We start from the raw sequence: 57671 nt of genomic DNA on the forward strand, positions 1-57671 counted from the left end.
GGACAGACGAAGGCTGGTTGTATCTGGCCATCGTGCTCGACCTGTTCAACCGTGAAGTGGTCGGCTGGTCACTTAAAGCACGCATGACAGCAGACATCGTAACCGATGCGCTGACCATGGCGTGGTTTCGCAGGAAACCGGCGGCGGGGCTGATCCACCACTCGGATCGGGGCAGTCAGTATGCCAGTCTTGCCTTCCAGGACAAGCTGAGGGAATACGGTATGGTTTGCTCGATGAGCCGCAAGGGGAATTGTTGGGATAACGCCCCGACTGAAAGCTGGTTCAATAGTCTCAAGAACGAGCGCGTGCATGGACTACGCTATAAAACACGAGCGGAGATGACAGCGGCAAGCTTCGAGTACATCGAGGTATTCTACAATCGGAGACGGCGACATTCGACCCTGGGCTACAAGTCACCGATGCAGTTCCTTGATGACTGGCTGGCTGCTCAGCGGAAGAAACAACTGTCAGCGTAAATCACACCTGTTGGAAGACGAAAAACCAAGGGAACCTCATTCGTTGCTAAGAAACACGATCACTGGATCGCCTTCCTTAAGCAAATTATCAGTCTGTTGATATAAGCACTTTAATTTGTCTTTCGCAATAAGATAAGTTTTCTGGGGATCGTCCGCGCCATATCCAATAATTGGCAAAAAAATCAGACAAAATAATAATGCATAGTTAATACGAAACATTTAAATGCCCTTAACAATAAATACATAAACATCAGCTGGTAAACCGATTCTTAAGCTACAGTTCGAGGAATTAATTTTAGCTGAACTTTGCTGAGACACTTGTTTAAGTAATACCGAAACATGATTATGTTTACACTAGAAAAAAAGAGCCTATTTTTACAGCAATCAAATCACAACCCGCTCAACCTCATCAAGCGACACCTGATCATTTCTCCGATCATAGAGTCCAGTCGTGCGCACACTTTCATGAGCTGCCATTTGCTGTGCTATTTCAAGTTTTCCACCATTGCGCAAATATTCTGTAATGCCGGTAGCCCGGAAGGAGTGATTGCCAATCTTGGTAAAAATGGCCGCTTCAGCCGACCGACGGCGAATCATGCGAAGGCGTCAGCTTGGCTCATCGGGCGATCTGAAAGCTGGCCGGAGCGACGTGGCGCAGTACGAAACAGAATGCTCTGGCTTCCGTCAACTTGGCACCGTTGATATAAGCATGCAAGTATTCATCAAGATTATGGTGACAGGGCATTTCATGCCGCTTTTCGCCTTTCTCGTATAACCGTATCCAGGTGCGACGGCCCTGCACATAAACATCTTCCACTTTTATCTGAAGTGCAGCCCCAACTCTTGCAAAAGTGTAGACCATCAAACCAATTAAGGCGCGGTCGCGTAGTCCGACAAGAGTGCTAGTATCAATAGAATCGAGCAGAGCACGTGCTTCGTCTGCGGCTAGAACAGGCGTTTTTCCTTTTCTGACTGAATGCTTGGGACCGCGCACCGAACTCGCTGGATTGGTAGCGAGAACTTGGCCTACCACGAGCCAATCGAACAGCATACGGATTGCGGCCAAGTGTTGTTTAACGGAAGGGGCGGACAATCGCTGCCACAGAATTTCGATATAAGCTGCTACATGCACCGGCTCGATATCGCTGAGTTCAGTTAACCCGTTAGCTTCGCACCAGGTCGCAAATTCTCCTACAGCCCAGGCTTACGCCTTACGCGTGTTGGGATTGCGGATATTGGCAGTAAAGAACTCGACGAAGCGTTTGCTGGCATCTGCAGTCGGCGAGAACAACGCCGGCAACGATACCGAGCTTTGAAGCGAAGAGTTCACGATCTGGGACATTAACGATCCTCCCGGACATGCCAAAGCCGAAGGATATAAATCAGGTTTTCAGTAACTTCATAACGCAGTTCGTAATCACCCACAATGACACGGCGTACACCGCGCGGGGCAAACTCTTCAAGTAACACCCCAAGCTGAGGATAGGTCAAAAGCTGCTCTGCGCCTACCACTAATTGCTTGATCACTTTCGCTGCTGCGGCTCGGTTTACTGTTGCAAGAAAAGCATGAATGCGAACAAGGTCGCGCTCAGCACTAGCTGTCCATTTCAGGGCCACGGATCAGGCCGACTTGTCGAGGCTTGTAGCCCAAGCATCAATTGAAGTGTGATCAACGATGCGACCAGCATCGACATCGGCCAAACCTTCCAATGTGAGCTGATGGCGTTTTGCTTCGAGTGCGACCCATGACGTCAAGGCCTGTTTGACGATCCACCCCTTGGGACGATCCAGACGAACAGCAAGTTGATCGATTTGTTCAGCAAGCTCATTGGGAATGTGAGCAGTGACGACGCGTGTATTCATACTAAACCTCTGTAGTCAACATAAATCATCTTTAATCAATAGTAATCAGAAATACTCGTGTTGTCTAGTCTCTGATTGGGTAAACCTAATTTAGATTCTACTAATTTATTATGAATGATAACGTCCTTTATCATTCCCAAAAGGAAGGCCTGCACGAAATCGCCCAGACTCAGACTGCAGCCGAAGCGATCTTCTCACTGCAAATGGTGCGGCCGCGCGGCGGGATGCAGACGTCCACCATGCGGTCGGGCATTAGCTCCACTCCCCAATCCTCGTTGCACGAGGGGCGTTCCCTTTACCAGCACGCGCGCTGCGGAAGACCGTTTAGGAATTCCCCGGCAGGAATAAGTCCTGATTCCTGGTCACCGGTGCGCCGACACCAGGTACTCAGCCCTGCGTTACTGTATTATTTTCCAGCAATTCCGGATGGGGTTGTATACTTGAAAAAAGTGGCGTGATCGGGGCGGTAATCAGGGCAGGCGATAATGAGGACAGGCGGTCTCGTCATAGTGGACGGATCGTTATCTATGTTGGCTTTCTTCTTCTTATCCCATAGCGCAAGAAGGATTCCGCTCCGCTGATAACAATCAGGAACAATAATGCTGATCGGATTACCAAAAGAAACCAAGGATCATGAAACCCGGGTCGGGATGACCCCCAGTACTGTCAAAACCCTGACCCGGCATGGGCATCAGGTACTCGTACAGAGCGGCGCCGGAGAAGGCAGTTTTTTGGCGGATGCTGAATATCAGTCCGCCGGGGCCACGATCGTACCTCACGCTGAAGATGCCTGGGCGGCGCAAATGGTAGTGAAAGTCAAAGAGCCGACACCCGCTGAATATCATTATCTGCATCAGGACATGATCCTGTTCACTTATCTTCATCTGGCTTCGGACAAGGCGCTTACCCATGCCCTGCTGGAAAGCGGCGCTACAGCCATAGCGTACGAAACAGTCCAGACGGAAGGAGGTAAATTACCGCTTTTGACGCCCATGAGCGAAGTAGCGGGACGCATGGCCGTACTGGTTGGGGCGACCTACCTGCAAAGAACGCATGGCGGCCGTGGAGTCCTGATGGGTGGTGTTCCTGGCGTCGAACCGGCGAACGTCGTAATCCTGGGCGGTGGTATCGTTGGCACGAACGCGGCTCGCATCGCGGTTGGGTTCGGCGCGCAGGTCACTGTTCTCGATGTGAACCATGATCGCCTGAAATATCTGGATGATATTTATCGCGGTCAACTGCAGACGCGCTTCAGTGATGAATATAATATTGAAGAGGCGATTTACCATGCGGACCTGATCATCGGCGCCGTACTCATTCCCGGCGGACGGGCGCCATGGCTGGTTACCTCTGCAATGCTGCCTAATATGCGGAAGGGTTCCGTAATCGTTGATGTGGCGGTTGATCAGGGGGGCTGTATAGAAACAACCCGGCCTACGACCCACAGCAATCCAACCTATGAGGTTGAGGGCGTGGTGCATTATTGTGTCGCGAACATGCCCAGCGCGGTGCCGCGCACGAGCACTTTTGCACTCAACATCCAGACGGCCATATATACGCTGCGCCTGGCCGATGAAGGGCTGGAGGCCATACGAAATAATCCAGCATTACAATATGGGCTAAACATACACAGAGGGGCAGTGACTTACCCGGCTATCGCCAAGGAGTTTGATATGAAATATACTGATCCTTTGCAGGCCCTTAAGCATGTTCAATAAATATTTATACATCCGGAGGCAAGTAAAATGAACTTTAAACATCCTCTAGTTTTCGGTGGGTTGCTTGCCTCATTTCTCACCATCAGTCAGACCGCTTCAGCCAATGTAAACATCGTTTTCGATTATCGGTATGACAGCTCCGGTTTTTTTACCGGCGCGAACAGCTCACGGCAAAATTTGCTGAATGATGCCGCCTCAGTATTTGAAAACCGTTTTCAGGACAACCTGACCGCGATCACTTCCGCCGGATCAAACCACTTTAATGCAAGTTTTTTCGAACCGGATAATGGGAACAACATCACTATTCCCAACTTCAGCGTTGCCGCAGATCAGATCGTTGTTTTTGTTGGAGCACATAATCTCGGCAACACCCTTGCAGAGGGCGGCTCGGGCGGGTTCTCCAGCGGCGGCTCCGGCAGTTTCCTCGACAATGCTGCCAGCAGGGGACAGGCGGGAGCACTGTTGCCGGTTCAGACGGATTTTGGTCCATGGGGCGGCGCAATATCTTTTAACAGTACTTCAAACTGGTATTTCGACCCCGATACCAGGACCGATGAATCCTTTGCCAACCAATATGATTTTTATTCCGTAGCAACACATGAGCTCGGTCATGTGCTCGGTTTTGGTACTTCTCAATCTTTTACCAACCTGAATTCCGGCGGCCTGTTTACAGGTACTGCCGTTCACGACCTGCTTGGGTACAATCCGCCTTTATCCTCCGACGGGGGCCATTGGCAACAGGGCCTGACCTATCTGGGGCAGGAAGTCGCGATGGACCCGTCGATCTTGGCTGGGCAGCGCAAGCATTTTACTGAGCTTGATTATGCCGCCATGAAAGATATCGGCTGGCAAGTCGCTCCCATACCCGAGGCTGAAGTATGGGCCATGATGATAGCCGGGTTGGGCTTGCTTGGCTGGCGCCTGCGCTCGCAACGCAGGGATAGTAGCTGTGAACTGTGAATAGATTCTTGACGCTGGGTTGATAATTTTATTGCCAGACGTGCATTTCACGGGGAGCTTGCTCACGGGGTCGACGAATATCCTGCATAGGCGAAAACTCGCCCTTTTCATTGATTTATTGATTTTCCTGGATTATTGTTAATCCGCGGAAATTCTCTTTCATATCGGCAAGCGCCGAAATCAGAAGCAATTACATTCACGCATCCGGGGTTCTTACACCGCGCTGCACATTCCGCAGTAGGCTGTCAGTGCGTCGTTGATCCCTTGCCTACTTGGCAAGTTACCGGCAGCAACTTACCGGCAAAAACACATGCCCCATAGTGTTACCCTGATCACTACCATTGCCGTCAGTTTCGGTCTCGCGCTGCTTATGGGGCTGATCGCCCACCGGCTGAAGCTACCGGTATTGGTTGGGTATCTGACCGCAGGCGTCATTCTCGGCTCCAATACGCCTGGCTTCGTGGCCGATATCGAACTGTCGGGGCAATTGGCGGAAATTGGCGTTATCCTGCTGATGTTCGGGGTGGGCCTGCACTTTTCCTTGAACGATCTGTTGGCCGTCCGGCGTATCGCCGTGCCTGGCGCAATCGTGCAGATTGCGGCGGCAACCGCATTCGGCGCCATAGTCGCTCATGCCTGGGGTTGGAACATGGGCGTCGCGATTGTCTTTGGCGTGGCGCTTTCCACAGCCAGCACAGTCGTATTGTTGCGGGCACTGGAGCAGCGGGGTTTGCTCAAGTCGGTCAACGGGTCGATTGCACTTGGCTGGCTGGTGGTCGAGGATCTTGCGATGGTCCTGGTTCTCGTTCTATTGCCACCGCTCTCGGGGTGGTTGGGTGGAAATGCCGACACTGCCGCAGAGATATCCGGTTCAGGTCTGTTCATGACGCTTTTGGTCACATTCGGCAAGGTGGCAATCTTTATTGCGCTCATGCTTATTGTCGGGAAGCGGGTTTTCCCCTGGTTGCTTTGGCATGTCGCCAGCACTAACTCGACCGAGCTTTTTATTCTAAGCGTCATTGCAGTGGCGATCGGAATCGCGTACGGCTCCGCTATGCTCTTCGGGGTCTCCTTCGCGCTCGGTGCTTTTTTCGCCGGCATGGTAATGAGAGAGTCCGACTTGAGCCATCGGGCCGCTCAGGAATCCTTGCCGCTTCGTGATGCTTTTTCTGTTTTGTTCTTCGTGTCGGTAGGGATGCTGTTCGATCCGAAGGTGCTTGTAGAACAACCCTTCCGTGTTGTTGCGACGCTTGCCATCATCATCATCGGAAAATCGCTGGCTGCCTTTTTTCTGGTGCTTCTTTTCCGTTACCCCTTGAATACGGCACTCACGGTCTCGGCCAGTCTTGCACAGATCGGTGAATTCTCATTTATACTGGCAGCGCTTGGCGTATCGCTCGGGCTTCTGCCGGTTGAGGCTCAAAGCCTTATCGTGGCAGGGGCTTTCATCTCGATTACGTTAAATCCGCTGGTGTTCCGTGTGATTGAACCGGCTCAAGCCTGGATACGCTCCCGTTCCAGCCTGGCCCGCATCCTGGAGCGTTCCGACGATCCGCTGGCGGAATTGCCAACAACGGTTGCGTCGAGCTATGTTACCAACCATGTGGTGCTTGTGGGATATGGCCGTGTTGGGCGGCGCATTGGTGAAGCTCTGGCCGAACAGGGACTGCCGCTGGTTGTCGCGGAGCAAAACCGGGATATGGTCGAGGCATTGCGCAAGCGTGGAACTCATGCCGTGGCGGGCGACGCTGCCGAACCGGCTGTGCTGATACAGGCCCATGTCGCTCGAGCCGCTATGCTGGTGATTGCGGTTCCCGACACGCTACGTGCCCGCCGGATGATAGAAATTGCGCGCATGCTCAACCCCCCGATCGAGATTATGGTGCGCACGCATAACGAAGAAGAGGCGGCTCTGCTACGCAAGGAAAGCGATGCGACAGTATTTTTGGGTGAGCACGAGCTCGCCCTCAGCATGACACGCCTGGTGATGGAAAAAATACGCCCCGCCCCCAGCGAAAAAAGACGCGAGGCCGGTTGAGATTAAAATAGTGTGAAATGACCGCCAGTTCGAGCCTGCTATAAGGCTCCCTCGAACTGAACATGGTCTGGTGAGCGATTGAAGGGCATAGGAGATACCAGCATGAGTGACAGGATCACCATTTACCAGAAACCCACTTGCAGTAAATGCAGGGCAACGCTCACTCTGCTCAAGGAGAGCGGGGAAGAGTTCGATGCCGTCAATTATTATGAAACGCCCCTGAATGCCGGACAACTACGTGAACTGATCGACAAGCTTGGGATCCCCGCACGGGCCATATTGCGGAGCGATGAACCCCTGTTCCGCAGCCTCAAGCTCGCCGAGCGGCAGCTTTCGGATGATGAATTGATCAGGATCATGGTGGAAAATCCGGACCTGATTCAACGTCCAATTGTCGTGCGCGGTGAACAGGCTGTATTATGCCGTCCTCCGGAGAATGTCACGAAATTGTTGTAAAGGGCAATGATGAGATAGTGGTATAAAGCAGATTTGCACAGTTCAGTTTTTCGCAAGTTATATGCGGTCGATGGTAGTTGCGCCTGGAAATGCATGGTCGGGCGTACAGACCTGTCCAGATCTTCCAAGAGACGAGATGATAATGAATAGCAGATCAATCGGTATAACCAGTATAGCCGGCTTCACGGGAGCCGTGGAACTGTTTGCCTCGCTTGTTCTAGCGGTTCTCCTGGGATTACCAGCCAGCGCAGCGCAAGCCGAATGCGCTGGATGTCTGTGTCCGGGCAACCCGTGTAACTTATGTCCTTTACCGCCGGTAAAAAACAATACCCCGGTTTCGGGCGAATCAGACACATGCCTAAAAATTCGGGAAAAAGTGGCCCCGGTTTCAAAAAATACCGAGCCGAATGAGCATTATGCAAGCCTGCACAATTCGATCAGGGAGTGCGTCAGAAACGGTGGCGATGTCCTTATGAATTCGCGCCGGAGCCAGGAATTTCCCTCCAAGCATTATTGCAAGCCCTACGTTTCGTCCGCCAAGACAAATCCAAAACAAGCTACTGACCCGTCAGGACAAAATCAGGAAAGAAAATGATTGTTCGCGCGGAGGCAAGGCACGAGAGTGGGGGGGATGCCACCTCTTCGTCATGGCTGCGGCGCAATCCCAGCTCATTCCTGAAATTGATTCTGCTCGGTTTCGCTTTGGTCGGCTTGCCTCTCATCATCGCGCTCATCAACAGCGCTTTATCGATAGATCGCCTGGCGGACCATAGTCGTAAGGCCGTGTATCAGGCAGCTCAAATTGCGCATAGCAGCCGCGCCCTGGCTGATGAAATTGCCGCCATGGAGCGTGCCATACGGCAAACACATATTCTGGGCGACACCTCTCTACTCGAGGGTTATTTTAGGGCGCACCATAAATTCGAGACCACTGCAGCGGCCCTTTTTGAACTTTCACTTCATGCGGAACAGAAAGAGCTGTTGACCCAACTTCAAGCCCTGGAAGCTTCCATTTTCCAAAAATTATCCATCATAAAGCAATCTCCTGAAGCATTGCGCGATCTGATCGGCAACTTTGCAACACTGCGGGATTCAGCACGGACCTTTTCTTCGCTCGGTTATACATTGATAGAGCGTGAGGTCGGTGAATTGCAGGATATGGCGGGCTATGCCCGTTTTACCGTCGGCTGGCAGCTTCTCGCCCTGATCCCGTTTGCCATCCTGTTGGCATTCATGTTCTCCCTGCGTATTGCGCGCCCCATAAAACAAATTGATGAGGCTATTCGCAACATGGGGCAGGGTAAACTGTCCAAATCCATACGCGTGGATGGGCCTCAGGATTTGGTATATTTCGGTGAACGCCTCGATTGGATGCGCCGGCGCCTGCTGAAACTTGAAGAGCAGAAAACGCGGTTCTTACAGCATGTTTCTCATGAGCTCAAGACGCCGCTCACCGCAATGCGTGAGGGTGCGGATTTGCTTGCGGAGGGAGTGACAGGTGAATTAAACGAAGGACAACAGCGGATCGCAAGCATCCTCCATAGTAACAGTGTGCAACTGCAGAGGCGTATCGAAGATTTGCTGAGCTATAGCGCGCTTCAGACTGAGAAAGCCGCACTGGTAAAACATAAGGCAAATGTGAGAACCATAGTGGAGGCCGTGTTACAAGATCAGAACCTGATCATCATGAGCAAAAGTTTGCAAATCGAGCTATCCTGCCCGGAACTGATGATTGATTGCGATGAACAAAAAATAAAAACTATTGTGGATAATCTGTTATCGAACGCTGTGAAATTTTCTCCGCCGCGCGGCTGCATCAGCATGTGGGCGAAGAGGGTAGAGGAAATGATTGAACTACATGTTGTGGATACCGGGGCGGGTATTGATGAGGGAGACCGTGAGAAAGTGTTCGAGCCTTTTTACCAGGGCCGGCGGATGCTCGACAGCCCGATCCGCGGAACGGGCTTGGGCCTGTCCATTGCACGCGAGTACGCCTTGGCGCATGGCGGCAATATCGAGCTGGTGCCGCAGGTTGGCAGCGGGGCTCATTTCCGCCTCGTCCTGCCGATTCACGACCCGGAAGGATCATTATGATCCGACTGCGCCAGGCACTGCAAATCCTGCCAATAGTAATTCTTTTGACGGGCTGCTCAACCGTTCCTACCCTTTCAACCCTTCCTGAAAATCAGCCGTCACCATGCCCACCCTCTGAAGTGGTCGTGAGCGGGCAAATGGATGACATGATGCAATATTATGACTCCTTGCGAAAACAATCCTCACCTGAACTCATCAAGGTTTATGACAGGGTAAAACAGAATTTCGGGCAGAATAAAAGCGACGCAAACCGGATCAGGCTGGTATTACTGCTCATCCTGCCAAACACGTCTTTTCGTGATGTCCCGTCAGCACTTCATCTACTCAACGAATGGCCGCGGGACCCGAAGCCGGCAAACAATAATCATAATAATAATTTGCAGAGTTTCAGGAATTTGCTGGCAGCGCTTTTGGCTGAGCAACAACGGCTAAGCAATAGCATGGACGAGTCGTCTCATAAGTTGAAAGAGGAGCAAAAACGCGCGGACACGCTGCAACATCAGATTGACGCCATAAAAAGCATGGAAAAAAATCTCATTCTCATAGAACCATAAATCATCCTTCGATACAAAACCATGCCCGACTCCAATCCTAAAATTCTCATCGTCGATGATGACGCCGATCTGCTCGAATTACTCTCAATCCGACTGACAGCAGCCGGCTACAAGGTCGAGGCCGTGCAAAGCGCCGAGGCGGCGCTGAACTACCTGGACGTAGCGCGCCCGCAACTGGTCATCAGCGACATGCAGATGAGCGGCATGGATGGGATGGCATTATTCGAACATATCCACCGTAATTTACCTACCTTGCCGGTGATCATTCTTACGGCTCACGGCACCATCCCGGATGCAGTGGCAGCGGTTCAGCGAGGCGTATTCGGCTATTTGGCAAAGCCGTTCGACAGCAAGACTCTGCTGGCCAACATTAGCCAGGCTTTAAGGTTCGTCCCGGGTGGCGTACCTCAGAACGAAGTGTCGCAGGCTTCCTGGCGCAGGGACATTATTACGCAAAGTGCAATTATGGAGGACCTTCTTACCAGAGCAGGGCTTGTTGCGGAAGGCGATGCGAGCGTACTGATCTATGGCGAGAGCGGGGTGGGAAAGGAATTATTCGCCCACGCCATACATGAGGCATCCAAACGCCGCCATAATCCCTTCGTGGCGATAAATTGTGCGGCAATTCCGGAACAATTGCTGGAATCCGAGCTGTTCGGACACGTCAGGGGCGCATTTACCGGCGCTGTGCGGGACCATAAGGGATTGTTTCAACTGGCCGAAGGTGGAACGCTGTTTCTTGATGAGATCGGCGATATGCCGGTTCTGCTCCAGGTCAAGCTATTGCGTGTTTTACAGGAGAGGAAAGTACGCCCTGTCGGTTCCGCGCAAGCAATCCCCGTTGATGTGCGTATTATTTCCGCGACCCACCGCGATCTCAAGGCGGAAATTGCCGCGGGCGGCTTCCGTGAGGATCTTTACTACAGGCTGGACGTCGTCGCATTGACGATTCCAGTCTTATCGCAGAGGCGCGAGGACATTCCCTTGCTGACAAATTATTTCCTCAGCATGTTTTCGGAAAAATACCAGAAAAACATCAACGGATTTTCGCCGGAAGCGATGGAAATGCTATTAAGCGCCTCTTGGCCGGGTAATGTAAGGCAACTGATGAACGTCGTGGAACGTTGCATAGTTTTGAGTACAGCTCCGCTGATCTCACCTGTGCTGGTGTATGACGCCATGCACCGGGAAGAGGAGCAGCTCGTCTCCTTCGAAGAAGCGCGCAAGAGCTTTGAAAGGGATTATCTGGTACGCGTGCTGAAAATTTCGGGAGGGAATGTGGCGCAGGCTGCGCGCTTGGCCAAACGCAATCGTACCGAATTTTATAAGCTGCTACAGAGATATCAGCTCGACCCTTCCGTTTTTAAACAATCGCAGGGCTGACTTCTACGCTGTAGCCTCAAGACACGCCATCTATGGGATTTCGCTCGTCTTCAACGAATTTCGCGCCTTTTCTCATGATAAAACCCAGCTCCGACCACCAGTGGACCATATCAGCATAGTCTTGTATGCCTCGTGAAAAAGGCTGGATCTCTCCCGTGGCCGTCACAACATCGACCGGGCGCTGAGCCGGCCACCACAGTTCGCCGCAGGCGTAAAAATCAGCCTGCCATGGCACTGCCATATACTCGGTCAGAAAACCAGGCGGAAGAGTCTGCTTGATGCGGAATGACGCTTCATACGTGGCGGCTTGGGCAATCACATAGGTCACTTCGATGCCGGGAAAAAATGGCGCGCCGATGCACCCTTCCAGCGCCGCCCGCGTCAGTGAATCAGGCCTTTGTCCCAAGGGTAGCTTTTCGAACGGAACAGGTACCGGCTCGCTCGTCCAGTCTGCATGGAATTCACCGCGTGACCATTTTCCCATCATTGCATACTGATACTCCGTCAGCGCGGTGTATTCGCCTCGCTCGGGGTTGTCGGGGTCCAGTCCACTGTTTACTTTTGGCATGGCTGGTGGGAGATCAGGCGGGGGCGTATTAGGGTCTACGCGGGTATTCGGTTTCATCAACCACTTGAACACACCTTCGCGCGACGGTCTGGCTTCCTCGGATTTGTCCGCCAGTTTGCTCAAGCGCGCCTCGCTCAGGAAATTACCCGCACTACCGTGGTAGCGGTTTTTCTGCTCAACCACCCAATGGATCAGTACTGCCCGCTTCAGTATCGGGTAGATATCTTGCGTGAACGAGGGCACTTTCTTTATCAGGCGCGGAGAGAAATTCCTGACAGCGACGTTCAAAGCCTGGTCATACCATGTGGTGACATTTTCGATCCCGGGCGCATAGGATGGCGGAGCAACGACGACCCATGCACCGCCTTCCGCACTGACCGCCGCTTCGCCCTCGATTTCTATCACAGCGCTGACGGGACCATCGGAGACGCCATCATACCAGCCATCGTTATTGGCAAAACTGTCGAGGCCCCGGCCAATCGGGGAACCCGATTTACCGGGGCCTCCAACGACGATCAGGTGCCCTTGTGCATCAGTCAGCATTCGTCCAAGTGCGACCTTCGCACTCCCTTCAATATTGCCGTTCTTGATGAAGTTGATTTCTCCACTCAGAGGAACAGCTGTTTTGTTCTTTCCGGATATCGATTGCAATGAGGCATCGATGACCAGTCCAGCGCGGTCATACTCGGCATTTCGTGGCGGAGCAGAAAGGCCGCCCGGCGGGAACTGTCCGCCTGCTGATTTTCTATTGGCGAGGTGCGCACTCCATGTAATGTTCGTTTTCTCGTCCGGAAGCACTTCATTATCGAGCGTTTCTTTGCCAAAGTCATCGCGGTTAAATTTATAAATCCGGAATCGCACACCTTGCGGCTTAATCTTTCCCTTTATTTGTCCGTTTGACGAGGTGTCACGATATGGCCCTTTAGGAACAAGTCCAGGAGACTCGGGCCCCAGGAAATAAGCCGTCTCGCTGTTACCTATCCGCGCGATTCCTATCGCCGGGTAAATCCGGTAGATCGTTTTCATCGGTATTCCTCTTTTCCCGGTTGCTTGGTTCACTTAAATATAGCAAAAACACAGCAAAAAACTCATGCATATTTAGTCGCGTCGCTCAATTTAGCTTGCTCCCGCAATCAGGGAAAAGAAGTGTCGCGGTCCTCCATCTCGGCTGGAGCTTATCGGCACCACGCTTGCAGCTATGTTGGAAATCGCACGGAACAAACATTGTTTTTTTATATATTTGTGGTCTTCAGATTCCTGGTGGTGATAGAGGATTACAAAATCATGGCTGATTCCCCGCTTCTTAAAACGACGGCCGTCCGCATCCCGGCGCACGGCGTGTTTCTGAATGCAGACCTGGCAATACCGGCAGAGGCGAAGGCTATAGTCGCGTTTGCTCATGGCAGCGGCAGCGGCCGTCATAGCCCCCGGAACCGTTACGTCGCGGAAACGCTGAACGAATACAAGTTTGCGACCCTGCTTGCCGATCTCCTTACGGAAGAAGAAGAGATCGTTGATATGCGGACGCGCCACCTGCGATTCGATATACCCATGCTGGCGGACAGGCTGATCGATATTGCGGCATGGTTGCAACGTGAACCGCAAACAAAACATTTAAAAATAGGCTGGTTCGGGGCGAGTACAGGAGCGGGCGCCGCATTGATTGCTGCCGCGCGCCACCCGGAAAACCTCATAGCTGTGGTTTCGCGAGGCGGAAGGCCGGATCTGGCAGGGGACTATCTGCCAAAGGTTAGCGTACCCGTGCTTCTCATCGTCGGAGAGAACGACCCTCAGGTTATCGATCTCAATGAAGAGGCTCTCTCGCGCCTCAATGCCCAGTCAAAGCTGGAAATTGTGCCGGGCGCCACACATCTATTCGAAGAGCCCGGTACGCTGGAAGCAGCGGCCCTCCTGGCGGCCAAATGGTTTCAGAAACATTCGAGTACGTGATCAAGTGGTCCAACAAACCGTCCCAATAAGCCCTCCCGATAAGTCTTGCCAAGAAGTCGCTCAAACAGGTCGCCCCAATAAAACCGCCTATTCATGAGCGAATTTTCTCAGCGTCAGCGCCACAACTCAGTGAAAATCTTTCCAGCATGAAGCAGAGCCCAGGAGATTATTGATATGCCCAGCCTTTATTCAGATCATAAAATCATTGATGTGTTGGAAGGATATGCACAGCCACTGCGGGGAATTGTCAACGATTACGATTCTTTAATACAGGCGAGCCGCGGGAAGAAATTCGTTCTGCTTGGCGAAGCCAGCCATGGGACGGCGGAATTCTACCGGATTCGCGCGGAGATCACCCGCCGCCTTATTGAAGAAGAAGGTTTCGACGCTGTAGCCGTTGAGGCCGACTGGCCAGACGCGTACAGAGTAAATCGGTTCGTCTCATGCGTTTCCGACGACGCGGATGCTGACGAAGCGCTATCGAGTTTTGAACGGTTTCCGACATGGATGTGGCGTAATGCAGAGGTCCTGGCCTTTATTAACTGGCTGGTTGACTATAACGCAAGAACCAGGAGGCATGAGGATGTCGGGGGCCTCGGAACTGCCAGCGAATCCGCCGGGTTCTACGGTCTGGACCTATACAGTATGACGTCATCGATCGAGGCGGTGCTTGCGTATCTCGACAAGATCGATCCGGCAGAAGCTGCGGCTGCGCGCAGGCGCTATGCCTGCTTCGGACAGTTTATCAACGATCCGCAGGCGTATGGCTACGCTATTGCCTCGGGCAGATGGGATTCTTGCGAACAGGAAGTCATCACCCAGCTCATACAGCTGCAGAGGAAAGCGCGCCTGTATATCGAAAGGGATGGTGCGTTTGCCGGAAATGAATATTTTTCGGCACAACAGAATGCCGAGCTGGTAAAGAATGCGGAAGAATATTACCGTGCCATATTCAGAGGACGGCCTAACACATGGAATCTGCGTGATCGGCATATGTTCGAGACGTTGGAAAAATTGGCTGATCATCTGGAAATATCGCGGGGGCGGGAGGCTCGAATAGCCGTTTGGGCCCACAATTCTCATCTGGGCAATGCGGCGGCTACCGAGATGGGGCAGCGTGGCGAACTCAATATCGGGCAATTGGTCCACGAGCACTACGCGGATAAAGCGCTTCACATCGGGTTTTCAACCAGTCGCGGCAGGGTGACGGCAGCGTCGGATTGGGACGGTCCGGCAGAAACTAAGATTGTCCGCGAGCCCTTGTCCGGTAGTTATGAGGAACTTTTTTCCGGGCTGGAAAAGAAACGTTTCTTTCTCGACCTACGGGGAAGAGGGGAAGCCGCCGATCTGCTGAGCGACAGAAGGCTCCAGCGGGCCATCGGCGTCATTTACCGTCCTGAAACCGAACGCATGAGTCATTACTTCTATGCATCTCTTCCACGCCAGTTCGATTTCATGATCCACATTGACGAAACAGAAGCCGTAAGGCCCCTCCCCTCGTTCATGCATAAGAGGCCGGGCGAAATGGACGAAACTTACCCGTCCGGTTTGTAGGCATCCTGCATCGCGGCGGGACATGTCGCCGGGCGGTTTTGCGTTCCGCGCAAACCTGTCCAGCTAAGCCTGTCTTAAGTCTGTTCCGCCTAAGCCGGTTCTAATCAATATCATAATAAGTAGGCTATCCCGCGCGCCTTGCCCGCTTGATCTTGCCTGCCTGCTTTTGTGAAGCGACTTTCTTACTCTCGCTCCAAACTTGATGTTTTGACGACTTCCAATTCTTGCTTTTTGAAAAGGGTGATCTATGTTGATTAAGGGTGGTCTCGTCCATTCATGCGGGAAATCTTGAATATCAACTTCACATTAGGTGTATATCAGGGAGATATCGATGAAAAATACGAAGAGGAATCGTCAAGACACCGAAATTGAACAGCCGTCAGTCAAAAATTTTCGAAAAGATTTTCGAGGCTTTCGAGGCTTTCGAGGCTTTCGAGGCTTTCGAGGCTTTCGAGGTTTCCGGGCGCTGCCCATCGTCGCGGCAATGGCGGCATCGGGCATCATCCAGCCCGTTTTTGCTGTCGACCATACCTGGTTTGGCGGTACGGGCGATTGGGGAGTCAACACCAACTGGTCGCCCGCCAGCGTGCCCGGCGCCACCGACAAGGCAATCATCAGCGGTGGTAACTCAACCTTGTCCTTCAATACGGCGATAGCTGCTCTTGATTTGTCCGGTGGTACCCTTGGCGGTCTTGGCAATCTCATACTCAGCGGTCCGAGTACCTGGACTGGGGGTGCAATTTCCGGCGCGGCGACGACCACGTTCAACAGCACGCTGGCGATGAGCGGCGATGCCGGCAGGACCATCTCGGGGGGGCGCATCGTGAATGCTGGCGACACCACCTGGAGCGGGAATACTGTTGCCAATGCGAACGATATCTTCTTCAGCAATGGCACCTTCAACAATACCGGCACCTTCACCGATACCAATGCCTTTGCCGACCAGATGACCGGCAGCGGCACCTTCAACAACAGCGGCACCTATAACAAGCTGAACAATACTGTTACCACCATCGGCGGCGGAGTTGGGTTCAACAATACCGGCACAGTCAATGTCAATGCCGGGATCCTGCGCCTGGACGCGAACGGCACCCACACCGGTACTTTTGCCATGGCTGCCGGCTCGACTCTGGATTTCAACTTTGGCACTCACAACCTGAACGCGGTCACCACCAGCGGAGCGGGCACCTTGCAGATAAGCGGCGGCACGATCAATCTCAATGGCGGTACCCATACCACGCACTTTCTGCTTTCCGGGGGCACCCTGGCCGGCACGAGCACCCCCATTGGCGGCGCGGCTGACTGGACTGGGGGTGCAATTTCCGGCGCGGCGACGACCACGTTCAACAGCACGCTGGCGATGAGCGGCGATGCCGGCAGGACCATCTCGGGGGGGCGCATCGTGAATGCTGGCGACACCACCTGGAGCGGGAATACTGTTGCCAATGCGAACGATATCTTCTTCAGCAATGGCACCTTCAACAATACCGGCACCTTCACCGATACCAATGCCTTTGCCGACCAGATGACCGGCACTGGCACCTTCAACAACAGCGGCACCTATAACAAGCAGAACAATACTGTTACCACCATCGGCGGCGGAGTTGGGTTCAACAATACCGGCACAGTCAATGTCCAGACAGGGGTGCTCAATGTCGCGCATGCATTTACCAACGCTGGTACGGTGAATGTCGGCGCTATTGGAACATTTCAATCCTCTTGTGTCGGTGCGGGATGTTTCAACAATACAGGGACCATGCAAGGCAGCGGCACGATTCTTACACAGGCGAACGGCGAATTGATTAATAGCGGAGTAATCAACCCCGGGGGTAAGGACTCCATCGGTCATCTTACCATCGATGGCAGTCTGCATCAGATGGCAAGCGGCGTGGTTAACTTCGATTTGGCCAGCTTGAACAGTTTTGACCAACTGACGATTACCCATAATGTAACGCTGGGCGGTGAGCTCGATATCTGGAATCTCGGTTATACCCCAGTCGTAGGAGATACCTTCGTGGTGGCGACTTTCGACCAACGGTTGGCCGATTCAAAGTTCTTACCCGTCCAATCGCATGGGTTCGGCTCGGGTGTGGAGTTCAATGTGATTTACCATGCGCACGATGCTACGCTGCTGGTAACCGCGGTGCCCGAGCCCGAGCAATACCTGATGCTGCTCGCAGGTCTGGGCCTTCTGGGCGCCATGGCGCGTCGGCGGCGGGTTTGATATTCGAGGGCGGTCACATCTGTCAATGCCCATTCAGGGGATAGAGCCAGCGTTGCTGTCTGCCCAAACATTATCGCGGCGCTCGGTACGGATGGGTAAATATGGATGGGTAAAGGTGGCATACGCTACAGCTTTGCATAGGGTTTCAACATCGGGAGAGGAAAAATGCGGACGTTGGCTCATGCTTTACTGATCGGCACGGCTCTGCTCCACAGCGTGCTGGCTATTGCCCAGGAAAACCCCGAGCACATGGACTCTGCAAACCGAGCCGTCAATATTACCCTGAGTAATTCCGGCGGTGGTCTTGATGACGCCGCATTGCGATCCGTCCGCAAATTGGTAGGGAAGGCCATTATCGCCAATACCGTCGACACTTTCGTCGTCTACAGCCCGAGAGCAGGAGGTCCAATACCGATTGAAGGCGGGTTGTCCGCATGCGCCGAAGCAGGTTTTAACGCGCCGGCAAAAAAGTTTAATGCATTCGTCAGCCAATTGCGTTTGATTCACCCGCGCCCCGGAACCTTCCTCAACGTCGAGCTTACCGATCGATGCAAGCCGGCCTACTCCACTGGTCCGCTGAGCTGCGGCGGGATCGCCGGAATAACCTGTCCCGGGGCGCAACAGTATTGCGATTTTGGTACCGGACAGTGCAAGGTGGCGGATGCGCAGGGCACCTGTAAAACCAAGCCTACTATTTGCACACGGGAATTCCGCCCAGTTTGCGGTTGCGACGGTAAAACGTACGGGAACGCATGCACTGCGGCAGCAGCGGGCGTATCGATCGAGCACGAGGGAGAGTGCAGGAAGCCTGGTCACCAGGCATGTGGGGGTATCGCCGGGATTCAATGCCCTCAGGGAAAAACATGCGTGGATGACCCAGCCGACGATTGCGACCCGAAACGCGGGGGAGCGGATTGTCCAGGAATTTGCGAGGGCAAATAGAGGCCGGCCCGGCCCAGTAAGAACATATTCCGACCTTTTGCTTATGTCGGGCAGCGCACAGAGGCACGCTTGACGAGGTGTTAAAAATCGGCAAATTCAGCCGTTAGATCCGGCTATGCAGCCGGGTTGAGGTTACGCCCATCTGCATATCCTTAACGATCAATTTCACTGAAAAGGTCTATATTTTGGCAAGCACACCATCAAGCAAGCCCATAACCGGGATTAAAAAAAACATAAGCAGCCGTAACGGCGTCAGTGATTCTGTTGAGGATTCCGAGAAACCAGTGCCCGATCTGCCAATGTCAGCAGAAGCACACCGATCAGCCGAGCGAGAACGGCGAAGAGGTCACCAAGCGATTTCCACCGCTGTCTATTATCAGGCTGAGCGACGAGGAGCCGGTGATGAGGAAACGCACCAATGGGAGGCTGATGGGGAAACAGGTGATGTATAGCATATCGGAGTCAGAGATCTAATCGCTGAGGTTCTCGTTCACGTATTCACGATCCACGAAGTGCAATATGGAAGGGAACGGAGAAAGCAACAAGCAGGGAACGAAGAAAGGAAAGAGGGAAGGGAAGGAAGGAGAAATTTCTACTATTTGAAAGGAGAAAATCATGGCAAATATTGCTCGTCGTTCACCTCTCGGTGAAATCGCCCGCTTTGACCCGTTTTACAATATTGATGACTGGTTCAAGGGTTTCGGAATGCGTCCATTTTCCATGGATGTGGAAACTCCCCACCAGATCAAGATTGATGTGTCCGAAACCGACACCGCCTACAAAGTGCGGGCGGAACTCCCCGGTGTGAAAAAAGAAGATGTCAAGGTGCAGGTAGAAGGTAATCGTGTCACGATCGGTTATGAAACCAAACAGGAAAAAGAGGAAAAGGAGGGAGAAAGAGTCATTTATCGCGAAAGCGGCCAAGGCGCGAGCTATAGGACTTTTACCCTGGGAAGCGAGGTGGATGAAACCAAAGCCGAGGCCAAGTATGAAAATGGCACACTGGAACTGACATTGCCCAAGAAAGAAGGTAAAACGGCCAAACGGATCGAGGTCAAATAGCGCGCGACCGTTTCTTTCGGGCCTGGGCGGCTGGTACGCGCTATTGCTTCAAAAGAAAGGCCAGCGTCCGGTTGCTTGGCAGCATGTTGCGCTCAGGCCTTACTCCTCCGTGCCTTGCGCCTATTCATTCTTGACTCAACGCCACCACGACACATAACAACAGAATGCCCGGAGGGCAATTCATTGTGCTTTTTGGGCGAGCCGGAAAGTTCACTCCAGGGCGGGTTGCGGGATTGCCTTGGGGGTGCGGTAATACCCGGCAGCTCCCGCCCAAATTCATTCTGGAGGGCCCATGCCGGCCAAACAGATTCTGTTCCGTGAAGCAGCCCGTGCCGGAATCATCAAGGGGGTAAATACCCTGGCGGATACGGTGAAAGTGACGCTCGGTCCGAAAGGACGGAACGTCATCCTCGAGCGCGCCTACGGTGCACCCTTGGTCGCCAACTCCGGCGTCGTTGTGGCGAAAGAGATCGAACTCGAGAATAAATTTGAAAATATGGGCGCTCAGATGGCAAAAGAAGTGGCCAGCAAAACATCCGATGTGGCGGGAGACGGCACCACCACCGCTACCGTTCTTGCGCAGGCGATTGTCCGCGAAGGGATGAAATATGTTGTCGCTGGAATGAATCCGATGGATCTCAAGCGCGGTATCGACACGGCGGTTGCCGCTACCGTCGAAGAACTCAAGAGGATATCCAAACCATGCATGACCAGCAAAGAAATTGCCCAGGTTGGAGCTGTTTCCGCCAATGCTGACACCGCGATTGGCGAGCTCATTGCAGAGGCTATGGAGAAAATCGGCAAGGAAGGGGCCATCACGCTGGAAGATGGCAAGAGTCTTCATAATGAGCTGGAAGTAGTGGAAGGAATGCAGTTTGATCGTGGCTACCTGTCGCCCTACTTCATCACCAGCGCAGACAAGCAGATCGTGGTGCTGGACGAACCATGCATTCTCTTATATGGCAAAAAAATCAGCAGCATCCAGAACCTGATTCCGCTACTGGAGCAAGTCGCCGATGCCGGACATCCCCTGCTTATCATCGCTGAGGATGTGGAAGGTGAAGCATTGGCGACCCTCGTTCTCAACAATATTCGTGGCACTTTGAAAGTAGCTGCAGTCAAGGCGCCGGGCTTCGGCGACCGTCGCAAGGCCATGCTGGAGGATATCGCCGTTCTTACTGGAGGCAAGGTCATTACCGAGGAGCTGGGCCTCACATTGGAGAAAACTACATTGGAGGAGCTTGGCCAAGCCAAGCGCGTCGAAGTGGGCAACGAATACACGACGCTGATTGGCGGTATGGGCGACCCCAAGGAGATCGAGAACCGGGTTAAACAAATCCGTCAGCAAATCGCGGACGCCGCCAGCGATTATGACAAGGAAAGGTTGCAGGAACGTGTTGCCAAACTGGCTGGCGGCGTGGCGGTGATCAGGGTTGGAGCCGCTACAGAGACTGGCATGAAAGAAAAAAAAGCACGAATTGAAGACGCATTGCACGCAACCCGTGCCGCAGTGCAGGAGGGAATCCTGCCAGGAGGCGGTGTGGCACTCCTTCGGGCGAGGGCAGCGATCGGCGCGCTCAAGGGCAGCAATAACGAACAGCAAGCAGGCATCGAGATCGTGCTTCGGGCCCTGGAAGAGCCCTCGCGGCAAATTGTCGCAAATGCCGGTGGTGAGTCTTCGGTGGTGCTTGCCAAGGTGCTGGAGGGAAAGGGCAACTTCGGCTACAACGCAGCCACCGAAGAATATGGCGATCTTATCGAAATGGGCATTCTCGACCCCACCAAGGTAACGCGCTCCGCCCTGCAGAATGCCGCTTCGATCGCAAGCCTGATTCTCGCTACTGACGTCATGATCGCGGAATTACCAGCAAAGAAACATACAGTGCCCGGGGATATGGCCGAGATGGATGAGACGGCAGCGTAGGGTCGAAGAGGTAATCGTGCCCAGGCAGATGGTTTTCCGGTTGAAGGGGAGAAACCAAAGAGATGAAGTTGTGCAAAACGCAAGTCGCCCAAAGAGTCCAGAACTGTTCATCGCAACAATAAACGGTGTAATTCAAAAGGAGTTTCACAATGGGAACGCGAACCACACCACCTCCCGCTTTTCGCCAGATTTTACGCCGCGACAGCATATTTGAAGAGCGTGTAGATGATGCATACAAATCAAGACATAAACTGCCGGAGCCGACTGTCTGCCCCCAATGCAAGGCGGTTTTTCACGATGGCCGCTGGGAGTGGCGGCAAGTTCCAACTGGCGCACACCAGGAAAAATGCCCCGCGTGTCATCGCATACACGACCAGTATCCCGCCGGTTTTGTAACTTTGCAGGGAGAATTTTTTGCTGCTCATCGTGAGGAAATACTGCACGTCGTGCAAAACGTAGAGAAGCGCGAACGCGCCGAGCATCCGCTTCAGCGCATCATGGCGATCGAAGAAAAAGACGGCGAGACGTTGATTACAACGACCGACATCCATCTTGCCCGTGGGCTCGGTGACGCGATTCACGACGCGTACCAGGGCGATCTGGAGTTTCATTACAACCAGGGGGAGAATCTGCTGCGCGTGCACTGGATGCGCTAAGCATAAACGGTTGACGAAGCTGAGCCGGTCTTCCGCCGATGCCGGCCATCTAACCGGAATGCTGCATTGCAGATCCGTAAAGCAGTATCCGATCGATCGACAAAATAGTGGAGCACATATGCCTATCGGAGAAATTTGCAGCCGTGATGTAGTGATCGTGAAGCGCAACGATACCATTCTGGAAGCAGCCAGACTCATGCGCCAACACCATGTAGGCGACGTAGTGATTGTTGAAGAGCGTGGTGGCTTACGGATTCCGGTCGGCATTGTCACCGATCGCGATATTGTTTTGGAAATCATGGCAACCGAACTCGACCCGACGGTCATCACGGTGGGCGATATTATGGAGCAGGATCTGGTTACGGTGAAAGAAAGCATGGGCATATTCGAAGCAATTCAGTATATGCGCAGCAAGACCGTCAGGCGGCTTCCGGTCGTGGATGAAAATGGCGCGTTGCTTGGCATTCTTGCGCTTGATGATTTGCTGGAACTCTTGTCGGAAGAGCTGCTTGCCATAGCCAGGCTGGTAAGGTATCAGCAACGGAAAGAAACGAGGCAGCGTCAATAGTCAAATTGAACGTTATGGCCGGCGACGGCTTCACTGGGTAGGAGGAATCATGCTGGATTCTTTGAAACAGGTAGGAAAACATATTGGGCGCGGCCTGAGCCGCACATGGGAGAATATTTCCGAAGGCTGGCGTGAACTGGTTCATCATAGCAGCGATGCGCTTACCCACTTTAACCGCAACAAGGATGAGGAGAGGGACGAAGGCGGGGCAGGCAGCATGTTGCCCGCTTTTCGAAACTGGGGGCTGCTATCGGGCGAAGTGGAAGAAACGGACAAGGAGATTGTGGTGCGTATAGAGGTACCGGGGATTGAAAAAAAAGACTGCCAAATTACGATAGATGGAAATATGCTCTATATAAAGGGCGAAAAGCGCTTCGAGCGCACTACGCACGACAGCACCTATCATGTAATGGAACGTGCTTACGGGACCTTCGAACGCGCAATACCGCTGCCCCATAATGTCGATCCAGACAGGGCCGAGGCCTCCTATACGAACGGCGTGCTGACCATACGTTTGCCGAAATCGAAAGGCGAGAAAGGCCGTACCGTGCCCGTGTCGTGACCACCGAACACCATATCACTTTTGGGGTTTACCTGAATGGCGTCCGTTGGCTGCGAATCGCGGTTCTGCTTGGCGTTGTCCTCAATAGCCAGGCGTTGCAACGGGTTGAGGCGGCTGAGACCGGTTCATCTGTCAGCCGGAACGAAAAAAAGGAGAAAGCCGTTATGTCCATGAGTATTACTTCGTCATCGTTTCCCAATCACGGAGCGATACCCGCTCGCCATACCTGTGATGGACACGACATTTCGCCAGAGCTTTTCTGGACAGAAGTACCTGAAGGCGCCAAGAGCCTGGTCTTGATTGTGGACGACCCGGATGCGCCCGATCCCGCCGCACCTAAAAGAACCTGGGTTCACTGGGTGTTATACAATATTCCACCCACCGCCGCCGGGTTGCCCGAGGGCATTGCCGCGGCGGAGCTTCCTCCAGGCACCCGGGAGGGCCTCAACGATTGGCACCATACGGACTATGGCGGACCATGCCCCCCAGTGGGAAATCATCGATATTTTTTTAAGCTCTATGCATTGGATACCGTTTTACCAGATTTGAAACAGCCTGACAAAGCAACCCTGGAAAAGGCGATGCAAGGCCATATCATCGCTTACGCCGAGCTGATCGGCCGATATCAGAAGCATTGATCCCATGGCTACATGGGAAAGAACAGGGAACTTCGTCGTCTGCGAGGACTTGCCCAGAGGCTCCCTTCGGTTGAATGAACCTGGTTCAATATTATGTCAAATACTTTGACCACCCACAATCCCTTCACAATCCCTTCACAATCCCTTCATGCAGCGAAAGGGTTTGGCGGTGGGCCGGGATCATTGCAAATTGCTTGTGGTTGATGGTCAGATCGTCTTCGTTATTTCGGCGATCAATAGCGCCGATACGTACGTATATATCACAAACGCATATTTTGTGCCCGACCCGCAATTGCTTTCTGCACTGTGAAATGCTGCCCGGCGCAAGGTTGACGTAAGATTGCTGTTGCCCGGCAAGACCGATTCAAATCTGGTTTTTTATGCTTCGCGCTCCTACTATGATGAGCTGCTGAGCGCCGGGGTGAAGATTTATGAGCGCCAGGACGCGCTGCTGCATGCCAAGACCGCGATAATCGATGGCGTCTGGTCCACAATAGGCTCAACCAACCTCGACTGGCTCAGTATTGAGCACAATCAGGAAATCAACGCTGTAATTCTCGGCCAGGACTTTGGTTCGCAGATGAAAAGCATGTTCGAGAAGGATATAGGCGACTCCAGGCTTGTCACGCTCGATGCGTGGCGCAAGCGGTCGATTGGCCCGCGAATAAAAGAATTTGCCGCCGATTATTTTCCCGGTGGTTTAACGGGAGAAAACACGCTTTCTGACGGGCCCAACGGTGCAAGTCTTTGCCTTCCTTTTTCACAGCCGGTTGATACGTAATAGCGGAGATGAGGCGTAGGTAGCTCATCCGTAATTTAATCGCCTCGTCTTCCCTGGAACCTGAATACCAATGCCTGCTTTCTCCGAACTCGGCTCGATTGTTTCCGTACGTGGCGGCATTGTAGACGTCCGTTTTGAAAATAGCGTGCCGCCTATTCATTCCTTGCTGCGCACCGGCGGCGAAGAGGAAATCGTTCTTGAGGTTTTATCCCAGCTCAGTGGTGAAGTCGTGCGCGCCATTGCATTGACGCCGACGCAAGGTCTTGCCAGGGGCATGCCGGTCAGGGATACTCACGGGCCGCTGAAAGTGCCGGTGGGCAACGCAACGCTCTCGCGCATGTTCAATGTTTTCGGCGATACCATAGACCGTCTGCCGGCCCCGGATGGGGTGGAATGGCGTTCCGTTCATCATTCATCGCCACCTCTGGCAAGGCGCTCCACTAAATCCGAAATTTTCGAGACAGGCATCAAAATCATTGATGTGCTGATGCCGCTGGAACGCGGCGGCAAAACTGGTCTGCTCGGTGGCGCGGGCGTGGGCAAGACAATCCTGCTCACCGAGATGATTCACAATGTGGCAGGGCAACATGAGGGCGTGAGCATTTTTTGTGGCATAGGTGAACGCTGCCGTGAAGGAGCCGAACTCTACCGTGACATGGTGGAGGCCGGGGTGCTGAAAAACATGGTGATGATTTTGGGCCAGATGAATGAGCCTCCCGGCGCCAGATTTCGTGCCGGTCATGCGGCGCTGACCATGGCTGAGTATTTCCGCGATGACGAGCATCGTGATGTACTATTATTAATTGACAATATCTTCCGTTTTATTCAGGCGGGTATGGAGGTTTCCGGCCTGATGGGCCAGATGCCATCGCGCCTGGGCTATCAGCCGACAATGAGCACGGAGCTGGCGGAGCTGGAAGAACGCATTGCAAATACCGATAGCGGCGCTATCACGTCGATTCAGGCAGTATATGTTCCGGCGGATGACTTTACCGATCCTGCTGCGATACACGCTTTTTCGCATCTTTCAGCTTCCATCGTGCTCTCGCGCAAGCGGGCCAGTGAAGGATTGTATCCAGCCATCGATCCGCTGCAATCCAGTTCCAAAATGGCCACGCCGACCGTTATCGGCCAAAGGCACTACCATATCGCCCAGGAAATCCGCCGCACGCTGGCGCAATACGCGGAACTCAAGGACATTATTGCCATGCTTGGACTTGAACAGCTATCACCGGAAGACCGTCATGTTGTGGCGCGCGCCAGGCGGCTGGAGCGTTTTCTCACTCAACCTTTTTTTACGACTGAACAGTTCACCGGCATCAAAGGGAAACTCGTGAGTCTTGAGGATGCGCTGGACGGTTGCGAGCGCATCCTGCAGGATGAATTCAAAGATATGCCGGAGAGATCGTTGTATATGATCGGGACGGCTGGCGAGGCAGAAAAGCCTCCGGTCCGCCAGGCGGCTGCACCGGGCTTTATGCAAGGCTTGGCCGGAAATTCTTCAAAGCCGGGTCGGGCAAACTTGTAGTGTATGAATCTGAAGATTCTTCTGCCTTTTGCAGTCTTTACCGAGAAAACCGGGATAGTGCGCATCATAGCCGAAACGGACGCCGGTTCATTTGGATTCTTGCCCAACCGGCTCGATTGCGTGGCTGTGCTTGTACCGGGAATTTTTGTTTTCGAGACTGAGGGCAAGGGGGAAACCTACCTGGCTGTCGATGAGGGCATTCTGATAAAAACGGGTACGGATGTGCTGGTCGCGGTACGCAAAGCCATAGAAGGTGTCGATCTCGCTACACTGCGCGAGGTCGTGTCGAAAGAATTTTCCAATATGGACGCACAGGAGCAGAGCGTGCGCCAGGCGGTGGCAAAAATGGAAAGCGGTTTTATACGCCGTTTCGCAGAATTCTTTCGTGAATGACGAACGGGAGAAGAAGCAGTCAATGAATGAGCCTGCATTAATCCGGCGGGTTGGCGTCAAGGCCGAGCGCAAGTTGAAGGGCCGGCGGACGCAGCGCGATGCCGCGCGGCTGGTGTGGTCCGGCTTATCCATGATCGGGCTTGTTGGCTGGTCGGTAGTATTGCCAACCGTGCTTGGCGCCGCGCTCGGCGCATGGCTGGATCAGCGCTACCCCATGAGCCATTCCTGGACGCTAACGCTCCTGTTTGCCGGTCTGTTCGTCGGTTGTTTGAATGCCTGGCATTGGGTAGCCAGGGAAGACAGGGAAACCGACGAGCGGGAGAAGGATCACCATGAATGAAATCCTGGATGAGATGCTGGCCTCGATGTTCCTGTTAACGCCGCCGCTAGCAACCGGCGTCCTGCTGGGAGCGATGTTTTTCATAGGCCTGTGGTGGACGGTTCGCCGCGGCCTTTCCTCCCGCCGGCCGGGGTCCTGGTTCATTTGCAGCATGGTGCTGCGGATGAGCCTTGCCGTGAGCGGGTTCCATTTTTTGTTGACCCTGCCGGGCAGTGGATGGAAAACGCTGGCCGCAGGCCTGCTTGGATTTATCATCGCCAGGCTGGCGGCAACGCGGCTTTTGCCAATTGCAGAGTCATTAGTAAAAAAACAGTTTTAGCCAGCAGCCCCGCAAGCCATGCACCTTAGTCCTGATGACCTTATATTTTGGCAGTATGGGTTTCTGAAACTGAACGCTACGATTTTATATACCTGGGGCCTCATGCTTATCCTGGCTGCCGGCTCAAAAATCGTGACCCGCAGACTCTCCATCGGGCTGGAACGCGCGCACGGGCAAAATTTGCTGGAAATTGTAATTATCGCAACTTACAAGCATATTGAAGACGTGGGTTTGCGCCAGCCACGGAGATATCTCAGCTTCGTCGGCACGCTGTTTCTGTTTATCGCGATAGCCAGCCTCTTTACGATCATTCCGGGTTATGCACCGCCGACCGGCTCGCTCTCTACGACGGCGGCACTCGCGCTTTGCGTATTTTTTGCCGTGCCGTTATACGGTATAAAAGAACAGGGGCTGGCCCGCTATCTTCGCTCTTACCTCGAGCCGATGCCTATCATGCTGCCGTTCAACATAATTGGTGAGTTCTCGCGCACCCTCGCTCTGGCTGTTCGCCTGTTCGGCAATATGATGAGCGGAACGATGATTCTTGCGATTCTGCTGGCGATCACTCCGTTCATCTTTCCTGTGATCCTGAGTGCGCTCGGCCTGCTGACAGGTATGGTTCAAGCCTATATTTTCAGCATTCTTGCCACGGTTTATATTGCCGCAGCTACGAATAGCGCTCGCCCGGATTCCATGAGGCCCAATCGTTCTTCTCTTCAGGAGAACGTGGCTAAAGCGGATAAGCCTGCTCTGGAAAGGGAAAAATAAAAGTGCCATCAGATGACTTCCAAAACATTGCTCCCGGAATGTTTCACCCATGCAAGAATACGAATCGAAGGAGAGATCATGGATAGCATCACGCTTATCGCAATCGTATCAATTATTACGGCAGGCCTGACAATCAGCATTGGCGTGATCGCCCCAGCGCTGGGGGAAGGGAGAGCGGTCTCCACGGCACTGAGTTCGCTGGCGCAGCAGCCCGACGCGGCCACGACCATTACCCGAACATTGTTTGTCGGGCTTGCGATAATAGAATCGACGGCAATCTATTGTTTTGTGGTCTCCATGATCCTGATCTTCGCCAATCCATTCTGGAATTACGCAATCACCGGGGCTGCGGGAAAATAATCTGTGCTGATCGACTGGTTCACCGTTATTGCACAGGCCGTCAACTTTCTCATTCTGGTATGGCTGCTGAAACGCCTTCTCTACCAACCCATACTCGAAGCCCTTGATGCGAGGGAAAGGCGCATTGCCGCCGAACTCGCCGATGCCAATGCAAAAAAAATGGAAGCGGAGAAGGAGCGCCATGTGTTCCAGCAGAAAAATGATGAGTTCGACTTGCAGCGGGCCGAGCTTTTGCGCAAGGCCGTGGATGAGGCGCGAGCCGAACGCGGGCGGCTGATCGCTGCGGCACGGCAGGATGCGCAAGAACTCCGAGCCAAGTGGGAGAGGGCGTTAAAACTTGAATACCATAACCTGAGCCAGGCCATTGCCCGCCAAACATGCGCGGAAGTATTTGCCATTGCTCGAAGGGTCCTGGCTGATCTGGCCAATACCACGCTTGAAGCGCATATGGTGGAAGCATTTATTAAACGGCTGCGCAAGCTTGGTCATGAGGAAAAGGTACAGCTGACTTCGGCCGTCAGGATGCCTGCGCTCGTGACCTCCGTTGCAGCCGGCGATGAAAAGCTTGTGCCGGGGATTATGGTTCGTAGCGTATTTGAGTTGTCTGCAGCGCAGCAAAGTATGATTGAGTCTGTGCTCAAGGAAATTCTTGGCGGGGAAGTTCCATTTGAGGTTCCCGTCCGGTTTGCGGCCAAGCCGGATCTGATCAGCGGCATTGAAGTCGTCATGAATGGGTATAAGTTGGCGTGGCACGTCGCGGACTATCTCGCTTCGATGGAAAAGGAGATAGAGGAAGTTCTTAAAACACATTTTCAACCCGAATCCGAATCGGAACTGAAATCCCAGGCCGAAGACAAAGCATAGTAATTTTCAAAAGGTTTCTCTGTCGCGTTGGGAAACACCTTTGTCGCTTCCAGACCCTTAAACCGAGCTGAAACCTTCTTGAAGGCTATAAACTGGTAATGCAAGAGATTTTCAATCAGGTGTTTGTACATATGGGGCGGGTACGGGAAGCGTGGGAGCCCCAACTCAAATTGCATGAGACAGGCACGATCACCAGCATTGCATCGGGGATTGCAAAGGTATCCGGTCTTCCCGGCGTTGGATTCGAGGAGGCGCTCAGGTTCCCCGGGAATTCGTATGGCATAGCATTCAATATCGAAGAGGATGAAATCGGGGTGGTGTTGCTTGACGATTATTTCCATCTTCATACCGGTGATGAAGTAGAGCGCCTGGGACACGTCATGGATGTGGCGGTGGATGACGAATTGATCGGGCGAGTCATCGATCCATTGGGGCGGCCCCTGGACGGCAAACCACGGATTACGTCCGCAAAACGGCTGCCGATAGAACGTCCGGCTCCGGGTATCATCGACCGGGCACCTGTCACAGTGCCCCTGCAAACTGGGATCAAGGCCATCGATGCGCTGATACCGATCGGTCGTGGCCAGCGGGAACTGATTCTGGGTGACCGGCAAACAGGCAAAACCGCAATTGCGCTCGACACCATTTTGAATCAACGCGACGAGAATATCGTCTGCATATACTGTGCAATCGGCGTACATGCATCCGGCATAGCCAGGGCAATCGCGACTTTGCGGGAAAAAGGCGCGATGGGTTACACCATTGTGGTTGTGGCGGAAGGCAACGCGCCCCCGGGACTCATTTATACCGCCCCTTACGCTGCCACGAGCATTGGTGAGCACTTTATGGAGAAGGGCCGCGATGTGCTGATCATATATGATGACCTTACGCACCACGCGCGTGCTTATCGAGAGCTGTCTTTGCTGCTGCGTCGGCCTCCGGGGCGGGAAGCCTATCCCGGCGACATCTTTTATATCCACTCGCGGCTACTGGAGCGAGCCACTCATCTGCGCACCGAGCTCGGCGGCGGTTCATTGACTGCGCTTCCAATTATCGAGACAGAGGCGCAGGATATTTCTGCCTATATTCCCACCAATCTCATCTCTATCACGGACGGTCAGATTTACCTTTCGCCTACATTGTTCGAATTGGGCATTTTGCCTGCTATTGATGTGGCCAAATCCGTGTCGCGTGTGGGCGGCAAAGCGCAGCGCGCCGTTTATCTCGCAGTGGCTGGGGACCTGAAGCTCGACTATGCGCAGTTTGAAGAGCTGGAAACTTTTGCGCGGTTTGGCGCCAGGATGGATGAAAATACTCGGAAGATTATCGAGCATGGACGGCGCATTCGTGCATGCCTCAAGCAACCCGAATCTTCGCCGGTTACTGTAATCGAACAAATCGCGGTACTTTTGGCGCTGACCGCCAGACTTTTCGACGATGTACCGCTCGATCGGATGGCTGATGCCGAGCTGGCGGTAAGGCAGGCAGCAGCAGGCCTGACTGCCGGGGGGCGAGAGGAGAGCAAGACAGTCGAGAATTTAAATGATGCAGAGCGTGAATCCATAATCCAGATCGCCAGTAAGGCGCTCATCGCTTTGGGATTCATCCCTGAACCTCGCAAGTCCGGCCCTCAGGAAAGCGAAAGCAGACCAGGCTGAAAGCGAACGGAAGCCGGCATTTTTAAAAAAATCGAGGATACTGTGCGTTGGTATGTTAAAGCGGTACGCGGGGAGTTGAGATACTTCTGGAATTTGACCAGTTCACGTTTAAGAAAGAAGAAGTCGTATGGCAAGCCTTTGGTGAGATATCGCCATAAAGGACTTGTAACGCCGAATTACGACCAGCCCGTTTGTTTCTTCTGTAGCTATGACAAACAGAATCTTGTCAGGAAGAATGTGTACTACTACCTTGATGCGCTTGCAGTGGCGGGATTCAACACCATATTCATCAGCTCGAGCGACGGCATTTCGGACATAGATTTGAAAAAACTGTCGGAATACTGTATCTGCATAATCAATCGGGAGAATAAAGGCTATGATTTTTATGGATGGAAAACAGGGCTCGAAGAATATCCCCAATACAAATCTCACGCCGCTCTTTTGTTAGCTAATGACAGTGTTCTCGGCCCCCTTTTCAGCATCGACGATTTGGTTCCAAATATGGAACGTTGCGATGCGGATATTATTGGAATGACAGATTCTCTGCGTTTTTATCCCCATCTACAATCGTATTTCCTCTATTGTAAAAAGTCTGTCATTGTCTCTGACGATTTCATCAATTTTTTTAACCAGGTGGATGTTCTGGAACTCAAGGAGGCAATAATCAGACGATACGAAGTAGGTTTTTCCCGGTTGCTGGGTCTTCGATTCAGTGCCGCAGCACTGTATGGCCTGAAACACGTCCTGGAGCGTGTCAGCTATGAGGAGAGGCCAAAAATGTGGATAGAGCCCACCTTCCATTTATGGAAAACGCTTATTACCGAGTTCAAATTTCCGTTTATAAAAAAAAGCCTGTTGGCGCGGAAGGGCGTAAGCATCAAGGAGATTTCCGAAGTGCTTGCAACAGCAAATTCGGATTATAACGTAGAGATTTTAAATGACTGGCTGCGTGGTGGATGATCGGCACTTGATGGAAATCGCCGTATATGCTCCCCTATGAGATACGTCTCGTCCCCGGTGGCGCTATGCGCCCGCCAATCCGTTAATCCTACAGGGAGCCCGATGCGCTCATCCGCGACCCGGACGATACAACTCCCGCATCGCTTTCCAACTTGGATAAGCGTTGCAGCCGCTCCGCTTTGCCTTTGGAAAGAGTAAATATATGGTCTGCGACATTGATAAGGGCGGGCTGATGGGATATTGCAACAACGGTAAGGCTTCGTGCCAGATCCCGCAAGGTTTCACAAACCAGTCGTTCGCTATCGGGATCGAGCGCGCTGGTGGGTTCGTCAAGCAGCAGAAAACGCGGTTGATGAGCCAATGCCCGGGCAATCGCAATGCGCTGGCGCTGCCCGCCAGATAGCAGGCCGCCGCGTTCCCCAACTACCGTATGCAGCCCTTCCGGAAGGGCGCTGACGAAATCCCAGGCGCCGGCTTGGCGCAGCGCCCTTTCTGCGTCGGCTTCAACCAGATCCGGTGCGCCGACAATGATGTTGCTGAGGATGGTATCGTGCAGCAAGACATTTTCCTGGGCAACATAGCCGATCATGTGCCGCCATTCACGTGGATTGATTTCACGCAGAGATACGCCATCTATAAGAATCTCTCCCGACTTGGGTTCGGCCAGCGCACAAAGCAGGTCCAGCAGGGTGCTTTTGCCCACTCCCGAAGGCCCTGCAATTGTGGTAAACGAGTTCACCGGAATTTCAAGGTTGAGATCCCGAAATATCGGCTTGGCGCCGTAATCGAAATGGATATGGCGCAAGCTGATCCCTTTTTGCAGCATGGGTGGCAGGGTCCCGCCGGTTCTTTCCGCCGCCGCGCGCGCTTCTTCAATCGCTGTTCGCAACGCCCAGTACGCGCTTTCCTGCGCAGTGAGGTTTTGATACTTCCGTTGTGTTTTGTTAAGCAAACCCAGGAGACGCGTGAGCAGGAAGGCAATTACCATTACCGATGGCAGTGAAAGCTCCCACATAACGAGGGCCAGATATAAACCCATCGCCATAATGGCCGCCAGTATCGGTTCCTGGAGGGCTGTTAACGCTTCCCGCGCCATGACCTCTCGTCTCGTGGCCTTCTCCAGCTGCCTGGTTTGATCGCGTAGAATGGCTTCAGCGACATTATCCCGCGCCATGGCCTTGAGCGATTTTACCGAGCCGAGCACATCGGAAAGGTACGTCAACAGGTGGCGCAACAGTTGAGTCTGCTTCGCTCCGGCACGGCCGGTGGCACGGATTAACCGATGCAGCAGGTGCAGTATCACCATGCCGATCAGGAAAGAGGTAAGCGTTGCCTGCCATGAAATAAACATGGCAACCGTTCCATAAACGATGACCTGCATTGCGAGCGCCAGAACTGTGGCGGCGTGCTCAAACCCATTGGCTGCGCGGTACGCCTCGGTAGCGACAGAGTTCGCCAGCGAACCCATGGGCTGCCGCAAATAGTATTGCCAGCGGCTGCCGAGCAATGCGTCAATAAGTTCCAGGCGCAGCGAAGTCGCGACATGGGCGACCGTATAACCAACCTGCCTGTTGGCTACCAGCAATATAAGGCTTTTCGTGATCATGCCGGCAACAATGATCAATAGCATCACGCCGATGGTTGGTTCGATACCAACCCTTTGCAGCAATTGCACGATTTGCCGTCCGATATCGGAATTGGTGGGATCGCCTACGGCAATCGAAAGCAAAGGGAGAAGGGCGGTCAGGCTTAGTCCTTCGGCGATACCTGCTGCAAGCAGCGCGACCAGGACGTAGGTGGTGCGGCGGGGAAACAGCATGCAGTAGGTGAAGAGAGTACGCATAACCTGGATTTACGGAGTATGGACTATCATATCGGATAGTCCTTTGTAAAACCCGAACAATAAACCTCGGACAAGAGCTGTGTAATAGCCAATTTGGCGGACGGTGGCGCGAATATCGCCAATTTTAATGCCGTAAAACTTTTTGAGAAGATGTGGGTTCGCTGATAAGTTTACCAAGCCTGGATGAGTTCAGCAGATGCTCGAGAATGCTCAATAGGCAGCTGAGCTGGAAACTGGGAACTTTGGGAACCAACACAACTTTAGGAACGAACAGTAACTTTAGGAGCTAACACAAACCGGAGCCTATTCAGAAACCCCCGCGGGCGAATTCTATCATTTTATAGAATATAAATCAGCATATGGAGATTTTAGAGGCAGCGTTTATTCTTCCTTCACTAGCGAAATACCACGCTATTTTTGGCGGTCCAGTTGAGGTTAACTAATCGGTTTTTCGTACCCCGCGAAAATTAAGGGTAGCCAGCGCAACCTGGAGGCCGAGCACTGCAAAGGCCTCAGCGTACCATCCCCACACCACCCATAAAGCATTGCTGAGGAGAGAAAGCAAAAATCCGGCATGGCGTTTATGCTTGGATTGGGAAGTCAGCAACCAGACTGCAAGTATGTTCACTACCATTGCAGGCCACTGAAGTAGCGACAGATCCATGTTTTACTCCCTAACGTCGCATATACGAAGCGCCAATTCATAAAGAGCCGCCTCACATCCTTTGGTTGCACCGTCAATCGAAGCCTTGCGGTTTCCCAACGCTGCTGCTCGAAGACTGGCGGTGGAAGGCGAGCTTTCAAGATCATTCCCGCTGCAGCTCAACACAAGAGACCGGCTTTCATGACAGCTGACGGGACATCAATCGCTGACATTAGCTGAAGCGGCTCTGGCTGAGGATCGGGCTATAAAATACCCTTCCGTTTTCCGTGGTCCGTTGCTGAATACAGGCTCGACAACTATTTCCAGCCCTGCCTTACGGCACATTGCGGAAAACGAGTGGAAAAACAAGCCCTCATTTTTGCCTGAGGGCAGGTTGAAGCAACTTAGCTCATCGAGTATAACCACGTAATCGGCTATTTGCGCGGCGTTAATTAAAATCTCCTGAACTTTGGGTGAATTTATATAATAAAAAACTCCCAGAGCTAAAAATACATCCTGACGGCCCAGTTGCGGTATCAGTTTGGGTAGCCCGATGTCATCGCATACGTAAAACGTATCGTTGGGAAATTGTTTGCGTGCAAAATCGATAGCGTTTTCATTAAGATCGACTCCACAATAAGTATGATGGGGAATATGCTTCTTGATGAGGCGTAAAACATTTGCGCCGCTACAGCCAAATTCAAGTATTTTCGGACTGTCGCAGTGTATGTCGTTCATCAGTTTTTTTAGTTCAAGTATGACCGGTTCCCGTCCAAGGTACTGTTCCTGATATTCCAAATGACTATGGTTATCTTTTCGCCATGTAGTGCGATGCTTCATGGAAAAAATGAAATCGGACATGTCCTTAGGCAAGGTCCGCACAATAGCTCTTCTTGTGATTTGTTTTATGGTTTTGAGTGGATTGTTCTGCATTGAAATTTATCCTTTCAGCAAGCAATTGAATTACCGCATTGCGCACATCCACATATACGGATTGTGGATATAGGTTGGGGCATCATTTCAATCTTTTGTTGAGTGTTTGACTGAGCTGATGGCTGTAAAACGAATTCATTATAGTATGGTATAAAGTAGTTAACGTTACAGCCTTCTTTGCAACAGAGTCGCCCACACCTAACGTGGCGACCAGAGCCCCGACCTGGCTCCCTTATGGGTTCCCTCACCCAGTTTCTCTCACCCGCGCTCTTCCGTTATTTTTCTAACCTGTGAATTCTGCCAGCTCAGCTTGTTGAGTTCTGTGTGCAATCGTACATACATGGAAGGTAACGTGAGGAATAATCTCCGGAGCTTGCTGCGCCTTCGGGTTCCAGGCTTCCCGTGACAGTCTGCCTATGACAGTTTGCAAGCAATTATTCCGTTTGTATTAGAGGATGATCATGGCTACGTCTGCCAGCCGGTCTTTATGGAAGGGCGCTATCAGCTTCGGTTTAGTCCATATACCTGTAGCGCTTCATTCAGCCACTTCGGAACAGGGGATTAATTTCGAGTGGCTCGATAAACGTACGATGGATCCGGTCGGTTATAAGCGGATCAATAAAAAATCCGGAAAAGAAGTGGATAAGGAAAATATCGTCAAAGGTGTCGAGTACGAGGATGGCCAGTATGTGGTTCTAAGCCAGGAGGAAATCTCTGCCGCTTATCCGAAAACCACGCAAACCATCGGAATTGAAATGTTTGTACCGGCTAACGATATTCCGATTATTTATTTCGAACGTCCCTATTACGTCGTACCGATCAATAAAGGCGAGAAGGTCTATGCGCTGCTGCGCGAGGCTCTTGTCAAGACACAACGCGTGGGTGTCGCCAGGGTAGTCATTCAGACCAAGCAGCACCTCGCCGCACTTGTGCCCTGGGGTCCTGCGCTTATACTGAATTTGTTGCGCTGGAGTGATGAAATTCGTAGCTGGAAAAATTTAAACTTTCCGGCTGAAGGAACCGAGGCCCTGGGTATTACCGAGAAAGAGCTAAAAATGGCTGAGCAGCTGATTATGGAGATGAGTTCAAAATGGGATCCTGAAGAATTTCGTGATTCATTCAGGGATGAGATCATGAGACTCGTGGAACAAAAAGCAGAAAAGGGCGAAATACAAGCTGTGGCCCAGCCGGAGGAAGCCGAATCAGTGCGTTCGGGCGCGCAAATTCTTGATCTCACGGAGTTGCTTCAGCGCAGCCTGAAGAGTGGCCACAAGAAAGATGGCGAAAAGACGGCCGGTCCACATACCGCGAAGGCACCTGCAAGGGGAACGCATAAGCGCCGGGCGGGGTAACATAAACAAACATGCCAAAATTGGACTCGCTTAAAACTTACCGCGAAAAGCGCGATTTTTCCATAACGTCAGAACCTGCTGGGCTGGAAAAAAAAGCCGGCGCAAAGAAAACAGCCCTGTCATTCGTCGTCCAGAAACACTGGGCGACCCGTTTACATTATGACCTCAGGCTGGAGCTTGAGGGCACAATGAAAAGTTGGGCTGTTCCCAAGGGGCCGAGTTTCGATCCCAATGACAAACGCATGGCGGTCCACGTCGAAGACCATCCCATATCCTACAATACTTTTGAAGGTGAAATTCCGCACGGACAGTATGGTGCGGGCAAAGTCATTGTCTGGGACAAGGGAATCTGGATCCCTCTTGAGGATCCGCACAAGGGTTATCGCGACGGCAAACTGAAATTCGAACTGCATGGCCATAAGCTAAAAGGCCACTGGACGTTGGTGCGCATGAAAAATACACAAGGGCAGAAGCAGGAGGCCTGGCTGCTTATCAAAGAAAAGGACGGGTATGCTCGTCCGGCAAGTGAGTACAGCGTGGTGGATGAAATGCCTGATAGCGTTTCACATCTTAACATACCGCAAATCCTGGCATCCGCTGAGTCGCCAACCTTCTCGGCAAGCCGCAAGGCATCGGGAACGGGAAAAAATATGGTTTTGCCCGTGAGCGCGGTTAAGGCCGATCCTCCGCGTATGCTTGAGCCTCAGCTCGCCACACTGGTGGATGGGCCGCCGGCCGATCCTGCGGAATGGATTTATGAGATCAAGCTCGATGGTTATAGGTTGTTGACCAGAATAGATGGCAAGGAGATTCGGCTTTTTACGCGAAACGGTAACGACTGGTCCCATAAATTGCCCGATCTGCTCAAGGCGATAAGCAAAATGAGGTTGAAACCGGGATGGCTGGATGGTGAAATCGTGGTGCTGAACGAGAAAGGCATACCGGATTTTCAAGCTTTACAGAATGCATTCGATACCGAGCGGACCCAAAGCATCTCCTACTTTCTTTTTGATCTCCCTTTTTATGATGGATATGACTTGAGACCTTGTTCAGTGATTGAACGCAGAGAACTGCTGAAAACCTTATTTGAAAAACCCGCACCGGAACAAATACGCTTCAGCGAAGTTTTTGACGCGCCGCCCGACGCCGTGCTCGGTTCGGCGTGCCGGCTGGGACTGGAAGGTATTATAGGTAAACGCAAGACCTCGACTTATGTTTCACGCCGCTCTCCCGATTGGATAAAGCTGAAGTGCGCCCGCCGCCAGGAATTCGTCATTGGTGGCTATACTGATCCCAAGGGGTCCCGCGAAGGAATAGGTTCGTTGCTGCTTGGTTATTACGATGAAGATCACCAGCTCCAATACGCCGGTAACGTGGGGACGGGCTTTAATGATAAAGCGCTTCGCGATCTGAAAGCGAAGTTGGAGAGAATTTCTTCCGAGAGCAGCCCCTTCGTCAGAGGGAGCGCAATTGATAAAAAAGCCCATTGGGTAAAACCGGTGCTCGTGGCTGAGGTTTCCTTCGGTGAATGGACCCGGGGCGGCCATATTCGGCATGCTGTGTTTCGCGGTTTGAGAACGGACAAGAAAGCGGAAGCCATTGTTCGCGAAAAACCGGTGCACGCCGACTCTGCAAGGGCTGACAGCTCAGCTTCGATTCCGCCATCATTGAGGATAACGAATCCTGACCGGGTGATTGACCCATCCAGCGGGTTCAAGAAGATCGACCTCATTCGCTACTATGCCCTGGTTGCCCCTTTGATGATGGAACATCTCAAAGGAAGACCCGTTTCCCTGGTACGCGCACCCGACGGGATATCGGGCCAGTTGTTTTTTCAAAAGCACTGGGACAAGGAAAACATGCGGGGTGTCAGCCAGCTTGATCCCGATCTCGATCCGGAGCATGAGCCCTTGCTTGAAGTTTCAACCGCTGAAGGTCTCCTGTCCGCCGTGCAGATGAATGTGATCGAGTTTCACACCTGGAACGCTACGAAAGACAAAATCGATAAACCGGACAGAATGGTATTTGATCTGGATCCCGGTGAAGGGGTGCAATGGCCGCACATTCGGGAATCGGCACAGCTTGTTTTCATATTCCTGAAGGAATTGGGATTGAAGTCTTTTCTGAAAACGAGTGGGGGCAAGGGGTTACACGTTATCGTGCCCATTAAAAGGTTCTACAATTGGGATACGGTAAAAGAATTCTCTCAAGCCATTGTTCAACATCTGGCGGCCACGATCCCCCGGCGTTTCGTCGCGAAAAGCGGGCCGCGAAACCGTGTTGGGAAGATTTTCATTGATTACCTTCGAAATGGCTTTGGGGCAACGACTGTGTCCGCCTGGTCAGTGCGGGCTCAGCCGGGCCTGAGCGTGTCCGTACCGTTGGCATGGGAAGAACTGGAATCACTTACAAGCGGTATGCGCTGGTCCGCCTCGAATATTCATGAACGCCTCGATAGAGGCAATGAGCCTTGGGCGGATTACCAAACTGTAAAGCAATCCATCACACCGGCCATGAAAAGGTTGGGATTCAAACCCAACCGAGAGAATACCAAGCAAAAAACCGCTTAATGACTCGTCCACCCGGGGGAGTGGCCGGCAAGACAACAGCATACGAACAGTCCGGATGGGCATGATATTTCATTTGTTCACTCCACCAGGCGGACTGAATAACGAGCATTCCCATCTTGGGGACTATGTCAGCTCACGTTGATGCTGGCGTAGAGGCAATGTCAATGCAAATGTCATGTCAGCGTGGAGCCCGGTGTCAGGGTTTGAGGGCGGTAACGATACTGTAGTATCCAAAAGTAGGATGCACTTCAATGTCATGAAATCCCGCTCCCTTCAGCATGCCTGATAACTCAAGTCCGGAGTACGATTTACCCTCCGTCCACCCCATCATGAGCATGCTATATGCTGCAGGGGCAAAAGGCCCGGTTTTGTCATCGTTATAGAGCACGTCATGGATAATGATGCGTCCGCCCGGCTCAAGGCACCTGAAACTCTTCTCAGTCAAAAAATGGCACTTTTCAGGCGGCCAATCATGGTATATGTTGGAATAAAAATGTAGATCAGCTTCGGGAAACGGATCGTTCCACATGTCCGCCACCTGCGTTCCAATACGGTCCTGCAAGCCGTAGCGGATAACGAACTCTTGAGCCACTTCGCATATGGGCTCCAAATCCAGAATTAATGCTTTTAAATCGTTCCATCTCAACGCAGCCCCGATTGAGTGGGCTCCCGAGCCCCCGCCGATGTCGAGCATCAGCTTGATCCCGCTTAAATCGACGGCGTTCGGCCATGCTGTGGCCAACGTCATGCTGATGCTGTGCATTCCGCGCGTGAACCGGCGTGCCAGCTCCGCTTGCTCTTCATGAGATTTATAGATATCGCCGCCCCCATAAGCCTGGGGGCAGTCGGTAAGCACTGCCTTTTCGAGGCTCGCATAGGAAAAAACCTCGGAATTATCAATCATCATATCCCAGAAGAAACCAAAGTAGCTGGGGCTTTTTTCGAGGAGATAATCTTCAGAAAGCGGGGTGAGAGCATAATGCCCATCATGCAGTGACAGAAAACCCAAAGCCGTGGCGGTCGTCAACATCGCTTCGGCTGGTCTTGTTTTGATATTAAGGGTATTGCATATGTCGGGCAGTGTACGTGCTCCTTGTCCCAGCAGCGTAAAAACCTTGAGGCGATGGGCTATAAGCAGCGCAGGATTCCCGAAAACTCCAAACATGACATCCCATAAGGGACGGTCGTCTATACGGGGCCGGGGTATATCTACAAACTTTTCCTGGTCCATGAAAACCTCTTCCTAGTATGTAAAGAATTCGATACGGCCTAATCGTCATTCCACGGCCTGTATATATGTATACGTATCTGACAACAACATATGTCCACCTGAACTTATATCATGGTCGTGGCAATAACGAAGACAGTAATCGCCGGGTATCCGCCTCCTGCTGCAGGCTGAACTTTGAGATCATCTCGCGGTTACGGTTTATATCGTATTGAATACCGAGATAGTAGATGAGTTTTCCCGCACCATTGAAAAGCGGGGTGAGCGTCAAATGGTTGAAGAAGAGTTCGCCATCCTTACGATAGTTGCGAATAGTGACTTCGATGGGTTGCTGGCTTTGGATGGCCCGCTTCATCGCGAAACGTGCATCCTGTTCCCGATCGCTCCCTTGCAAAAACCGGCAGTTGCGCCCCAGGATCTCCTGCTGGGAATATCCAGTCATCGCCTCGAATTGCATATTGGCGTAGACGATGGGCATATCTTCCAGATCCGGATCCACCAATACGATGCCATTAATAGAGCTGTCCAAAATTTGGGACAAGATATTCGGGATCAATCCGGGGTCTTTTTCAACTACAAAAGTCATTCTTTTCTCCTGGATATTAATGAGCCATGATCGATCAGCGCATCGTCTGTCTGGCAGCTTCAGTCAAACGTTTCAGATTTCTTACCGTGCGTTCGGCACCTTCCTGGATGACCACACGAATCAATTTCTCAAAAGGACGCATCATCATCTGAATCTCGGTCAGTTCGAATGTAAAAACCAGCTCAGCCGACTTGCCTGAATTCATATCCGCCAGCTCATAAATGCATCGAAAAGGATCGGAGATCCCGGCAAACCCCAAGCGTTTGTTCGGCTCATATATATCAATTTTAAAGCGGGTTTCCGTTTTGCGCCCTTGATCGATACGCACCTGACGGGCCATCGTCCCCAACTTAACGGGCCCATCGGTGATGCATTCAAGCTCAACAACTTCCGGCGACCATTTAGGATAATTCTCGAAGAACCCGTCTCCCAGATATCTGAATATATCTGCGGAGGAGCGCTCGATCAGAATGCGCGCCTTGCCTGTCACAGGTTCTTTTGAGCCAAGGGTGAACATATTTTGCGGCGCCTCTGTTGTTCGGGCTGAAGGCTAAGGATTTACTTCGAGCTGAACAAAAGTGAACTGCTGTCGGTTACTGGCTGATGCTGTATCGCTGGGGCCACGATACCCTGCTGGAAAAGGTAGATGCAAATAACTCCATTGCGACCAAGCTCCGGCTTATCCCCAAAGCGCAAACCCATAGCACCTCTACTTTTTGTCGTTCCCTGGCTTATGCCGGCGTACTCTTGCGGACTCCGCCCCCGAGATCCGGGAAGCTATTGCTAGCCGTTAACAATAGTGCCGCCATTTGGATGGAGCACCTGCCCGGCCATATATGAGCAATCCTGGGAAGCCAGAAAAACATAACAAGGGGCAACCTCACTAGGTTGCCCGGGTCTTTTCATGGGGACATTTTGGCCAAAATCGGCGACTTTATCGGGGGGAAAAGTGGAGGGGATCAATGGCGTCCATATGGGGCCGGGCGCCACGGCATTTACATATATTTCGCGTTCGATCAGTTGTAACGATAATGATCGCGTAAATGCAACGATTGCACCCTTGGTGGCCGAGTAGTCAAGCAGATGGGGGTTTCCCTTATATGCTGTCACCGAGGTTGTGTTAATGATGCGCGCTCCTTTTTTAAGATGCGGGAGCACGGCCTTTACCATATAAAACATGGAAAATATGTTTGTGCGAAATGTCTTTTCGAGCTGTGCTTTATCGATATCGAGAATGCTTTCCCGAAGGTGCTGCTCCGCCGCATTATTCACCAGGATCTCGACATGGCCGAACCTGGAAATGGTCTGTGCCGCCACCTCGGCACAAAATGTTTCGTCGCCCACGTCGCCGTCAATTAAAACGCATGTTTTCCCGCACTGTTCGATTTCCTTTTTTGTGTTATTTGCATCTTCATGTTCGTTGAGGTAGGTAATGACGATATCCGCTCCTTCTTTTGCAAAAGCGATCGCCACAGCGCGCCCGATGCCGCTATCTCCACCTGTGATAATTGCAACCTTGGAATTCAGCTTGCCGCTGGCTCTGTAATTTTCAGAAGACGATTCGGGTTGCGGTTTCATTTCGGATTGCAGCCCTGGTTGGCGGCTTTGTTGCTGCTTCGGAACTTTCCCTTCTTCCATAATGCTCCCTCGCTGGTTACAGTTTACGCATTGACAACCAATATCACGGCTGCGTTGCTTATGCCAATTTGTGCCATATGGTGGCACGGTTATAGCGCTTGAAATTCGCTTTCTGCTTTTTTTTATTTTCAGGCCTCCGAAGACGCGCCGTTAGCCGTCCTAGCTTTTTACGTTTTAGGGCCACATAAACACGTCGGTGCCAACGGCGGAGTTAACGAACCTGGATCTTCGCTCCCGTTTCCAAGGCCGACGGTTGATGCAAGAGTTTTGGAAAAGAAACGGAAGAGCCAGAGCGTCAACAGAAGAGTCAGGACTTTTTCGAACTTTTGCCTGAGCCTGGCTTCTTTCCTCCCCCTGATATCTTATTTTCGGTCGCCCAGGCGCGACGCTCGGCTTCTTGTTTCGAAACACCGTGTTTTTCATATCCCGCCTCGATATGATGCGCTTGTCGTTTCTGCTTGTCCGTGTATGAGGATTTGTCGCCGCGCGGCATGATTGCCTCCTATATCAAGATTTCGCTGGTCTACGCATGACTCGCATGACTCTAGGAGCCATATAATGTCTCAAGAAGCCATATATCCAATAAAAAAGAAATTTCCCTTAGCCAGTTTCTTTGTTCCGTTCGCTGGCGCACATAGGAGAGAGTGAATATAGAGAGTGAAGGGGGGAGCAAAAAGAGGAGTAAAAAGCATGCGGAATATTGCTCACCAAGAAAATATCAGGAGAACTGTTAGTTATTTGATTTCTTTTTGGTTTGAGTACGTGAAGGTTGTGCTGGCTGCGGCTGCTTGACCGAGGCGATCAACGCGCGGCAATTGGCATCTTCACCGGTACCCAACTCGATCAAGGGTATCAATGCCGCAGCAGGCGTCGCGAGAACGCCCAATGCTACCGCCGCGCCAATGCGTATGGCCAGCATTTTATCTGGATAAACCGTCGGCTTCTTGAGCGTGCCGGCAATATGTACGGGCGTGCGTAGGCTCGGAAAACCCCATTCTTTAGGTTGTGGAGACAGCTTCATCTTGATTGTCTCTTCAGCGAGGTTTATGTGTCCCTCTCCTAGAACAATTGTTTTTTCGGTATCGATAACGAACGCCTTGCTGTCCATGATGCCCTCTTTGACGTCATAATCTATGACAGCGCATCGCACCGGTACATTTTTATCTCCGGTGAACAGAAGCTTGATGAGCTTCGCGGCGTCGAGATCGAGGGCTGCCAGCAGCATCTCGCTAATTTCCCCACCCGACATCACCAAGCCGAATTTGCCATCGGCCGAGGCCAACAGTGCGCCAACGGATTCTCCGTGCCCCTTTAAGCGGGTGCTACCGCCGATCACGCCCGCCGCACCGTGGGTGAGTTCGACTTTCGGAAACAGTTTGGGTAACTGCAACCTTTTTACGTCAATCCTGGCTTCGGCAGCAGGGACATCCTTTCGTGCATTGATCGTCAGATTAGACACGATATTGCCTCCCGCAACCGCGAAGTTGGCGGGGTCAAGTGTCATAAGACCGTCATCGATTTTGAGATGGCTTACCAGATGCTCGACCGGCAGATCCTTGTTACGGATCGATGCACCGGTGAATTTGACGTCTGCATCCATGGCTCGTAGCCGCTCAACGCTAAACTTCTGGTCGGGTAGCAGGCGGTCCCGTTGGGCCTCTATGGACGCTTTTTTCTCCTGTTTTTCGGCCGGAGTGTCTTGCGGTTGGGGTGCGCGGCGGGCGCCGATAAAACCTTTTAAATCGTTCAGGTCCAGGACCTTCGAAACGACGTCGCCCCGCAACATGGGACGCTTCCCGCCTGTATCGAAAAGAATGCTGCCGCCCAGATCGCTCTCTCCTACGTGCCCTGAAAATCCCTCCATGGACCATTCGGATTTTTGATGCAGAACTCTTCCGGATATTTGATAAGGCGGGGATGGAAAAATAACAATCCCCACTATCGGGTAGAGCGCGGATAAATCCTCTCCGCTCATATCCAATTGCAAGTCCATTTCCGCCAACTTGGCCAGTCCGGTAATAGTGCCGTCAAGCGCCGCGCGGGTGGTGCCGATCTCAACCTTTGCCTTGATGGGATAGGGAAGCGTTTCGTCGGTCAAGGTAAGCACACCGCCGCCCTGGCCTTGAGCCGCAAAACTTAATCCGGCATATTTTCCTTCCGCCGATACGTTGATCGATGCCTCCCGCGCATCCGCCGCGCCATCAGTGGAAATTTTCGCTGTGATGTCAGTCTTGGTCTTCGGATCGCGAAAAAACACTATTCCCCGGTCCAGGGTGAGCTTGCCTATTTTTGGCAGCTCTGCTTCCTTTTCCTCCTTTTTAAGGTCCCAATTCCGCTTTCCATCAGCGCTTTTTTCCAGGAGGATTTTTGGCTGTGATACGGATACTTCGGGTAGAACGACATGCCCGGCAAGCAGATCCAAAAGACTGATCCGGAACTGGAGCCTGTCGACACCGAGCATTGGTTGCTGCGTGCCCCAATCAGCATTGGCGAGCGAAAGCCCTTCCGCGCTGACGAGGGGATTGAGCGATAACTTCACATCGAGGTCCCCACCGATTACGAATTCGCGGCCCGTCTTTTCGGTGACCTGCCGCTCGACATAGGGCTTTATCATATTCCAGTCAAACCAGATGGCGAATGCCACGACAAGTATCAGCAGGACACTGAGGACCGACAATACCGCCCTGGAACGGGCTGATCTGGTTCGAAGAATTCGCAATTTTCGTGAAATGAAACGCATGAGCGTCACCCAATTCATGCGAGAGTTGTGGACGGTTCCGCTTAATCGTGAACTCACTCAGCCCTGAATCAGCCCTGAAAATCCGGTACCCGATGAGCCGGGTATAAGAAAGAAAGAGAAAGAAAGAACCGGGAGCTTAAAGCGGAAGCTTATGCAATGGTTTGATGCTACTTCTATGGAGATGAATCTTCGGTACGTCACCACACATTTCATTCGCGCGGGCAAATAGGCTTTTGCAACAGGTTGAAGGGGTTTGAAAGGTTGAAAGGGGTTGGAAAGGTTGTACAGCAGATTTCCGAGATCATGGGAGGTGTCAGGGGGTATCAGGGTTGCCCGATATTGATATTCCGCTTTTAATATTTCTGCACATCGCGAAAAAGACGCTCGAATTCTTTTTTGACAACGTCATAACACTCGCAAACGTGCGCTGTAAGTCCCGCGCGGTCGAGTACGGTAATGTGGCCGCGGCGGTAGCGGATGATGCCTGCTTGTTGCAGCTTGCCGGCGGCTTCGGTAATACCCTCGCGCCGAACACCGAGCATGCTGGCAATCAATTCCTGGGTCATGATCAGTTCCTCGGAATTCAACCGGTCCAGCGTTAACAGCAGCCACCGGCACAACTGCTGTTCGATGGTATGGTGCCGGTTGCATACCGCCGTTTGCGAGATCTGTGTAATCAATGCCTGGGCGTATCGCAGCAATAAGCGTTGGACCGGTCCTCCGCTGTTGAACTCCTGCATCATGATCGCGGCCTTCATCCGATAGCTGTCGCCGCCGGTTTGTACCGTGGCCCAGCTAGGGGTGGTGTCTCCCCCCATGAAAAGGGATATTCCGAGCATACCCTCATTACCGACGCCCGCAATCTCGGACGATGCGCCATTTTCAAGGATATAGTGGAGGGAAATAATCGCCGAGGTAGGGAAATAGACATGAGAAAGACGACCCCCGGATTCACAAAGCACATCGCCGAGCGGCAAATGGACCAGTTCAAGGTGGGGTTTCAAGCGTTCGAATTCAGCCACCGGCAGAGCGGCGAGGAGGTGATTCTGATTGGGCTGATGGGAGAGGGGACTAAGCATCCGCTAGCGCTGTCTTCAGAGGTCTCGATAGAGTAAGCGCAGCCTGGAGACAATGGAAAGAACCGAAGATCGATTGAAATTCGCTGTGGAGTCCAACATCTATGGATTCCAACATCCTTCTGCCAGACTGCTTCCCATTCACCAACTTATAATAGCATTTAACTGAAAAAGCAATCCCGTCAGTGTGGCTTTCAGAGAAGAGTATTGTTCTTCTATTGCTCATGGTGAAGTATTCCATTTTATGGCGGGTATTTTCGTGCGCTACCGTACATACTATGGATGAGTAAAATCCCTATCATAACGTCGTCGGGTCAATTAAAAAGCTCTCTTCTCTAAAAGAGCATTCGATTGTTCAAGCAGGGACGCTACATGGGTTTCATCCAGTTTACCGTAATGATCGCTTACTTGATCGCTTGCTGCGTTAAGCTCCGTGGTACATAAACCAGTATTACAAATCCTCATCTGTGGCCTCATGGCGGTCGTGGTTATTGTCAGCTCAGTTGCTAACTCGCGCGGTCGCTAGCCAGGACTGCTAGCCAGGACTGCTAGCCAGGGGTTGCTAGCTAAGGCTTGCTAACTAGGTACAGGTGTTCCCGGTAGCAACAAGCTTCATGGATGACTTGCTCACAGTAGTCCTTAACAGCAGTTCCGGATTTTAATTCCGCATTTGAAAGAGCTGCCGCTCCGGGAAGTGTCTATTACATCAGTCTTGAATTCGGTCAGGACTTGGTGTAACCCATAATAAGCGGCCGCGACCTGGAGAATACTCGAATTGAAAGCTATCACGGTGGTTTCCGACCTTTTCCTTGCCGTCAAAGCCCGACTGCACGCAATCGGAAGACCACATGTCCCCATCAGTGAAGAATTGCCTCTACGTTCCGAGCTGTTCAGCGCCGATCAGATGGAGCTCTATGGGGGAATCCTTGCAGCGTCTCATGAGTTGTCATCAAGTCGGGGAACGGATCAGCTTCTCGCCCGGCTGGATGAAAATGAGCGAAAGCTTTACGACATCTGTAGCGTATTAACCGAAGCCGTTGCGGCGGATCAGTCCTTAACACCAGCCGGTGAATGGCTTTTCGACAATTTCTATTTGATCGAAGAGCAGATCCGCACGACCAGGCGCCATCTTCCCAAGAGTTATAGCCGTGAATTGCCTCTTCTTGCGCATGGACCATCGGCCGGTCTTCCGCGAGTCTATGATATCGCTCTGCAGGCGATTTCGCATGGCGATGGCAGAGTCGATACGGAAAGCCTCAGGCGCTTTGTCATGGCCTACCAGGCTGTTGTCAACCTGCAGCTCGGGGAGTTGTGGGCAATACCGATCATGCTCCGCCTGGCACTGATCGAAAATCTGCGCCGTGTCGGTGTACATGTGGCAGCTGGAAGAAAGGATCGGAACCTTGCCGATTCTTGGGCCGCCAAAATTACCACGATTGCTCAAGAGGATCCCAAGAGCCTCGTTCTTGTCATTGCTGATATGGCGCGATCGGATCCACCCATGACCACGCCTTTCATTTCCGAATTGGCAAGGCGATTGCAGGGGCAAGGACCGACACTGGCGCTTCCGTTAACCTGGATTGAACAGCGGCTGGCCGAATCAGGCCAGACAATCGATCAAATGGTTCAACTGGGGAATCAGCAACAGGCGGCCGACCAGGTTTCAATCTCCAATAGCATCAATAGCCTGCGCACGCTCGGCGCTATTGACTGGCGGGAATTTGTGGAAACTACCAGTACTGTCGAGCACACATTGAGGGAAGACCCGGCAGGTATCTACACTCGGATGGATTTTGCTACCAGGGATCGCTACCGGCATGTGGTGGAGCGAGTCGCAAGGATATGCCCGATGTCGGAAGTACAGGTGGCCCGGAAGGCGCTTCAGTTGGCTGGCAATGCCGGATCAAGTGACCAGGGAAATGGCAAGATCAGGGCGCACGTGGGATTTTATCTCATCGATAAAGGACTGCCTGAACTCGAGGAAGCGGTTCAGGTCCGCTTTTCACCCGGGGAGAAAATCCGGCAAGCCGGCCGCCGGCATCCGCTTTTATTTTATGTCGGTGCGATCGCACTGATTACGCTGAGCCTGGTCAGCGGTCTCTTGGCCAACGCGTACGCTGACGGCGCGGGCGTATGGTTGCTGGCCGCAGTGGGATTGCTGTCACTCTTTGTGATGAGCCAGTTGGCTGTGGCGCTGGTAAATTGGATCGCTCTTTTTCTGGTGCCGCCTCATTCACTGCCACGTGTGGACTTCTCCAACGGAATACCACCGGCTTTTCATACACTGGTAGTGATCCCGACCATGCTGACCAATAAGGCGGAAATCATGAGCCTTGTTGAAGCGCTGGAGGTCCGGTTTCTCGCAAACCGGGACAATCATCTCGACTTCGCATTGTTAACCGATTTTCCGGATGCGAATCAGGAAACACTTCCGGAAGATGAATCCCTGCTGCAGCTTGCGCGTGCGGGAATCGAAGAGCTCAACACCAAATATGCCAATGCAGCCGGCAGCATGGTTGAAGCGGGCAACTCGCCGTCGCCGGGCAAAGAAGGTCCTTTTTTTCTTTTCCATCGCCCGCGGCGGTGGAATCCGAATGAACGGATCTGGATGGGCTACGAGCGCAAGCGGGGAAAACTTGCGGCTCTCAATGCCCTGTTGCGCGGCGCCGGTGGTGATGCGTTCTCCTTGATTATGGGCAATACGCCTGTTCTGTCCCGAATCAAGTACGTCATCACGCTCGATACCGACACGCAATTACCACGAGATTCCGCCCATCAATTCGTTGGAACCATGGCTCATCCGTTGAATCAGCCGCGACTCTCGTCAGAGGCGGACGGTGACGGCGATATCGTGACAGAGGGATATGGAATTCTGCAACCGCGGGTCACGGTAAGCCTGTCGAGCACAAACCGGTCGGCTTATGCATGGCTTTTTGGCGGAGAGGCCGGGATCGATCCTTATACGCGAATCAGTTCCGACGTTTACCAGGATTTGTTCTATGAAGGCTCGTTCGTCGGAAAGGGTATTTACGATGTTGATGCCTTCGAGAAGGCGCTCTGCGCCCGTTTTCCTGAAAATCGGATTTTAAGCCATGATCTGCTTGAAGGGTGCTATGCCCGAGCCGGGCTGTTAAGCGATGTGGAACTATACGAGGAATTTCCGTCGGGATATCTCGCCGACGTAAGCCGTCGCCATCGGTGGATCCGGGGAGACTGGCAGCTTGCGAGCTGGTTATTGTGGCGCGTGCCTGCTGCTGGCGCCAACTATCAGCCAAACCCGCTGTCAGCGCTTTCGAAATGGAAATTGATGGACAATCTCCGGCGCAGCCTTGTGCCGACAATGTCGACGCTGCTTTTACTGTTGGGGTGGATTGCACTGCCCGATGCGTGGTTCTGGACGATGACTGTCATCGGTATGCTTGCGATTCCTGCGGCGATACCGGTATTTTCCGATTTATTGAGGAAGCCTCCCGAGGTGGCGTGGCGGGAACAACTCATGAGTTCGGCACGCTCGGCCAAACGTCACTTCGGACAAATGCTGTTCACGTTGGCTTGTCTCCCGTATGAGTCTTACTTCAGCCTGGATGCGATCATTCGGATCCACGTGCGGCTTTTGATCACGCGCCGCAAGCTTCTGGAATGGAACCCGTCCCGCGAGGTCGAGCGTACGTCCGGTTTTGCGGATGTTAAGAAAAGCCATATCGGGGCAGTCACTTTTTTCCCGTCAATGTGGAGCGCACCCGCGATCGCCATTGTCGCGCTCGTTGGAATAATTGTCGTGGCACCCTTTGCGTTGATTGTCGCCCTGCCGATCTTATTACTATGGGTCGCTTCCCCCGCCATCGCCTGGTGGATAAGTCGGCCGCGTCCTCCCCGAATCGCGGAGTTGACGAATGGGCAAATACAATTTTTGCGCCAGGCTGCGCGCAGGACCTGGCTCTTTTTCGAAACATTCATTGGATCGGAGGATCACTGGCTCCCACCTGATAATTTCCAGGAAACACCTATCCCGACGATCGCTCACCGGACTTCTCCGACCAATATGGGTTTGGCACTATTGGCCAATATTGCCGCCCACGACTTCGGTTACATTGGCATCCGACAACTCATCGATCGCACCTCCAATACGCTTCGGACCATGGAGACGCTGGAACGGCATGAGGGTCATTTTTACAATTGGTATGACACACAAACGATGGCGCCGCTCACGCGCTATATTTCCACGGTGGATAGCGGCAATCTCGCTGGCCACCTGCTGACATTGCGCGCTGGCCTATTGGAAGCAGCCAATGCCCCGGTTATCGGGAAACAAATATTTCTGGCATTGGCCGATACGCTACAGATTCTTGAAAAGAACGCCGGAAGCGTGGGGATACATTCACTGGCGCAATTTGAAAGGGCTCTCCTGGCCGCCACCGGGAATCACCCATTGACTATTGTGAGCGCAAGGGCCGATCTTGACTGGCTGGTTACTTGCTCGCGCGAAGTGGTTCGCGAAATTACGGAGGGACGAGCTGCTCTGCCTTCCAGCGAAGCTCATGAGTGGGCAAAGGCTTTGAACGTGCAATGCGAGCGCATGTTTAAGGAATTGGTTAGTCTGGTGCCGCCGCATCTATTAGCCGCTGCGGCGCAAGACGAGGATACCTCGAGCACGATCGCTATCCCTTCCTTGAGAGAACTTGCCAACCGAGGCGCGGACAATGCGCGCGAACAGTTGGGGATCCTTGAGCATCTGGCGCTTCAGGCAGCAGAAATGTCGCAAATGGAGTATGGCTTCCTGTTTAGCCCGGCGCAGCGTCAGCTTGCGATAGGCTATAACGCCGGTGAGCGCCGCCTCGACGCCAGCTATTATGATTTGCTTGCGTCAGAAGCAAGACTCTGCAATTTCATTGCGATCGCGCAGGAGCAATTGCCACAGGAAAGCTGGTTCGCTTTGGGACGGCTGCTTACAACCCATAATGGGGAATCGGCTTTGCTCTCCTGGAGCGGTTCAATGTTCGAATACCTCATGCCGCTCCTCGTAATGCCAACGTTCGACAATACGTTGCTCGATCAGACGTACAAGGCGGCGGTTGACCGGCAAATCGCGTATGGTAAGGAACGCAACGTCCCGTGGGGCATCTCGGAGTCCGGCTATAACGCCGTAGACGCTCAATTCAATTACCAGTATCGAGCATTCGGCGTTCCCGGACTAGGACTGAAGCGTGGTCTTGGCGAAGACCTCGTTATCGCACCGTATGCTTCCGTGCTGGCGTTGATGGTCGCCCCCGAGGCTGCCTGCCGCAACCTGCAAGAGCTGGCGGCTGAAGGTTTGGCGGGGAAATTCGGTTTTTATGAAGCGGTGGATTATACCCCCTCGCGGCTCCGGCGCGGCGAAAAGCGTGCCGTGGTACGCTCTTTTATGGCTCATCATCAAGGCATGAGCCTGCTTGCTCTGGCGTATGTGATGCTGGATCGGCCCATGCAAAGACGATTCCAGTCCGAGCCTTTGTTTCAGGCAACGATGCTGCTGCTTCAGGAGCGAATTCCCCCGCCGACAGTTTTGCGCTTGCAAGCCACCGAGCTTCCCGATGTGCGGATCACGAAAGAGCTCCCCGATATGCCAACTCGGGTTCTCTCAAGTGCGAACACGCCAATTCCAGAAGTACAGCTCCTTTCGAATGGACGCTACCACGTTATGATGACCAACAGCGGGGGCGGAAGCAGTCGCTGGAAGGATCTCGCCATTACGCGGTGGCGGGAGGATAGCACATGCGATAACTGGGGGAGTTTCTGTTATTTGCGCGACGGGGCGAGCGGCGAGTTCTGGTCGAATACCTATCAGCCTACACTGAAAGAAGCAAAGCGTTATGGCGTTGTCTTTTCCGAGGGCCGAGTGGAATTCCGGCGACGCGACCTGGATTTTGATACGCATACAGAGATTACGGTATCGCCCGAAGATGACATCGAGTTGCGTCGCGTTCGCATTACCAATCGCGCCTGGACTCGCCGGATGATCGAGATTACTTCTTATGCCGAGGTTGTCCTTGCAACGCCCATGGCGGACGCGCAGGCTCCGGCCTTCGGAAATCTTTTCGTGCAGACGGAAATATTACCGGAGCGGCATGCAATTCTATGCAGCAGGCGCCCGCGCTCGCAGAGCGACCCGGTGCCATGGATGCTGCATCTGATGACGGTGCACGGTATCGCTACCGAGGCAACCTCCTATGAAACGGATCGCATGGCATTTATCGGACGCGGAAACGACGTGTCCGCACCGAGAGCGATGACCGAACCGGGGCCGCTTTCCGGTAGCGCAGGTTCCGTTCTGGACCCGATCGTGGCGATTCGACACCGGATGACCATCGAGCCAGGAGAGTCCGCGATTATCGATATCGTTACCGGAGCTGCGGACTCGCGTCACGCCGCGATGAATCTGGTCGAGAAGTACCAGGATCAGCAATTGACGAACCGTGTTTTCGATCTGGCATGGACTCATAGTCTGGTTGTACTTCGACAGCTCAACGCGACCGAAACGGATGCACAATTGTTCGCCCGTCTGGCCGGTTCGGTGCTGTATCCCAGTGCTTATCTGCGCGCCGATGACGCCATATTAAGCAAGAATAAACGCAGCCAGTCGGGACTGTGGGGATATGCCATTTCCGGCGACCTGCCGATTGTGCTGCTGCAGATCACCGATGCGGCTAACCTCAATCTGGTGCGACAACTCGTGCAGGCGCATTCCTATTGGCGTGTCAAAGGACTGGCTGTCGATCTGATAATCTGGAATGAGGACCACTCGAGCTATCGTCAACTTCTTCATGACCATATCATGGGGCTGGTGGCGGGCAGCGCTGAAGTCCATCTGCTTGACCGGCCTGGCGGAATTTTCATCCGACGCGCGGAGCAGATTGCAGCCGAGGATCGTATTCTTCTACAGAGCGTTGCTCGGGTGATCATTCTCGACAGCAAAGGAACGCTAATGGAGCAGTTGGCGCGCCGTGTTCCTGAAGAGTTCCCTGTTCTGCCGGCCAGGCTGAAGCCGGTCCGGCCCTTTGCCCCAGGACAGGTCGTTGAACTTCCCCACCTCCAGCTTCTTTTCAACAATGGATTGGGAGGGTTCAGCCCTGACGCGCGCGAATACGTCATAACGACCGGGCAGGGCCAGGCGACTCCGGCGCCATGGTCAAATGTTCTGGCAAACCCCCAATTCGGAACCATTCTCTCCGAGAGCGGCCAGGCCTATACCTGGAGTGAAAATGCGCACGAGTTCCGCTTGACTCCGTGGAACAACGACCCGGTTTGTGACTCAGGTGGCGAGGCGTATTATTTACGCGATGAGGAAAGCGGCTATTTCTGGTCGCCGACCCCCCTGCCGAAGCGAGGTGCGACTCCCTATGTAACCCGGCACGGATTCGGTTATAGCGTGTTTGAGCATGTCGAAACCGGTATCCATTCCGAGCTCTGGGTTTTTGTCGCCCTGGATGCACCCGTGAAATTCGCAGTACTGAAAGTTCGTAACGGGTCTGGCCGGCTGCGTAGGCTTTCGGCAACGGGATGCGTCGAATGGGTGCTGGGAGATTTGCCTGAAAAAAGCAGAATGCATATTGTGACCGAGATTGATTCCACCCATGGTGTCCTGCTGGCGCGCAATCCTTATAACAATGAGTTCTCGGGCCGTGCCGCGTTCTATGATGTGGACGATACCGCGCGTGAAATAACGGGCGATCGAATGGAGTTTATCGGCCGCAACGGTAGATTGCAGAATCCGGCTGCAATGAGCTCTAAAGAGCTTTCGGGGCGGGTGGGGGCGGGGCTCGATCCCTGTGGCGCCATCCGGGCTTCATTTGAATTGCTGGACGGCCAGACACGTGAAATCGTTTTTCGCCTGGGAGCCGGAGTTCACTCGGACGATGCCCTCGAGCTCGCCCTGCGCGTTCGTGGAATCCCCACTGCACATGAGGCGTTGGAAAAGGTGCAAAATTATTGGCGGCATACGCTCGGCACTGTCCAGGTGGAAACGCCCGATCCTTCCATAAATGTGCTGGTTAATGGTTGGCTCGTTTATCAGGTTATGGCTTGCCGGCTGTGGGGGCGCAGCGGATATTATCAGTCGGGCGGGGCGTTCGGCTTTCGCGATCAGTTGCAGGATGTGATGGCGATCGTTCACGCTGAGCCCGCTCTCGTTCGTGAGCATCTGCTCCGGTCTGCGGCCCGCCAGTTTATTGAAGGGGATGTCCAGCATTGGTGGCATCCGCCCGGGGGACGAGGGGTCCGGACACGCTGCTCGGATGATTACCTCTGGCTGCCCGTGACGGTCTGCCGCTATGTTACGGCTACGGGCGATACGGGCGTATTGGATGAATCTGTTTCGTTCCTGGAGGGAAGGCTCGTCAGTCCGGACGAGGATTCCTATTACGATCTGCCCGCACGTTCTGAACAGGCTGCGAGCTTGTATGAGCATTGCGTGCGCGCGATCGTGCATGGCTTGAGATTTGGCGAACATGGCCTCCCGCTGATGGGTACCGGGGACTGGAACGATGGAATGAATCTGGTCGGATTTCATGGGCGCGGCGAAAGTGTCTGGCTTGCGTTCTTCCTCTATGACGTTCTCATACAATTTTCCAGCCTTGCCCGGGAATATGGCGATATTGCCTTTGCGGGACGCTGCCAGGACGAGGCCGATCTCCTGCGCAAGAATATCGAGCGTCATGGCTGGGACGGAAAATGGTATCTCCGCGCCTTCTTTGACGACGGTTCGCCGCTGGGCTCGTCCAGCAATCCGGAATGCCGGATCGACTCGATTTCGCAGAGTTGGTCAGTTCTCTCCGGAGCCGGTTCGATCGAGCGCCAGAAGCAGGGTATGGAAGCAGTGAATCAGTATCTCGTCCGGCGCGATGCCGGGATTATTCAACTTCTCGCTCCACCGTTCGATCAGTCGTCTTTGAATCCGGGGTACATCAAAGGCTACGTTCCCGGCGTGCGCGAAAATGGGGGCCAGTATACCCATGCCGCGATCTGGACAACCATGGCATTCGCGGTCATGGGCAACCATGAACGCGCCTGGGAATTGCTGGGGATGATAAATCCGGTGAATCATGGGCAAACGCCCGAGACAGTAGCGATCTACAAAAATGAGCCCTATGTGGTATCAGCCGACGTTTATGCGCTTTCTCCCCACGTCGGCCGTGGCGGATGGTCCTGGTACACGGGTTCCGCCGGCTGGTTGTATCGCCTGATATTGGAAACGCTGCTCGGCCTGAGATTGCGAAAGCACAAACTGTATTTCAAGCCTTGTTTACCTGAAAATTGGGAGTCGTTCACGGTGAACTACCGCTACGGAGAAACGACCTATCACATCAAAGTCTCGCAGACCGCCGGAGTGGAGAACGAAAACCTGATTATCGATGGTATTGAGCAGCGCGATCTGATCATTGCGCTCGTCGACGATCGCGTCCCTCATATCGCTGAAGTCCGGCTGGCTGCCCGTCCACCCTCTGGGTGAGTTTAGTCAGTTCAGCCTGTCAGCCTGGCGGCCAGTTCAACCGCCAAGCTGCGTCACAAATTGCCGCGCTCGCACAGGACCTGTTCATTTTCCCTTAAAAGCTGGGGTATGCCGTTGTCAGGTTGAGAAGGATGAAAACTACCTGCCCCTGACGAGTAAGGAGTATGCGGGGGAATATATGGGGCCGACGGGCGGGGCGACCCATTAACCGGAACATTGCTTCTCAAAGCTGGATGAATGTTGCGCAGCGTCGCCTGGGCGATTTTGCCAAGCAGGCTTTGAGTATAACGCTGGAGCGAATAACGCAGCGGACTGGCGAGCTCGAACTCTCTTCTCAGATTGGCTGCCTTAAGCCGGTAGCTATAACCTGCGCACTGCACCACTGCCCGGGTTGGGGTGGTTTTCCGTCCCATGAGCATGGAAATTCCAAATAGACCTTCATTCCCGATAACGGCGATTTTCGTTGCTTCTCCGCCATCCGTGAGAGTGAGCAGGGAAATAATACTGGTGGTGGGAAAATACACAAGGTCTAATTCGCCTCCGTTTTCATAGACAGCCCATCCTTCGGGCATAGCCACAAGTTCAAGGCAGGGTTTCAGGCGCTCATAATCCTCTTCGGGGAGTTCCGCCAAAAAAAGGTTTTGCTTGGGAGTGGGAAGGTGTGGCATGCGTTCCTCGCGATATGGTCTCAATATGGTCTCAATATGGTCTCGATAAAAAGCACTCTTGATCTGCTATAACGTTACTTAGTGGGTGGGCGAACAGCGCCGCAAAATATATAAATAGACAGACAAAACGGCAGAGCAGATATTGTGATCAGACAGTACATGGAAAGTTATGCCCGCGTATGTGCGTTGCCAGACAGACTGGATTTGCGCGCGGATGAACAATATCCAACAAGAAAGAAGAACCCAAACCGCTGAGCTCTCCACGATGCGCAGAGCGCTCCACGACGCATGGTAAATACACACACCTCGGCAGGAGCAAAAAAATTGTAAGTGAAGGCATGTGATCTGCTCAAGCCGGTCGAACACGATATCAACTTTATGGAGGATGGAATGGCTAAGACTGCCAAAGAAAAGCTTCTTGATGATTTTCACGCCGTTATTACGGACACCGAAGAATTAATGAAATCCGTCAGTAACGAGGGCGGGGGGAAAACCCAGGCCTTGCGAGCCAAGATCGAGGAAAACTTGAAGCAGGCCAGGGAATATCTTGAGGATTTCGAGGGCACCGTGGTCGACAAATCCAAAATTGCGGCGCGCATAACCGATGAATACGTACATGAAAATGCCTGGCGTACCATTGGTGCTGCAGTAGGCATTGGCATTTTGATCGGACTATTGATGAAGAATCGCGATTGAGCCGTTTTTTTTTGCGTCGGGTCACTCCTCAGGTAGATTCCGGCGCTGCGCGG

Annotated in this window: 49 protein-coding genes; 32 read left to right on the forward strand and 17 right to left on the reverse strand. The window is 52.9% G+C overall.

The features are described from left to right. Positions 1-476, forward strand: a 476-nt coding sequence (locus BMX00_RS02685; protein ID WP_143053031.1) for an IS3 family transposase, incomplete at its 5' end; no start/stop codon positions are given. 384 nt (positions 477-860) lie between these two features. Here the strand turns inward: BMX00_RS02685 and BMX00_RS14945 are convergent. From BMX00_RS14945 to BMX00_RS02705, 5 genes are all read right to left on the reverse strand, one after another. Continuing rightward, on the reverse strand, positions 861-1073 hold the full coding sequence (locus BMX00_RS14945; RefSeq protein WP_218141471.1) for a tyrosine-type recombinase/integrase: 213 nt from the start codon (positions 1071-1073) through the stop codon (positions 861-863). Between the two features lie 19 nt (positions 1074-1092). After that, entirely contained in the window at positions 1093-1608 is a 516-nt protein-coding gene (locus BMX00_RS14950) for a tyrosine-type recombinase/integrase (protein WP_218141472.1), read from the reverse strand. 72 nt (positions 1609-1680) lie between these two features. After that, the gene (locus tag BMX00_RS14690; RefSeq protein ID WP_218141473.1) at positions 1681-1818 is read right to left on the reverse strand and encodes a hypothetical protein; all 138 of its coding nucleotides are present in this window, start codon (positions 1816-1818) and stop codon (positions 1681-1683) included. Continuing rightward, positions 1818-2093: a type II toxin-antitoxin system RelE/ParE family toxin gene (locus BMX00_RS02700; protein ID WP_090826900.1), complete on the reverse strand. Its 276-nt coding sequence runs from the start codon at positions 2091-2093 to the stop codon at positions 1818-1820. The genes BMX00_RS14690 and BMX00_RS02700 overlap by 1 nt, the downstream gene beginning before the upstream one ends. Positions 2094-2096: 3 nt before the next feature. After that, on the reverse strand, positions 2097-2339 hold the full coding sequence (locus BMX00_RS02705) for a CopG family ribbon-helix-helix protein (RefSeq protein WP_090826902.1): 243 nt from the start codon (positions 2337-2339) through the stop codon (positions 2097-2099). Between the two features lie 599 nt (positions 2340-2938). Here BMX00_RS02705 and ald point away from each other — a divergent pair. The 7 genes from ald (at position 2939) to BMX00_RS02750 (ending at position 11542) form a co-directional block, all read left to right on the forward strand. Beyond that, positions 2939-4057 carry an alanine dehydrogenase gene (ald, locus tag BMX00_RS02715; RefSeq protein ID WP_090826906.1) on the forward strand — a complete coding sequence of 373 codons (1119 nt, stop codon included), beginning with the start codon at positions 2939-2941 and terminating at the stop codon, positions 4055-4057. Positions 4058-4084: 27 nt separating this feature from the next. Then, positions 4085-5017 carry a matrixin family metalloprotease gene (locus BMX00_RS02720; RefSeq protein ID WP_090826908.1) on the forward strand — a complete coding sequence of 311 codons (933 nt, stop codon included), beginning with the start codon at positions 4085-4087 and terminating at the stop codon, positions 5015-5017. A 310-nt stretch (positions 5018-5327) separates the two neighbouring features. Next, positions 5328-7055, forward strand: coding sequence for a cation:proton antiporter domain-containing protein (locus BMX00_RS02725; RefSeq protein ID WP_090826910.1), 1728 nt, complete (start codon positions 5328-5330; stop codon positions 7053-7055). Positions 7056-7157: 102 nt separating this feature from the next. Continuing rightward, positions 7158-7511, forward strand: a complete 354-nt coding sequence (arsC, locus tag BMX00_RS02730; protein WP_090826912.1) for an arsenate reductase (glutaredoxin) — start codon at positions 7158-7160, stop codon at positions 7509-7511. A gap of 591 nt (positions 7512-8102) precedes the next feature. Next, positions 8103-9605, forward strand: coding sequence for a sensor histidine kinase (locus BMX00_RS02740; RefSeq protein ID WP_090826915.1), 1503 nt, complete (start codon positions 8103-8105; stop codon positions 9603-9605). Next, positions 9602-10159 carry a dihydrolipoamide acyltransferase gene (locus BMX00_RS02745; RefSeq protein ID WP_090826917.1) on the forward strand — a complete coding sequence of 186 codons (558 nt, stop codon included), beginning with the start codon at positions 9602-9604 and terminating at the stop codon, positions 10157-10159. Before BMX00_RS02740 ends, BMX00_RS02745 begins: the two co-directional genes overlap by 4 nt. 21 nt (positions 10160-10180) lie before the next feature. Next, the gene (locus BMX00_RS02750; protein ID WP_090826919.1) at positions 10181-11542 is read left to right on the forward strand and encodes a sigma 54-interacting transcriptional regulator; all 1362 of its coding nucleotides are present in this window, start codon (positions 10181-10183) and stop codon (positions 11540-11542) included. A gap of 16 nt (positions 11543-11558) precedes the next feature. Here the strand turns inward: BMX00_RS02750 and BMX00_RS02755 are convergent, their stop codons facing one another. Next, positions 11559-13136, reverse strand: coding sequence for a LodA/GoxA family CTQ-dependent oxidase (locus tag BMX00_RS02755; protein ID WP_090826921.1), 1578 nt, complete (start codon positions 13134-13136; stop codon positions 11559-11561). Between the two features lie 258 nt (positions 13137-13394). Here BMX00_RS02755 and BMX00_RS02760 point away from each other — a divergent pair, with 258 nt between their 5' ends. The 20 genes from BMX00_RS02760 to BMX00_RS02860 all read left to right on the forward strand — a co-directional run bounded on the left by BMX00_RS02760 (position 13395) and on the right by BMX00_RS02860 (position 32161). Beyond that, positions 13395-14060, forward strand: coding sequence for a dienelactone hydrolase family protein (locus BMX00_RS02760; RefSeq protein ID WP_090827650.1), 666 nt, complete (start codon positions 13395-13397; stop codon positions 14058-14060). 174 nt (positions 14061-14234) lie between these two features. Beyond that, positions 14235-15614: an erythromycin esterase family protein gene (locus tag BMX00_RS02765; RefSeq protein WP_090826923.1), complete on the forward strand. Its 1380-nt coding sequence runs from the start codon at positions 14235-14237 to the stop codon at positions 15612-15614. Positions 15615-15945: 331 nt separating this feature from the next. Beyond that, positions 15946-17838 carry a beta strand repeat-containing protein gene (locus tag BMX00_RS02770; protein WP_090826925.1) on the forward strand — a complete coding sequence of 631 codons (1893 nt, stop codon included), beginning with the start codon at positions 15946-15948 and terminating at the stop codon, positions 17836-17838. Positions 17839-18003: 165 nt separating this feature from the next. Then, on the forward strand, positions 18004-18780 hold the full coding sequence (locus BMX00_RS02775) for a Kazal-type serine protease inhibitor family protein (protein WP_090826926.1): 777 nt from the start codon (positions 18004-18006) through the stop codon (positions 18778-18780). A gap of 615 nt (positions 18781-19395) precedes the next feature. Continuing rightward, positions 19396-19842 (forward strand): Hsp20/alpha crystallin family protein, encoded by a 447-nt coding sequence (locus BMX00_RS02785; protein WP_090826930.1) that lies wholly within the window; start codon positions 19396-19398, stop codon positions 19840-19842. Between the two features lie 292 nt (positions 19843-20134). After that, positions 20135-21766 carry a chaperonin GroEL gene (gene groL / locus BMX00_RS02790; RefSeq protein WP_090826932.1) on the forward strand — a complete coding sequence of 544 codons (1632 nt, stop codon included), beginning with the start codon at positions 20135-20137 and terminating at the stop codon, positions 21764-21766. Positions 21767-21915: 149 nt separating this feature from the next. Then, complete coding sequence (locus BMX00_RS02795; RefSeq protein ID WP_090826934.1) at positions 21916-22422, forward strand: BCAM0308 family protein; 507 nt, start codon at positions 21916-21918, stop codon at positions 22420-22422. A gap of 118 nt (positions 22423-22540) precedes the next feature. Next, positions 22541-22990 carry a CBS domain-containing protein gene (locus tag BMX00_RS02800; RefSeq protein WP_090826936.1) on the forward strand — a complete coding sequence of 150 codons (450 nt, stop codon included), beginning with the start codon at positions 22541-22543 and terminating at the stop codon, positions 22988-22990. 49 nt (positions 22991-23039) lie between these two features. Beyond that, a complete protein-coding gene (locus BMX00_RS02805; protein ID WP_090826938.1) occupies positions 23040-23552 on the forward strand; it encodes an Hsp20/alpha crystallin family protein in 513 nt (170 codons plus the stop codon). A 164-nt stretch (positions 23553-23716) separates the two neighbouring features. Then, entirely contained in the window at positions 23717-24190 is a 474-nt protein-coding gene (locus BMX00_RS02810; protein WP_090827652.1) for a YbhB/YbcL family Raf kinase inhibitor-like protein, read from the forward strand. A gap of 346 nt (positions 24191-24536) precedes the next feature. Next, the gene (locus tag BMX00_RS02815; protein WP_245727617.1) at positions 24537-24971 is read left to right on the forward strand and encodes a phospholipase D-like domain-containing protein; all 435 of its coding nucleotides are present in this window, start codon (positions 24537-24539) and stop codon (positions 24969-24971) included. Positions 24972-25041: 70 nt separating this feature from the next. Next, complete coding sequence (gene atpD / locus BMX00_RS02820; RefSeq protein WP_090826940.1) at positions 25042-26499, forward strand: F0F1 ATP synthase subunit beta; 1458 nt, start codon at positions 25042-25044, stop codon at positions 26497-26499. Positions 26500-26502: 3 nt separating this feature from the next. Then, a complete protein-coding gene (locus tag BMX00_RS02825) occupies positions 26503-26892 on the forward strand; it encodes a F0F1 ATP synthase subunit epsilon (protein ID WP_090826942.1) in 390 nt (129 codons plus the stop codon). 22 nt (positions 26893-26914) lie between these two features. Then, positions 26915-27232, forward strand: a complete 318-nt coding sequence (locus BMX00_RS02830) for an AtpZ/AtpI family protein (RefSeq protein WP_218141474.1) — start codon at positions 26915-26917, stop codon at positions 27230-27232. Then, positions 27225-27551 carry an N-ATPase subunit AtpR gene (locus BMX00_RS02835; protein ID WP_090826946.1) on the forward strand — a complete coding sequence of 109 codons (327 nt, stop codon included), beginning with the start codon at positions 27225-27227 and terminating at the stop codon, positions 27549-27551. Before BMX00_RS02830 ends, BMX00_RS02835 begins: the two co-directional genes overlap by 8 nt. Before the next feature lie 18 nt (positions 27552-27569). Beyond that, positions 27570-28319 carry a F0F1 ATP synthase subunit A gene (locus BMX00_RS02840; RefSeq protein WP_090826948.1) on the forward strand — a complete coding sequence of 250 codons (750 nt, stop codon included), beginning with the start codon at positions 27570-27572 and terminating at the stop codon, positions 28317-28319. A 78-nt stretch (positions 28320-28397) separates the two neighbouring features. Further along, complete coding sequence (locus BMX00_RS02845) at positions 28398-28679, forward strand: F0F1 ATP synthase subunit C (RefSeq protein ID WP_090827654.1); 282 nt, start codon at positions 28398-28400, stop codon at positions 28677-28679. A gap of 3 nt (positions 28680-28682) precedes the next feature. After that, a complete protein-coding gene (locus tag BMX00_RS02850; protein ID WP_090826950.1) occupies positions 28683-29543 on the forward strand; it encodes a F0F1 ATP synthase subunit B family protein in 861 nt (286 codons plus the stop codon). Between the two features lie 98 nt (positions 29544-29641). Then, positions 29642-31201 (forward strand): alternate F1F0 ATPase, F1 subunit alpha, encoded by a 1560-nt coding sequence (locus BMX00_RS02855; protein ID WP_090826952.1) that lies wholly within the window; start codon positions 29642-29644, stop codon positions 31199-31201. Between the two features lie 42 nt (positions 31202-31243). Next, positions 31244-32161: a rhamnan synthesis F family protein gene (locus BMX00_RS02860; RefSeq protein ID WP_245727619.1), complete on the forward strand. Its 918-nt coding sequence runs from the start codon at positions 31244-31246 to the stop codon at positions 32159-32161. Positions 32162-32249: 88 nt separating this feature from the next. Here BMX00_RS02860 and BMX00_RS02865 read toward each other — a convergent pair whose 3' ends face one another. From BMX00_RS02865 to BMX00_RS02875, 3 genes are all read right to left on the reverse strand, one after another. Further along, entirely contained in the window at positions 32250-34004 is a 1755-nt protein-coding gene (locus BMX00_RS02865; RefSeq protein WP_090826956.1) for an ABC transporter ATP-binding protein, read from the reverse strand. 439 nt (positions 34005-34443) lie between these two features. Then, positions 34444-34668, reverse strand: coding sequence for a hypothetical protein (locus tag BMX00_RS02870; protein ID WP_090826958.1), 225 nt, complete (start codon positions 34666-34668; stop codon positions 34444-34446). Between the two features lie 198 nt (positions 34669-34866). Then, complete coding sequence (locus BMX00_RS02875; RefSeq protein ID WP_218141475.1) at positions 34867-35508, reverse strand: methyltransferase; 642 nt, start codon at positions 35506-35508, stop codon at positions 34867-34869. 533 nt (positions 35509-36041) lie between these two features. Between BMX00_RS02875 and ku the strand changes: the two genes are divergently transcribed. Together ku and ligD are read left to right on the forward strand one after the other, a co-directional pair. Beyond that, complete coding sequence (gene ku, locus BMX00_RS02880; protein WP_090826962.1) at positions 36042-36932, forward strand: non-homologous end joining protein Ku; 891 nt, start codon at positions 36042-36044, stop codon at positions 36930-36932. An 11-nt stretch (positions 36933-36943) separates the two neighbouring features. After that, positions 36944-39502, forward strand: a complete 2559-nt coding sequence (ligD, locus tag BMX00_RS02885) for a DNA ligase D (RefSeq protein ID WP_090826964.1) — start codon at positions 36944-36946, stop codon at positions 39500-39502. A 196-nt stretch (positions 39503-39698) separates the two neighbouring features. Here the strand turns inward: ligD and BMX00_RS02890 are convergent, their stop codons facing one another. From BMX00_RS02890 to BMX00_RS02920, 7 genes are all read right to left on the reverse strand, one after another. Continuing rightward, on the reverse strand, positions 39699-40733 hold the full coding sequence (locus BMX00_RS02890; RefSeq protein WP_090826966.1) for a methyltransferase: 1035 nt from the start codon (positions 40731-40733) through the stop codon (positions 39699-39701). Positions 40734-40842: 109 nt separating this feature from the next. After that, a complete protein-coding gene (locus tag BMX00_RS02895; protein ID WP_090826968.1) occupies positions 40843-41316 on the reverse strand; it encodes a PAS domain-containing protein in 474 nt (157 codons plus the stop codon). Between the two features lie 34 nt (positions 41317-41350). Next, on the reverse strand, positions 41351-41833 hold the full coding sequence (locus BMX00_RS02900; protein WP_090826970.1) for an SRPBCC family protein: 483 nt from the start codon (positions 41831-41833) through the stop codon (positions 41351-41353). 266 nt (positions 41834-42099) lie between these two features. Further along, positions 42100-42954 carry an SDR family oxidoreductase gene (locus BMX00_RS02905; RefSeq protein WP_090826972.1) on the reverse strand — a complete coding sequence of 285 codons (855 nt, stop codon included), beginning with the start codon at positions 42952-42954 and terminating at the stop codon, positions 42100-42102. Positions 42955-43261: 307 nt separating this feature from the next. After that, positions 43262-43447, reverse strand: coding sequence for a hypothetical protein (locus tag BMX00_RS02910; RefSeq protein WP_090826974.1), 186 nt, complete (start codon positions 43445-43447; stop codon positions 43262-43264). A 237-nt stretch (positions 43448-43684) separates the two neighbouring features. Then, positions 43685-45694 (reverse strand): AsmA family protein, encoded by a 2010-nt coding sequence (locus tag BMX00_RS02915; protein ID WP_090827657.1) that lies wholly within the window; start codon positions 45692-45694, stop codon positions 43685-43687. A 353-nt stretch (positions 45695-46047) separates the two neighbouring features. Further along, a complete protein-coding gene (locus tag BMX00_RS02920) occupies positions 46048-46773 on the reverse strand; it encodes a Crp/Fnr family transcriptional regulator (RefSeq protein WP_090826976.1) in 726 nt (241 codons plus the stop codon). 772 nt (positions 46774-47545) lie between these two features. Here BMX00_RS02920 and BMX00_RS02930 point away from each other — a divergent pair. After that, entirely contained in the window at positions 47546-56254 is an 8709-nt protein-coding gene (locus BMX00_RS02930; RefSeq protein ID WP_425433861.1) for a GH36-type glycosyl hydrolase domain-containing protein, read from the forward strand. Between the two features lie 53 nt (positions 56255-56307). On the opposite strand, the gene BMX00_RS02935 is transcribed toward BMX00_RS02930, so the two are convergent. Continuing rightward, entirely contained in the window at positions 56308-56922 is a 615-nt protein-coding gene (locus BMX00_RS02935) for a cyclic nucleotide-binding domain-containing protein (RefSeq protein ID WP_245727621.1), read from the reverse strand. Between the two features lie 390 nt (positions 56923-57312). On the opposite strand from BMX00_RS02935, the gene BMX00_RS02940 reads away from it, so the two are divergent. Then, complete coding sequence (locus BMX00_RS02940; protein ID WP_090827661.1) at positions 57313-57618, forward strand: ElaB/YgaM/YqjD family protein; 306 nt, start codon at positions 57313-57315, stop codon at positions 57616-57618. Positions 57619-57671: the final 53 nt, after the last annotated feature.

Source organism: Nitrosovibrio tenuis, assembly GCF_900109785.1.
Taxonomy (GTDB): Bacteria; Pseudomonadota; Gammaproteobacteria; order Burkholderiales; family Nitrosomonadaceae; genus Nitrosospira; species Nitrosospira tenuis_A.

Coding starts and splice junctions, on each gene's coding strand:
- BMX00_RS14945 (WP_218141471.1), bottom strand. CDS start 1,073: ATGATTCGCCGTCGGTCGGCTGAAGCGGCCATTTTTACCAAGATTGGC.
- BMX00_RS14690 (WP_218141473.1), bottom strand. CDS start 1,818: ATGTCCCAGATCGTGAACTCTTCGCTTCAAAGCTCGGTATCGTTGCCG.
- BMX00_RS02705 (WP_090826902.1), bottom strand. CDS start 2,339: ATGAATACACGCGTCGTCACTGCTCACATTCCCAATGAGCTTGCTGAA.
- ald (WP_090826906.1), top strand. CDS start 2,939: ATGCTGATCGGATTACCAAAAGAAACCAAGGATCATGAAACCCGGGTC.
- BMX00_RS02720 (WP_090826908.1), top strand. CDS start 4,085: ATGAACTTTAAACATCCTCTAGTTTTCGGTGGGTTGCTTGCCTCATTT.
- BMX00_RS02725 (WP_090826910.1), top strand. CDS start 5,328: ATGCCCCATAGTGTTACCCTGATCACTACCATTGCCGTCAGTTTCGGT.
- arsC (WP_090826912.1), top strand. CDS start 7,158: ATGAGTGACAGGATCACCATTTACCAGAAACCCACTTGCAGTAAATGC.
- BMX00_RS02740 (WP_090826915.1), top strand. CDS start 8,103: ATGATTGTTCGCGCGGAGGCAAGGCACGAGAGTGGGGGGGATGCCACC.
- BMX00_RS02745 (WP_090826917.1), top strand. CDS start 9,602: ATGATCCGACTGCGCCAGGCACTGCAAATCCTGCCAATAGTAATTCTT.
- BMX00_RS02750 (WP_090826919.1), top strand. CDS start 10,181: ATGCCCGACTCCAATCCTAAAATTCTCATCGTCGATGATGACGCCGAT.
- BMX00_RS02755 (WP_090826921.1), bottom strand. CDS start 13,136: ATGAAAACGATCTACCGGATTTACCCGGCGATAGGAATCGCGCGGATA.
- BMX00_RS02760 (WP_090827650.1), top strand. CDS start 13,395: ATGGCTGATTCCCCGCTTCTTAAAACGACGGCCGTCCGCATCCCGGCG.
- BMX00_RS02765 (WP_090826923.1), top strand. CDS start 14,235: ATGCCCAGCCTTTATTCAGATCATAAAATCATTGATGTGTTGGAAGGA.
- BMX00_RS02770 (WP_090826925.1), top strand. CDS start 15,946: ATGAAAAATACGAAGAGGAATCGTCAAGACACCGAAATTGAACAGCCG.
- BMX00_RS02775 (WP_090826926.1), top strand. CDS start 18,004: ATGCGGACGTTGGCTCATGCTTTACTGATCGGCACGGCTCTGCTCCAC.
- BMX00_RS02785 (WP_090826930.1), top strand. CDS start 19,396: ATGGCAAATATTGCTCGTCGTTCACCTCTCGGTGAAATCGCCCGCTTT.
- groL (WP_090826932.1), top strand. CDS start 20,135: ATGCCGGCCAAACAGATTCTGTTCCGTGAAGCAGCCCGTGCCGGAATC.
- BMX00_RS02795 (WP_090826934.1), top strand. CDS start 21,916: ATGGGAACGCGAACCACACCACCTCCCGCTTTTCGCCAGATTTTACGC.
- BMX00_RS02800 (WP_090826936.1), top strand. CDS start 22,541: ATGCCTATCGGAGAAATTTGCAGCCGTGATGTAGTGATCGTGAAGCGC.
- BMX00_RS02805 (WP_090826938.1), top strand. CDS start 23,040: ATGCTGGATTCTTTGAAACAGGTAGGAAAACATATTGGGCGCGGCCTG.
- BMX00_RS02810 (WP_090827652.1), top strand. CDS start 23,717: ATGTCCATGAGTATTACTTCGTCATCGTTTCCCAATCACGGAGCGATA.
- atpD (WP_090826940.1), top strand. CDS start 25,042: ATGCCTGCTTTCTCCGAACTCGGCTCGATTGTTTCCGTACGTGGCGGC.
- BMX00_RS02825 (WP_090826942.1), top strand. CDS start 26,503: ATGAATCTGAAGATTCTTCTGCCTTTTGCAGTCTTTACCGAGAAAACC.
- BMX00_RS02830 (WP_218141474.1), top strand. CDS start 26,915: ATGAATGAGCCTGCATTAATCCGGCGGGTTGGCGTCAAGGCCGAGCGC.
- BMX00_RS02835 (WP_090826946.1), top strand. CDS start 27,225: ATGAATGAAATCCTGGATGAGATGCTGGCCTCGATGTTCCTGTTAACG.
- BMX00_RS02840 (WP_090826948.1), top strand. CDS start 27,570: ATGCACCTTAGTCCTGATGACCTTATATTTTGGCAGTATGGGTTTCTG.
- BMX00_RS02845 (WP_090827654.1), top strand. CDS start 28,398: ATGGATAGCATCACGCTTATCGCAATCGTATCAATTATTACGGCAGGC.
- BMX00_RS02855 (WP_090826952.1), top strand. CDS start 29,642: ATGCAAGAGATTTTCAATCAGGTGTTTGTACATATGGGGCGGGTACGG.
- BMX00_RS02865 (WP_090826956.1), bottom strand. CDS start 34,004: ATGCGTACTCTCTTCACCTACTGCATGCTGTTTCCCCGCCGCACCACC.
- BMX00_RS02870 (WP_090826958.1), bottom strand. CDS start 34,668: ATGGATCTGTCGCTACTTCAGTGGCCTGCAATGGTAGTGAACATACTT.
- BMX00_RS02875 (WP_218141475.1), bottom strand. CDS start 35,508: ATGTCCGATTTCATTTTTTCCATGAAGCATCGCACTACATGGCGAAAA.
- ku (WP_090826962.1), top strand. CDS start 36,042: ATGGCTACGTCTGCCAGCCGGTCTTTATGGAAGGGCGCTATCAGCTTC.
- ligD (WP_090826964.1), top strand. CDS start 36,944: ATGCCAAAATTGGACTCGCTTAAAACTTACCGCGAAAAGCGCGATTTT.
- BMX00_RS02890 (WP_090826966.1), bottom strand. CDS start 40,733: ATGGACCAGGAAAAGTTTGTAGATATACCCCGGCCCCGTATAGACGAC.
- BMX00_RS02895 (WP_090826968.1), bottom strand. CDS start 41,316: ATGACTTTTGTAGTTGAAAAAGACCCCGGATTGATCCCGAATATCTTG.
- BMX00_RS02900 (WP_090826970.1), bottom strand. CDS start 41,833: ATGTTCACCCTTGGCTCAAAAGAACCTGTGACAGGCAAGGCGCGCATT.
- BMX00_RS02905 (WP_090826972.1), bottom strand. CDS start 42,954: ATGGAAGAAGGGAAAGTTCCGAAGCAGCAACAAAGCCGCCAACCAGGG.
- BMX00_RS02910 (WP_090826974.1), bottom strand. CDS start 43,447: ATGCCGCGCGGCGACAAATCCTCATACACGGACAAGCAGAAACGACAA.
- BMX00_RS02915 (WP_090827657.1), bottom strand. CDS start 45,694: ATGCGTTTCATTTCACGAAAATTGCGAATTCTTCGAACCAGATCAGCC.
- BMX00_RS02920 (WP_090826976.1), bottom strand. CDS start 46,773: ATGCTTAGTCCCCTCTCCCATCAGCCCAATCAGAATCACCTCCTCGCC.
- BMX00_RS02935 (WP_245727621.1), bottom strand. CDS start 56,922: ATGCCACACCTTCCCACTCCCAAGCAAAACCTTTTTTTGGCGGAACTC.
- BMX00_RS02940 (WP_090827661.1), top strand. CDS start 57,313: ATGGCTAAGACTGCCAAAGAAAAGCTTCTTGATGATTTTCACGCCGTT.